Source organism: Flavobacterium sp. LC2016-23 (assembly GCF_009674775.1).
Taxonomy (GTDB): domain Bacteria; phylum Bacteroidota; class Bacteroidia; order Flavobacteriales; family Flavobacteriaceae; genus Flavobacterium.
The window spans coordinates 57,672-115,342 of record NZ_WKKE01000011.1; the positions used below are offsets into that span (position 1 = coordinate 57,672).

The window sequence follows — 57,671 nt, forward strand, 5'->3', positions numbered from 1 at the left end:
GATGTTTACAATGTAGTGAAGGGAACGTTGCTGTAGGTTTTAACGGAGTTAGAAATTATACAGGACCGCTTTTTTCCTCTGGATTCAGTTTTAATATTCCAACGCAGGAAAGTGCAAATGCTTTTGAAGTAGGAGATAAGCGAAAAAATGTGGCTATTCTGGATATTGTGGCGTGGGCTGCGGCAAATGCTTCATTTGACGGAGGTAAAGGAGTAAGCTATGGCAAAGGAAACGAAGACACAGGCTTTTTTAACCGAAAATATTTGCCAAGAAAAAGGAGTTCAAGTGCTGCCGGAGATTTAAACTTAACAAACCCAAATAATTACAGAGCCATACGTTATGCTGATGTCTTATTAATGGCTGCAGAAGCTTATAACAGAGGTACAATTGATGACGCAAAAGCAAGAGAATATTTAAATCAGGTAAGAAGACGCGCTTTTGGAGATAACAATCATGATATATCAGCTTCCGGAGCTGCACTTACTGATTTTATTTTAGCGGAAAGAAGATTGGAACTTTTTGGTGAAGGACACCGTTTCTTTGATTTGGTAAGAACAGGAAAAGCAGCAGGAACGATACCTGGTTTTAAAGCGAATAAAAACGAATTGTTTCCACTTCCAATTGAAGAAATTCAATTTGCTAACGGAAACTGGGCACAAAATCCCGGATATTAAAAAACATCAATTATGAAAAAAATACATTTTATTATAAGTTTTTTCGTTTTAGCAATGCTTGCAGGTTGCTCAAATGATAGCAGCGATATTGATTTAGAGGGCTTAAGTGCACCCGAAAATATATCGGCTCTGACAACAGTTACACAAGACAATACCGGTAAAGTAACTTTTTTGCCTAAAGGTGAAGGCGTGACGCAATACAAAATTAATTATGGTGACGGAAGTGCCGAATCAGATTATTTTGGAACTGGCGGAACGGTAACACATATTTATAAAGAAGGTGTTTACAAAGCCAAAATTAAAGCGATGGGAATTAACGGAAAAACGACTGAAGTAGAGCAGGAAGTGGTAGTTTCGTTTAGAGCACCTGAAAATTTGGTGGTGGTTATAACGAATGATTTGTCTGTCTCGAAAAAAGTAACCGTAAAAGCAACAGCAGATTTCGCCTTGTTTTATGATGTTTATTTTGGAGAAACAGGTAAACCCGATCCTGTTTCAGCGAATAACGGAGAATCAGTTTCTTATGTGTATCAAGAGGCAGGAACGTATACTATTCGTGTCGTTTCAAAAAGTGCGGCTATAAAAACCACGGAATATACTCAGGAGTTTACGGCAAAACTTGTTCTTAATCCAACAAGTGCTGCACCAACACCGCCTAACAGATCTGCCGGAAATGTAATTTCGATTTACGGATCTAAATACACTAATGTTGCCGGCACAAACTATTTTCCGGATTGGGGTCAGGCAGGACAAGGCAGCAGCTGGACAGAGTTTGATCTTAATGGAGATAAAATGCTAAACTACATTAAATTGAGTTATCAGGGCATTGCATTAGCAGATGGAACAACCATAGATGTTACTGGAATGGATTATTTCCATATGGATGTCTGGACAGCAGATTTACAGAAAATCGAAACCTCTTTAATCAGTAAGACCAACGGAGAAAAGCCAGTTGTGAAAGATCTTACAGCCAATCAATGGACAAGTATAGATATTCCAATTTCAGCTTTTACAAGTCAGGGATTAACCGTTGCTGATATTTTTCAATTGAAATTTGTGGGAACTCCCTGGGCAACCGGTACCGTTTTTATCGATAATATTTATTTTTATAAAAATGCAGAAACATTAACTACTGCAGCACCAACGCCTACAAAAACGGCCAGTGATGTTATTTCAATGTTCAGTGACGCTTATACAAATGTTGCAATAGCAACCTGGCGCACAGATTGGTCAGCTGCAAAATTAGAAGAAACAGCTATTGCTGGAAATGCCGTAAAAAAATACTCCGATTTAAACTTTGTGGGTATCGAGCCGGTTTCAACAATTGATGCTTCTGCAATGACTCATTTTCACGTAGATGTCTGGTCTTCCGATTTTACGGAATTCAGAATAAAGTTAGTCGATTTTGGAGCTAACGGGGTTTATAATGGAGGTGGTGATGATAAAGAGCATGAAATTAAATTTACGGCGCCTGCCAAAGGAACATGGGTAAGTTTAGATATTCCGTTAAGTGACTTCACAGGACTGACAACACGTGCCCATATAGCACAACTGATTTATTCTGCGAATCCTACAGGAGCAAACACAATATATATTGATAACGTTTATTTTCATAAATAGAAATTCAGCCTTATTAATCGATTAAAATGAATTTACATTTTATAAAAAAATTGAAATGAAAAAATATAATAAATACTTCGTATTCCTTTTTGCGCTGCTGCTGGCGGTAAGCTGTCAAAAAGATGATTTCGCTTTTGGAGATTTAAGCGCTCCCGCAAATCTTAAGGTAACCGCTGAGATTGTAGGAAAAACAACAGCTGATCCAAATGGAGACGGTTCAGGTATGGTAAAATTAAGTGCTTCGGCAGAAAATGCTATTTCATACAAATACATATTTAGCGACGGTACTTCAGAAAATGCTCCGGCCGGTCAGTTTACAAAACGTTTTACCAAAACGGGAGTAAATACGTATACCGTTACCGTGATTGCTACCGGAAGAGGTGGTGTTGCTACTAATACAACTATTGATGTTACTGTTTTGAGTAACTTTAGCGATGACGAAGCAGTTCAGTTTTTAACTGCCGGAACTTCTAAAAAATGGTATTGGTCAGCATCAGAACCAGGACATCTGGGTGTAGGTCAAAATGATGGAGATGCGACTAAAAACTATTATGCGAATTATTATCAGGCAGGAGCTTTTGAAAAAGCAGGCTCACCTACAAGCAGCTGTTTATACGAAAATGTATTGACATTCTCTCTTGATGGAGATCAGTTAAAATTTGAGTTAGACAATGGCGGATCAACGTTCTTTAATGCTGCTTTTGCAAGTGTAGCAGGAGGAAGTTCACCAGACGATGCCTGTTTAAGCTATAATGCCGGTGGAGTAAAAACAGTTTCATTAAGTCCATCTGAATCTGTTGTTTCGAAAAATCCTGACCATGCGACACAAACCCGTGGAACGATGTTAAACTTCTCTGATGGAGGTTTTATGGGGTATTACATTGGTCAAAGTTCATATGAGATTTTGTCTATCACAGCAAACAGAATGGTGGTTAGGGCCGTAATGGGAGGAAATCCTGCACTGGCCTGGTATCACATATTCACAACAACACCTCCAAATCAAAATCCGGTAACTGATTATACTAATCTGGTATGGTCAGACGAATTTAATACAGATGGCGCTCCGGATGCTTCAAAATGGGTATATGACTTAGGAAATGGTACTAATGGCTGGGGAAATAGTGAAAAACAAAACTATACCAATGCTGCGAGCAACGTAATTGTACAAGGCGGAAACTTAAAAATCACAGCTAAAAAAGAAGCTTCCGGTGGCTTTGATTATTCATCAGCCCGATTAAAATCAGAAGGAAAATATGCTTTTACGTATGGTAAGGTTGAGGTTCGTGCCAAACTTCCAACGGGAGGAGGAACATGGCCGGCGATCTGGATGCTTGGGGCCAATTATGCAACTAACTTCTGGCCGGCTTGCGGTGAAATCGATATTATGGAACATGTAGGGAACAGTCAAAACCTGATTCACGGTACACTTCATTATCCCGGACATTCAGGCGGAAACGGCAATACAGGCTCTAAGACCATTCCGAATGTTTCTACAGAGTTCCATGTCTATAAAACGATCTGGTCACCTGCAGCAGTAAAAATTTATGTAGATGATGAATTGATTCATTCCGTTGCGAATGATGCTTCCCTGCCGTTCAATAAGGATTTTTTCCTGATCCTGAATGTAGCAATGGGAGGGAATTTCGGAGGTAATATTGATCCTGCTTTTTCACAATCTTCTATGGAGATTGATTATGTGAGAGTATATCAATAGATTGTAAATTAATTAGTAAGAATGAAATGAGAAGGTCAGTTTGAGGCTGACCTTCTTAATTTTAGTAATTTTAAAACGATACTATGAAAAAAGTAGTTGTGTTATTATTGATCAGCAGCTTTTGTTTTGCGCAAAAAGCCAATCGAAAGCTTATATGGGAAGAAAATTTTAATAAAAAGAAAATAAATGAATCTTTCTGGAACTTCGAACTAGGAGATGGCTGCCCGGATTTGTGTGGTTATGGAAATAACGAAAGGCAAATTTATACGAAAACCAATCACGTATTAAAAGATGGGAATTTAATTATAGAAGCCCGAAAAGAAGGAACTAAATACACTTCCACAAAAATTACAACCAAAGGAAAAAAAGAATTTAAATACGGGCGAATAGAAGCAAGGGCAAAATTGCCTGTCGGACATGGTCTCTGGCCTGCATTTTGGATGTTAGGAGCTAATATCGATGAAGTAAAGTGGCCAAAAACAGGAGAGATAGATATTTTGGAATACATAGGAAGGGATCCCCATATGGTGTACACAACCTTACACACACAGGACAGTCACGGTAATACAATCAATACCAAAAGAACAGAATTCCCTACCATTGAAGAAGGGTATCATGTCTATGCTATAGAATGGTCGAAAGACAAAATCGATTTTTTTGTAGACACTACCTTAGTTTATACTTTCAACCCCCAAATTAAAGACGAAAATACCTGGCCATTTGACAAACCATTTTACATTATTCTTAATCTTGCGATTGGCGGAAATTTTGGAGGACCTGATGTAGACGATGCTGTATTGCCTCAAAAATATTACGTAGATTATGTTCGGGTCTATCAATAATCATTTAAATACAATAAATAGTATTAAAAAAGAAGACGTAACTGGTTTAAATTAAGTGGTTTAGAAAGTTTTGTCTTCTTTTTTTAAATGTTAAAACATTACTGTTATTTGGCAATTTTAAAGACTTTGACAGAATATATTAACTTTAATTAAGATTAATTACCATTTTATTATTAATTATTTGTTGTTTGCATTTGCTTTTTAAAATAATTATTTGTTAAATTTGAACAGATTATTAACAAAACTAAAAAAGATCACGCCTATTATATAAAATTACTTTTTAGAAAAAATTACTCCAAATTTTAAACAGAAACTAAAAAAGTAGTATTATGGCTGATCTGCATATTCCAGACGCTCTATTAGTAAAAAATTATGTTGAAGGCAACGAAAATGCTTTGGCAACATTAATAAAAAGGCATGAGTCTAAGATATATGGATTTATATATTCAAAGATTGCTGATAGAGATATTTCAAACGACATTTTTCAGGATACTTTCATTAAGGTAATTAAAACCCTTAAAAGCAATTCATATAACGAAGAAGGTAAATTTTTACCCTGGGTAATGCGTATTTCCCATAATTTAATTGTTGATCATTTTCGCAAGAACAAAAAAATGCCAATGTACAGGGAAACAGAAGAGTTTTCTATCTTCTCTGTGATGTCTGACGATTCTTTAACAATCGAAAATAAGATGATTTTTGATCAGGTCGAAGTTGACCTTAAAAAAATTATTGAAGAGCTTCCTGAGGACCAAAAAGAGGTCTTAGTGATGCGTATGTATCAGGATATGAGCTTCAAAGAAATATCGGAACTTACAGGTGTAAGTATCAATACGGCTTTAGGAAGAATGCGTTATGCCTTAATGAATTTGAGAAAAATAATTGACAAACATCAAATTATTTTAACCAACTAATACTATTTTGAGCATTAGCCCGTTATACTAGTATAAACACTTTCATGGTATGGCGAAAATTTACTCTAAAAAAGCATTAGCTTCTAAAAACTTAAAACCCAAAAAAGAAGTCGTTTCTTTTTTATTAAATTATTCACAAGCGTTGACAGTTGTGAAAATAAAAGACAAAAGTTTTGATATTATAGCTAATTAAACAGCCCACCGCCTTGGTCGGATGTTTATTCTGAAAGAAAAACCAAATGGTCGTTTTGGTTGAAAGCTCACTATTTGTATGCGAATACAGTTAGTGAGTTTTTTTTTTTTACTTAAATTCAAAATCACAACCCTTTTTCTGTTTCATTATATAGGAATTATAAGACTCTTCATCATTATCGTAAACTGAATTAATCATTGTATTTGTATTGTTTTGTAGTAAATAATATATTTTATTTTGAATAATTGTAAGTTATTGTTTATAATAAAATCAAGGTTATATTTTGGTTAAAAAATTATTTAGATTTTATTTGTCTATTCAGTTTTTAATTTTATTTTAGATAAAAATAAATTGTTTGTAACAAATAATTAATAAAAAGGTATTTATAGTTTAAATATTGTTAAAATCATATATTTTTTATAAGTATGTTTAAAAAGTAATGAAAGAATCTGTAACCCCTTAAAATGTTTAATATGATAAAAAACTACACTAATTAATTTGTTCAGTTTGATATGCTTTTGATTCCATAAATGGAATTAAAACAAGATGCAATTTTGCTTAAAGGATACCATACAAAATCCAGGTTATCCGGAAATCAAAACTATTTTTGAAAATAGTCATACTCCCTTTTAGGCCCGGCATGTTCTGCCAAAATTGCTCAGGAAATAAAATCCAAAACTTTATTTAACCATCAAACCTAAGTTCAAATGAAAAAGAAAATGAAATACGTAATACTATCAATAGTTTTGATAAATGTTAGTGTGTATGCTCAAAATGCACAAATTAAAGAAGCACAATCTATTTTTGAAAAAGGGAATCCCCAGGCTGCAATAGGAATTTTGAATAAAACAGAATACCTGATTCTTAATGCGCCGGATGAAGACAAATCTGATTTTTATTTTTTGAAAGGAAATGTATTAAAGGATCTGGCCACCAAAGATATAGATGCGGCTAATAACTTTACCTTAGCTTCGCAAGCTTATCAGGATGTCATGTTATATGAAAATGAATCCGGAAAATATAAATCCAGTGTAAAAGCGGGTGCAGCCTTAAAACAAATGAAATCGAGTCTCGTAAATGGGGCCATGAATGATTTTAAGGCAGGTAAGTTTAAAGAAAGCGCAGAAAAGAGTTTTAAGGTGTATTTGTTTGATAAAAAAGATACCCTGAATTTGTATAATGCAGCAGCAGCTTCTGTAAATGCGGAAGATTATGATTCGGCAATCAAATATTACGAGCAGCTTAAGAAAATCAACTTCTCGGGAAAAGGAATTCTGTATTATGCTACAAACAAAAAGACAAAAGAAGAAGATACTTTTATATCACCAAAAGCCAGACAATCTGCTATTGATGCCGGACTTTATGAGAAGCCAAGAACAGAATCTGTTCCTTCAAAAAAGTTAGAAGTCAATAAAAATCTGGCATATTCGTATCTGGAGAAAAAAGATTTTGCCAAAGCAGAAACAACATACAATAGTGTTTTGGAGATAGATCCTAATTGTGTTGATGCCTACGTAAATCTTGCGTATTTAAAACTGGAATTAAAAAAGGCTTTAGCAGAAGAGATTTCCGCTTTAGGAACCAGCCCAAAAGAAATGCAGCAATACGATAAATTAAATGCTAAAAAAGATGATATTGTCAGAAGTGCCATTCCATATCTTAAAAAAGCACTTCTTATTGAACCTAAAAATGAATCCGTTGTAAAAACACTTTTGGGAGTTTACAGGTCACTAGATATGACAGCTGAATATAATTCCTTAAAGGGCGGAATGTAGGTTGTTGAGGTTCAAAGTTGCAAAGGTTTAAATAGTCGGGTTTTCTGATTTAGAAAATCCACTATTTAAACCTTTTCATTTTATATTTTATAAATTTAGCCTGACGTAAACCTCTATGTAATTCATTTTTGATGACATGTGCAATTACTTCACCTTACTCATTTCCTCGATAATAGATTTCTTTCCAATCGTTCTCGTAATAATATCTTTTTCTAAACTCCAGCCACGGGCAGGAGAGTATTCACGACCGTACCAGATAATTTGTAAATGTAAATCATTCCATAATTCTCTTGGGAACAATCTTTTGGCGTCTTTTTCTGTTTGCACCACATTCTTTCCATTCGAAAGATTCCATCTGTACATCAATCGGTGAATGTGTGTATCAACCGGAAAAGCCGGAACTCCGAAAGCCTGCGACATGACGACACTTGCTGTTTTATGACCAACAGCAGGTAATTCCTCCAGTGCTTCAAAACTCTGAGGTACTTTTCCGTCATGTTTGTCAATAAGAATTTGCGATAAACCATAAATCCCCTTCGACTTCATCGGAGATAGTCCGCAAGGGCGAATAATTTCCTTAATTTCTTCCACAGACATTTTTATCATGTCATACGGATTATCCGCTTTTGCAAAAAGTAAAGGTGTAATTTGATTCACGCGCACGTCGGTACATTGTGCCGATAATAAAACAGCAATCAGTAAAGTATAGGGATCTTTGTGATCAAGAGGAACAGGTATAGTAGGGTAGAGTTCTTTTAACGTATTTATAACAAATTGTACGCGGGCTTCTTTATTCATTTCCGTATTTTTAATCCCGTAAAAATAATGAATTATAAGTTAAAAGTTATGCGTTATTAGTTATGCGTTATTAGCTTAAAGTTAGATATAATTAGTTTCAGGGATAAATCCAAAAACAAAAATCTTTATTCTCTACTCTTTATTCTCTACTCTTTACTCTATATTCTTAACTCTAAAATCTAAAAGCAACAATCTAAAATAAAAATAAAAATGATAACATTAAAAAAAGGTGATAAAGCCCCGCAGTTTTCAGGAGCAGATCAGGATGGAAAAGTACATACACTGGCAGATTACGCCGGAAAAAAACTAGTCGTTTTCTTTTACCCGAAAGCAAGTACGCCGGGTTGTACGGCAGAAGCATGTGATTTAAGAGATAATTTTGAACGGTTTAAAGCGAATAACTATGAACTTCTTGGAGTTAGTGCCGACAGTCAGAAAGCACAGGGAAAATTCAAAGACAAATACGAATTCCCTTTCCCGTTAATTGCCGATGAAGATAAAGCGGTAATCAATGCTTTTGGTGTCTGGGGTCCTAAAAAATTCATGGGAAAAGAATACGACGGAATCCACAGAACCACTTTTGTAATTGACGAAAACGGAATCATAGATGAAGTAATCGAAAATGTAAAAACAAAAGAACACGCAGCGCAGATTTTGAAATAGTTTTTTTGTTTCGGGTTTCAATCTTGACGTGTAGTTTTAACCGCAAAGCACGCTAAGAAATTGCAAAGTTCGCAAAGCCAAATCAACACAAAGCTTTGCGAACTTTGCCTGTTTAAATACCGTTATAAAAAAATGTGTTAAAGTCTTACGCAGTTCAAAACCTGAAACCTGAAACAAAAAAAAAGCCCCGGATAAGGGCCTTTTTAATTAAGTATTTTGTTCCAATTCGATTTGCGGATGATACCCAAAAAGATGGTGCTCTTTTATAATTTCTGCAACTCCTGAAGGAAGCATTGGTTCCCAGCCGGATTTCCCCTGACTGATCATTTTTAGCACTTCACGTGAGAATACATTTAATATTTCATGATTATAATCTACGATATCCACTACTTTTCCGTTGAATTTGAAGAATTTATACAGTTCTTTCATTCTAGGATGTACTTTTAGATTTTCAGAAGTAATAATTTCTCCATTTTCACCCAGCATCGGATATAAAAATACTTTCATATCGCGGTAGAATAATTTTCCAAAAGCTTCCAGGATTCCACCACTCAGGTGACGGTAATATTTCTCGTCAAAAATATCAATTAGGTTATTTACTCCCATTGCCAATCCCATTCTGGCTTTGGTATAATTAGCAAAATATTCCACTACTTTATAATATTCCTGGAAATTCGAAATCATAACCGTTTGTCCTAATGAACAAAGCAACTCAGCCCTGTCCATGAAATCACGTTCATCAATTTCACCATCAGAACGTAAATTGGAAAGCGTAATTTCGAAAACGACCAAAGTATTGTCTTTTTCAACCTTATTTTCTTCAAGAAACATTTTCAGTGATTTCTCGTACATGTCAAGGTTTACATTTGTAACGGGACGAAAACTTCCTCTGAAAGCCAAAAGGTTCTTTTTGTATAAAATAGCAGCCGGTAAAATGTTTTTTCCCTCAGGGTTAAACATTACGGCGTCTGTCATTCCGTTTTTAACCAGTTGCAGACTCATCAGACGATTGTCAACATCTGCAAAACGAGGTCCTGAGAAGTTAATAGTATCGATTTCGAGCTGGTCCTTGTCTAAGTGATCGTATAAATAACGAAGTAATCGTTTTGGGTCATTGTATTTGTAAAAAGCACCGTAAATTAAGTTTACACCTAAAATTCCCAGTGTTTCCTGTTGTAGTCGTGCGTCAGTCTCTTTAAAACGAATGTGGAGAATAATTTCGTTGTATGCTTCGTCCGGTTCTATCTGGTATCGTATTCCAACCCAGCCGTGACCTTTAAATTGTTTGGCAAAATCGATAGTGGCAACAGTATTGGCGTAACTAAAGAAAAGTTTGTTCGGGTGTTTTTCGCGGCTCAGACGTTCTTCGATAAGTTCGCCTTCGAAGGTTAACATTTTTTTGAGTCGGTTTTCGGTTACATATCTTCCGTCACCCTCAATCCCATACACAGCATCACTAAAATCTTTGTCATAGGCAGACATTGCTTTTGCAATTGTTCCCGATGAACCTCCGGATCTGAAAAAATGCCTAACTGTTTCTTGTCCAGCGCCTATTTCAGCAAATGTTCCGTAAATATTCTCGTTTAAATTAATGCGTAACGCTTTGTCTTTTATAGAAGGAATCTGTTCGATGACCTTGTCACCTTTGAGTTTTATTTCTGTACCCATTTTATTTTAAATAGATTTGTTACAAAGTTAGCAAATTAGGCTTCTAATGAAAGAGAAATAATCCTATTTTTGTAAAAAAATTAAGTTCAATTGAAGATCTATTTTTTAGGTACCGGCACTTCTCAGGGGATCCCAATTATTGGGGTAGATCATCCTGTTTGCAATAGCACTGATGCTAAGGACAAAAGGCTACGTGTATCCATCTGGATTACGTGGGACACCCATTCGTACGTGATAGACTGTGGGCCGGATTTCAGGCAGCAGATGCTTTCCTGCGGATGCCGCCAGCTCGATGCTATTTTATTTACACATGAACATGCCGATCACACAGCAGGTCTGGACGATATTCGTCCGTTTAATTTCAGACAGGGTGAAATTCCGGTGTATGCACATCAGCGTGTAATAGACAATCTCAGACGACGTTTTGAATATGTTTTCGAAACCGTAAACAAATATCCGGGTGCCCCAAGTGTAAAAACCATCGAAGTTAAAAACGACGAACCTTTTGCAGTTGGCGATAAAATAGCCATTCCGGTAAATGTTATGCATGGCGACTTGCAGGTTTTCGGATATCGAATTGATGATTTTGCGTATCTCACCGATGTAAAAACCATTGCTGAAACCGAAATTAAAAAGCTCAAAAACCTGAAAGTTTTGGTGGTAAACGCTTTGCGTGTAGAACCTCATGATACACATTTCAACTTGCAGGAAGCACTTGATTTTATTGATTTGGTAAAACCTGAAGTGGCTTATTTAACACATATCAGCCATGTCTTGGGTTTTCACGAAGAAGTACAGCAGCAGCTTCCTGAAAATGTCTTCCTGGCTTACGATAATTTAGAAATTACAATTTAATTATATTCCAAAAATGAAAAAATCCTTAATGCTTTATCTTTTTATCCTTGCGATATTAATGAATGTTTTTACCTATATGTTTTACAGTCGTGAAGTGAAATTCGGGCAGGAACGATATGACAAAACAACCAAAAAACTAAGAGACAGCATCAATCTGGTGACCACAAAACTGGCAGAATCGAATTATTTTTCTTTGGAAAATAACGAAAATGCACAGAATTATTTTGATAACAGTGCTTCGGGAGGAAAAGTCATTCTTTACGAAAAACTGATTCCGGTGGTAACCGAAAAATTACTGGATTACAATTCAAATCCAAACGGCAATCCGTACACAGGACAGGACAAAATTGAAGGTAAAAAATTTATTATCAATAAAGTTAAAATATTGAACCACAGATGGATTATTGCAGATTACAGCAATGGAGAATATTGGGGAGAAGTGTTGTTGAAATACTTTGTTGCCGATGATGAAAGCATTACTTTTGAAGTAAACCAGTCTTTGCTGTACCAGAAATAAAGTTTACAGTATTCAGTCGCAGTGTCCAGTATTTAAAACTGTAAACTGCGACTGAAAACTGAATACTACTCAGCGAGCCAGTTCTTAAAATCAAAGAAATTCTGCGGTGCAACACCGTGACCAACAGGGTATTCTTTATAAGTAACCGGAATATTTAATTTTTCTAAAATCCCTGGTGTTTTTCTCGCCCAGTCAATTGGAATAACCTGATCGACAGTTCCGTGAGAAGCAAATATTTTCAGGTTTGTAAAGTCATTTTGTTCAAAACCTTCCTTGATGATTTCTTCATTAAAATAACCACTCATCGCAACCACCTTTTGGATTTTTTCAGGATACGAAAGTGCTACGGCATAACTCAGGATAGAGCCCTGACTGAAACCAATCAAAGTTACATTATTTGCATCGATAGGGTAGTTGGCAACCAATTCATCAACAAATGTTGCGATTACATCACGTGAGGTTTTTGCTTGTTCGTTATCAGAAAATTTGTTCTGATCTGCATCAAAATTAATAGCGTACCAGGCGTATGCACCATATTGCAAATCATAAGGAGCCCTTGCCGAAATAACATAATAATGATCCGGCAATTCTGTTGCAAACGAAAACAAATCGGCTTCGTTGCTGCCATAACCGTGTAATAAAAGTAAAACGGGATTTTTGTCTAAGATAACTTTTGGTTCCTGTATTTTATATTCTAAAGATAGATTCATTTTTTTTAATTATGAAGTGTGAGTTGTGAATTGTAAATTTTCAACCTTGATAAAAGAGTTATTGGAATTTGGAATTTATCCCGAAGTTTCGGAATTGGAATTTTATTCTAACCAATACTTCTAAACCATTTCTGAAAAAGCTCTCCCACTAAAGGAATGGGCCTTGTTTGTCCCTGAATGGCACTAAAAATACCATAACTCCATAAAACCGAGATGCAGATCCACATGGGGAAAGTAATGAAAAAGCTGTCAAAATTGCTGATAATGGCTCCAAATGAAATGAAAGCCAGCGATAATCCCAAAGCCTGACGGATATGGAAAGAAGCAAAACTATTTTTATTTTCCGAGTTCATAGACATTGCAATAAGAACGCCTACAATTAAGATGTAGCTGGTAATTGCAGCAGTTTTTCCCTCTTCGATTGAATTATTCATGTGATTATTTTGTGATAACAAGTTGATTTTGATTTAAAATGCCATAAACAGCACCCTGGATTTCTGTTCCTAAGAAGGCAGAATTTTTAGATTTGGAAAGAATATTTTCTTTTGTAAAAGTGTATTTTCCTTCGGTGGTAAAAAACGTAAAATTAGCTTTGGAACCTTCTGCAATTACGTTGTTTTCAATTCCAAAAACAGTTTTTCCTGAAGTCAGTTTTTCAATTATAACTTCTAAAGGTAAAACAGTCAGCAAAGCACCAAAAGCACTTTCGAGCCCGATTGTACCATTTTTAGCCGTATCAAATTCCATTTTCTTGAATTCAATGTCAATCGGATTATGATCCGAAGTAATCATATCGATTGTCCCCTCAAGAACGGCATTGATAAGAGCAATTCTGTCCGCTTCAGCGCGTAGAGGCGGCGTAACTTTATATCGGGTGTCAAAACCTTCTAATTTTTCATCATTTAAAACCAAATGATGAACGGCAACACTACAGGTAACGTTAAGGCCTTTCGCTTTCGCTTCCTTAATCATAGTAGCAGATTTTGCTGTGGAAATAGTCGGTATATGAAGTTTTCCTCCGGTGTATTCCAGTAAAAACAAATTTCGGGAAATTTCTAATTCCTCGGCTAAGTTTGGGATTCCTTTTAAACCTAAGCGGGTAGAAACAATTCCTTCATTGGCAACACCATTTCCTTTGATGTTGGCATCCTGTGAATACGAAATCACCAAACCATCAAAATCCTGCACGTACTGTAAAGCGATTTTAAGAAGATTGGCATTGTCAAGGCTTTTATTGTAATCGCCAAAAGCTATGGCACCTGATTTTTTCATGTCAAATAATTCGGCCATATCTTTTCCTTCACTCGCTTTGGTCAAAGCTCCAATCGGGAAAAGTTCCGTGGCAAAACCATTTGCTTTGTTTTTTACAAAATTAATCTGCGACTGATTGTCGATTACAGGGAAGGAGTTGGGCTGCAGTGCAATGCCGGTAAAACCGCTTTTTGCAGCAACATTCAGTCCGTTTGCAATGGTTTCCCTGTCTTCATAACCTGGTTCTCCCAAAGAAACACTGCTGTCAAACCAGCCTTGTGAAAGATGTAAATTATCGAATTTTACTTCGGTTGTATCTTCAATATCAAGAATTGAAGGTCCTATTTTTTCTATAATACCATCTGCAATTAAAAGATCAACGGTCTTGTTATGAAACGGACTTTTGGAGTCGATAATTTTGGCGCTTCTGATGATTATTTTCATATGTAGATAAATTTATTTTAAACTGAAATTGTAGCATCTTAAACCTTAAAAGGTTATGGTGTCATTTCGACGAAGGAGAAATCGCATTCAATATTCCTTGCAGTGTGACATATCCTGTGCAAACTAAACTTTACTTTACAAATTTTATAATTGCCATTTCTAATGCTAAAAATAACAGTGCAAAGATAACAAACCATTTCCAAATCTGACTGTCAGTGCGCTCAGTTTGTAGCGTGTTAAAAATAGTCGAAAGGGTATCGGCGGTTTTAAAATCAGAAACCACATTTGTATTGGCCTGGCTTAAATCACTTTCGCTTCGCTTGTAGTTGAAACTCAGGTTTTCTACCCAGTTTTTTTTATCAAAAGCACTATAATTTCCAGCTGTTTCCGGAAAGTCGTTAAAGACTAATTTTACCTTACTATTCAATATCTGCTGAATCGGAATGAAAGAATCGTCATTTCCTTTTATTTCTAAAATGGCATCTTTCGTCAATAAAACATCCACGAAATAAGGCTGGTTATTGCCGATCGTAAGCGCATTAACGCCCGTTTTCTGGTTGTTCTGTCCCATTTTGTAAAAGAGAGGAACAATTAAAGGAGACTGCTGAAAGTTTGAGATTACACTATTAAGAGGTGCTGAAAAAACAGAAACGGCAGACACGGGATTCTGAACCATGGTCAGAAATACACTTTGATCTTCATAAGATAAAACAGCCGGATAAGGACTCGAAATATCAAATGACTTCGCAGTTTTCGGGTATTGAAAATTCGTAATTTTATTTTCAAAAACACCTGAAAACAAAGGATGGTCAAAGTTAATTTTGGTGATCAGCTTACTTGTATTCTGAAGGTTTTTAAACTGGATTTTTCCAAAATTGCCCAGAAAAGCATTCAGATTGCTGACCGAACTTTTTTCGGAGGGTATGATTACTAAATTTCCGCCTTTCGATACAAACGCTTTCAGGGTTGTCTGTAAAGCCTGAGGCACTTCCTCCAGTTCGTTTAAGATAATAGTATTTTGTTTTTCCAGACTATTATAATCCAGACTGCTGAGCGAATAGTTGTTGTAGTTGAACTCCGTTTGCGTATAAATTCTCGATAAGAAGTTGCTTTTTTCAGGATCGCCAATACTGATTACATTTGTTTTCTTCGTTTTTGAAATACTAAAATAAAGCTTGTTGTCGTAGCTCAGACCATTGTCTTCAATTGTTACGTAACCATGAAATGCTTCTTTTGGAATCGTAAAATTGATTTTCTTTTTCTTGTTATCAAAATTGATGATAGTTTTGGCAATCAGTTTGTCTTGATTGTAAAGGGCCATTGAAACCGGTTTGAAATTTTCCCCATAAGCCGATAAATTTACACTGATTTCATAAAAATTTTCCAAAGTCTGATTGATGAAAACGCTGTCAATCGATATGTTGTTTTTTTGTTCCGCTTCGGGAATTATAAAATAAGGCTGTTCCTCGGCATCAATATTTTTTATGTCTTTTTCAGTAAGGCCTACCGCATCCGTAATCACTACAATGTCCTTTTTATGAGCAGATTTATGTGCTTTAATTTTGGCTATTATCGCCGAAAGCTCAAACGGAGTTGCGCTGTATTTTAGGTTTTGTAAAGCGCTTTTGGAGGATTTAATATCGGTATTCCAATAGTTTTCAGTATTGGTAAGCAATGAAAACTGAGCGCTTTCCGGCGTGTTTTCGAGTAATTCCTGAACGGCACGTTTTAATAATTCACCTTTTTTTCCTTTTGCCTGCATACTAAAGGAGTTGTCAAGGACAATGTACATTTCGTTAGAGGCATTTTTACTGTCTTTGGCTTCAAAAAAAGGCTGTGCAAACGCAAAAATCGCAAAAGCCAGCAATAATAAACGGGTAGCCAGTAAGAGTCTTTTTTTGATTTTAGAACTTTTACGGGTTTGAATGGAAAGTTCTTTCAGGAAGCGGACATTAGTAAAATAGGAGGTTTTAAAACGTCTTAATTGAAACAAATGAACCAAAATTGGAACAATCAATAAAAACAGAAAGTATAGAATTTCGGGATGTTTAAAATGCATTCTGGCTTTGATTTACTCCACTACGTTTGTTTTTTCGTGAAGATACTGGTCAAAAATACAAATTTTTAGTTAAACCAAATACGGAATGTTGGTTAAACCCTATAAGTAATTTAAGTTCATATAATTTTTACAAGAACAAACAACATTCACTTATAATCTCTTAAACGACTTATATAGTTTAAAGTGCAGGTATTTGAAAAATGTAACTTTTGTAAATTCATTTGTAATAAAAAATAACTCCTAAAAGAGAATATTGAGTATTTTAGCTAATTCAAAAAACAACTCAAAAAATATGAAAAGATTATATATGTTTCTTTTTTCAGCTTTAGTTTTTACTACTGTGCAGGCTCAGAATAAATTTAATTTATTGGTAGGAACCTATACGAACACTTGTGAGAGTAAAGGAATTTATGTGTACGAATTCAATGCAGGTACAGGTGAATTTAAATTGAAAAACAACTCAGAAAATGTGTTAAGTCCGAGTTATTTGTCTGTTTCATCAGATAATAAATTTATTTATGCTGTGAATGAAAATGGAACGCAAAGTACTGCAAGTGCTTTTGGATATGACGCCAAATCAGGAAAACTTACTTTTTTAAATAAAAATGATGCTCTGGGCGCAGATCCGTGTCATTTGATTAATGATGCTCAGAATGTAATTATAGCCAATTATTCAGGCGGAAGTATTGCTGTATTTAAGAAAAATGCTGATGGAAGTATCACGGAGGGGCAACAGTTAATTCAGCATGAAGGAAAAGGACCAAATAAAGCGCGTCAGGAAAAAGCACATGTCCATATGGTAGTTTTTTCACCGGATAAAAAGTTTGTTTTATCAAATGACTTAGGCGAGGATAAGATTTTTATTTATAAATACAATCCGACTGCTAAACATGAAATTCTAACATTGAAAGGAACAGTTGACGTAAAAGCAGGAAGCGGTCCGAGACATTTAACTTTTAGCAAAGACGGGAAATTTGTATACCTAATTCAGGAATTAGACGGTACGTTAACGACTTTTAGCTATGATAAAACCGGAAATTTAAAAGTAATTGGCGCAACGAGTATACTTGCCAAAGATTTTAAAGGAGGTACAGGAGCGGCGGCTATTAAAATTTCACCTGATGGAAAATTTTTATATGTAACTGATCGTGTAGATGCCAACAATATTACTGTTTATAAAATCCTTAAAGACGGAAAAATAGAACTTGTTGAGCAAATAAGTACATTAGGAAAAGGACCAAGGGACTTTGCAATTGATCCCACAGGAAATTACCTTTTGGTCGGACATCAATATACGAATAACATCATAATCTTTAAAAGAGACAAAGCCACAGGAAAACTGACGGATACAGGTAAAAAAATAGAACTGTGTTCACCGGTTGGATTGGTTTTTACTAAAATTTAGTTTGAAAGGTACTAAGTCGCTAAGGTTCTAAGATGCTAGGCTTAAAAATAAAAAAGACTCAAATGATAAATTTAATTTATCATTTGAGTCTTTTAATCTTAGCTCCTTAGCATCTTAGCGACTTAGCACCTTAAAAAACTATTTATTCTTATCTTTTCTCTTCTTATCTCTCGTTTTCAGCATATTTCTGTTAACAGAACCGTGCGTTTTCTTTTTGGTTTTTGAAGGACCTCCAAGATTCACTTTTTTATTCTTTTTATCTTTTTCATGGAAAGCACCATCTCCGCTAAGTTTTTGTTTTTTCATTAAAAACTTAATAGGCTGACGCTCTTTTTCAGGTTCGATCAGCTTAGATGAAATTTCTACTTCTTCCGGGAAATTAGCTATTGCAAGTTCCTGGTTCATCAAAACTTCCACTTCTACTTTGAATTCTTCTTCACGGGGCGTGATAAAGCTAATGGCAGTTCCCGTGGCATCCGCACGACCTGTACGTCCAATTCGGTGCATGTACAATTCCGGTAATTCCGGAAGTTCAAAGTTGATAACATGCGAAATATTGGAAATATCCAGACCTCTCGCCATAATATCGGTAGTAATCAGTCCGCGAAGGTTTCCTTCCTGAAATTCAGCCATGGTACTCAAACGGTAATTCTGGGACTTATTGGAGTGGATTACCCCAAACTGACCTTCAAAATCTTCTTCGATACGCGTGTGCAGCATGTCTGAAATCTTTTTATTGTTCACAAAAACCAAAACACGTTCCATGCTTTCGTTTGTTTCCAATAAATGTTTCAGTAAGTTCACTTTAGTATTAAAGTTCGGAACATTATAGGTAATCTGTGTAATATTTTCAAGAGGAGTTCCTGAAGCAGCAAGTGTTACTTCTTCCGGAAAATCAAAAAAGTCATTCAGAACCGCATCGACTTCATCCGTCATTGTGGCAGAGAATAAAATATTTTGACGTTTGGCTTTCATCATCGCCAGCAATGCTGTTAATTGCGTACGGAAACCTAAATTCAGCATTTCATCAAACTCATCAATTACTAATTTTTGAGTTTCATCAAAACGAATTACCGCATCCAAAGCCAAGTCCATCGTACGACCGGGCGTTCCCACTAAAATATCAACTCCTTCGTAAACGGCTTTTTTCTGTGTGTTGATATTTACACCACCAAAAATACCAAGTGTCTTAACCGACATGTATTTGGTTAATTTCTCAACTTCTTCTACCACCTGAACGACTAATTCACGGGTAGGAACCAGTACTACAATTTTTGGCGTATTGGTTGGGGTAAACTTGTATAATTTTAAAAGAGGCAGTAAATAGGCAAATGTCTTACCTGTACCTGTTTGCGCAATTCCCATCATATCGCGACCTGACATAATCACAGCAAAGGATTTTTCCTGAATTGGAGTTGGTGTAACAAAACCCAATTCATCGATTGCTTTTTGTAGTGATTTTGGAAGATTGAATTTTTCGAAAGTGCTCATTTACATTAAATTTTGTGCAAATGTACGTTAAAATGATGGTTTTTTTGTTGATTTTCTATTTATATACCATTTTGTCCCTCTGAGCGAAGTCGAAGAACATACCAATTGGAATCGGGCTTCGACTTCGCTCAGCCTGACATTCGCTGAAATTAGCCTGAAGGATGAAAATAGAAAATATTAAAATCCCTCAAAAACACCCAGTCCAAAAAGGGCAAAATCGTATTTTACAGGGTCTTGGGCATCCATTTCCCTGAGTTTTTGGTCTAATTCAGCCAAAGCTTTTCCATCATTTTGTTTTCGGGTCAGAATCCCTAGTTTTCGGGCAACATTGCCGGAATGTACATCTAAAGGGCAGGATAGGGCTGCTGGTGAAATAGTTTTCCAGATTCCCAGGTCAACTCCTTTTGTATCCTGACGTACCATCCAGCGCAGGTACATGTTAATTCTTTTGGCTGCTGAATTGTTTAGGGGATCTGAAATGTGTTTTTGAGTCCGCGGAAGGTGATCTGTTTCAAAAAAGATCTTTTTAAACTCATGAATGCTCTTTTGGAGGCTGTCATTTTCCTGATTTTTAGCAAAAACGGCTTCAAGGCCATTGTGGTTTTTATAAATGTGCTGCAATCCTTTTACAAAACCTGCAAAATCGCTTCCGTTAAAGGTTCTGTGAACAAAATTTTCCAGTCTTGCCAAATCTTCATCGGAATGGGTCATGATAAAATCGTAAGGCGTATGGCCCATTAATTCCATCATGGTATGCGAGTTTTTAATAATCATTTTACGATTTCCCCAGGCAATGGTAGCACTTAAGAAACCCGCAATTTCGATGTCTTCTTTTTGAGTAAACAAATGCGGAATCTGTACAGGATCACTTTCAATAAAATCCTGATTGTTGTATTGAATGACTTTTTCGTCTAAAAAATCTTTAAGTTCAGTTTGATTCATTTGATATGTTTTTGGCATAAAAGCCGTCTTTTAAATGTGTGGTGCGCAGTTGAGGTATTATTTTATAGTATACCTCAAAATACTCTAGCTGGTCTTTGTTGACACAAGGTAATTTTCCGTCGCCGCTTCCCCAAAAAAACGTATTGTTTATGGGAGAATTGTAGAGCAGGTTGCCGTTTTTTATACTTTGATAACGGAGGTCAAATTTGCTGTTACTATGTGGAAAAACTATTTCGCTTACAGAAAGGGTACTATTGTTTTTTAGATGAACATTGGTTGTAAAAAGGCTTAGATTAAAGGGAACCATCAGAATCACTATTAAAATGCCTAATGAACTGAAGAGGGAAATAACAATACTTTTTTGGGTACTTAGAATGGTGGATGCAATTAAAAAAGTAAAAAACAGTACAGCATTCATGAAAAAGCGATACTGAGGAGACGATAGAAACAGTACGATCATCTGAAAGAACAGTATTCCGTACAGCATCCAGAAAGGTTTTTTATTGAAAAACTTAAAGATGAAAGCTGGAGTAATTACAAGAAGTACTAAAATTAAGGTATTGAACAGGCCATGTAGTCCCGGTCTGAAAATCCATATTTTAAAAACTTCAAAGATTCCCAAACTGTCAAATTGAGTTTCGGTTAATGAAAAAGCCGCTGTTCGGGTTTCATCATAATAAAAATGAGCCATCGCTTCCGGAATCTGAAAATCAAAAGAAAATGGATTGGCTACCGCAGGAAATAAAGGATAACCACTAATGATGGTGTTTTTTATGGTAAAAAGAAGCAAAACCAATAGGCCAATGACCACCGGTTTTACAATTTCCGGGATTAACATTTTATAGTGTTTCGCAAATAAAACCAACGGAATTAAGACCAGAACAATTGAGGTTGTTTTGATAAATACCGCAAAGAAAACGAGTAGGGAAATGAGATGAAAGGTTTCCGGATTCCCGTTTTTATAGTTTTCAGTAAACTTAAAAAAGAGAATCAGTGATAAAATATATATGGGTAAATCAGGAGACGGTGTGCTGATAAAGGAAAAGAAGAAAATATTCGCCAAAGGCAACAGCCCGATAATGAGATGATTGCTTTCTTTGTTTTTGAAATATGCATTAAGATGCGGAAAAGCATAGATATTGCCTAATAAAAGAAAAAATCCGCTTAGGTCATTAAAATTGGGATATAAAAAAGAAAAGCTGAATACACTTTGCGCAATATGCCAGCCACTGGTTTGTGCTAAGAAAATATGCAGATTGGCAAGTCCTTTTACAAAACCATATTCATTTATCCATTTGATGGTTTGAATATAATATGATTCATTATCAATTATGTAGGGAACTGAAGCGCACTGGGCCAAAATTAAAAGTGTGGTACTAAATAATATTACTTTTAAGGAAAGTGTCAGAGCCTCTAATTTCTGGAAAAGCGATTTGTAAATGAGATGAATTTCACTTTTAAATCTAACATAAATTCCAATATTCAGAACTAAAAAAAAGACATGAAATTCGATATTAATCCTCTCAAAGATTGCCCAGAAACCGGCAAGGAGCGTAGTGGTAAAAAGGCCAAGAATGGAGCAAATAACAAAATTTGAATTCTTTATTTTGGTTATTTTACTGGTATAAAAACCAATATTTATGGTTGTGAAAACCATATAAATCCAGCTTAAAAGAATGAAAACCATTTTAAGAAATTATTTGCCCGTCTGACATGATAAGTTTTCTGTCGGCCATATTGGCTAATTCTTCGTTGTGCGTAACGATCACGAAAGTCTGACCGAATTCGTCGCGCAGCTGAAAAAATAACTGGTGCAGGTTTTCGGCAGAATGCGTATCCAGATTACCTGAAGGTTCATCGGCAAAAATAACGTCAGGTTTATTGATTAAAGCCCTTGCAACAGCTACACGTTGTTGTTCTCCGCCAGAAAGTTCGTTTGGTTTGTGATTTATTCTGTGCGACAAACCAAGATATTCTAATAATCTTTTGGCTTCTTTTTCGGTTTCTGATTTTGATTTATTAGCTAAATAAGCAGGGATGCAAACATTCTCCAAGGCAGTAAATTCCGGTAATAACTGGTGAAACTGAAAAATAAAGCCCAAATTTAAATTTCTGAATTTTGATAATGCTTTGTCGTTAAAACCCAGTATATTTTCTCCGTTTATAATTAATGAAGTTTCAGTTTCTGATTTTGATGGTTTGTCAAGTGTTCCTAAAATTTGCAGTAAGGTTGTCTTTCCGGCTCCGGAAGCGCCAACAATTGAAACAATTTCCCCTTTTTTAATATGCAAATCAACGCCTTTTAAAACTTCAAGCTGATCGTAGAATTTATGTATATTTTTTGCGTGTATCATTTATGAAACTGTTTTTACAAAGAAACAAAGATTCTGCTGAAATCGTAAGCTGTTCTAACAGAATTTTAGGAACAATATTTGATTGTAGGTGGAAGATCATTTTATAAATGTAAAACCTCTGATTTGTAATAAGTTGGTTTTTAAATAAAATAGCACTAAATTTAGAAATATGAAAGAAGAAATAATTGTAAAGGACGAAAAAACGAAAAAGCTTTTATTAGGGTTGCTTTTTGATGCAATCGGAATGCTGACTTTTACAATTCCTCTTGTGGGGGAATTTGCCGATGTTGTCTGGGCACCGCTTGCCGGTTTTTTAATGACTTACATGTACAAAGGACGAGTGGGGAGAGTAGCGGGTATTTTGACTTTTGTTGAAGAAATTCTGCCTTTTACAGATATAATTCCGTCGTTTACACTGACATGGATTTATACCTATTACATAGAGAGGAAAAAATAAAAACTTTTTAATCTTTAAACAAAAATCCAAGTCCCATGCTTTTGAGCATTCTCTTTTCAAAGTTCCAAAAGAAACGAAACTGGCCGAAAATAGTTCCTATCGCTACCAATAAAACCTGATAAATAGGGAAGATAATAATCAGTCTGATTAGGGTAAACCATCCGCCAAAATCTTCTTTGGTGATTCCCAGCCAAACACAAAACGGCTTAGACAAATAGGCCGATGCCGATCCGGTGATGGCAAAAACAATAAAAATAATGATGAGTTGGAAGTTTGAGGTGATTCCCCAACGTTGCTTTAATTTATTCATTTTTATTTATAATGATTACAAATATAACAACATTATCTGGAAGGAACATAGCCCCAAAGTTTTTGTTTGTACCTATTTTGAAAATAAATCATGTAATTATAAATGAGGTAATTTACCTCGTATCCATAATTGATTGCGGGATTATAATTAATATTCATTTCATATAAACCCGGATTGTAACGTTGCGGCTGCAAAACACGATTATTCCATTCGTTTATGTACAAAATATTTTTTGACTCCAGATAACTTTGGGAGTAGTAATTTCTCGGATAAGCCCTTGAGGCAAGCCATGTACTAAAACCATTGTCGATAATAATTACTTCGTATTCTAAAGAATCATTGGCAATTCGTACCGTATCGTTTAAGGCTACGTCCATATTTACCGGCTCACTTACATTGGTTTTGGCAGTGGAGCAGGCGATGATCGTACCTAAAATTACAAGGATGTAAACGAAGTTTTTCATGACTTTTAATTTGAATCTAAAGGTACGAAAAAAAAGGTACTGAGATACTAAGTTTCTGAGGTGCTAAGATTTTGAGGTGCAAAGGTACAAAGACTGAGTGTTAAAAATAATAAAGCTGTTTGTCTAAGACAAACAGCTTTATATGTTTTGAAAATCGAAGAGAAAACCTTTGTAACTCTGAACCTTAAAAAAAACCTTAGCGCCTCAGAGCCTTAGTACCTTTGCACCTTTTAAAAAAACCTATCTTCCAAACAGTTTACCAATAAATCCGGAGATGCCTCCTTTGCTTTTGGTGATGACCATAACATCTGCTACATCTACTTTCCCGTCTGCATTTTGGTCCAGGCCAAACTGCATTCCGTATTTCGAGATCGTATCCATAATTCCGGATGCCTGTCCGCTGTTTCCGGCAATGGCTCCAATAATATCTGAAATCTGAAAACTGCTGTCGTTTGGATCTTTTGCTTTATTGACTAGTGAATTTAATACCTTTGGAATAATACTGGAAGCAACTCCTGAAGAATCTGCATTGCTTAATCCGAATTTTTCACCAAGACTACCGGTCAGTTGTTGTGTTATTTGTTGTACCACCGGATTGGAATTGTCTATTGGAGTACTTCCGTTAAATAAACCAGCCAATTGTTCTGCACCGCCTTCCGAAGCAATTTTCTGCAGTCCTGCAAAAATGGAGTTACCGGTTTCGGCTATTACAGCTTCATTATGTTCGTTCGGGACCGCGCTGTTATTGACAACTGCATCGCCTCCGTATTGTTGCACTAATTGCGTTAATTGTTCAAACATGATTTAGATTTTTTTAGATTGGTAACTTCAAATTTAATAAAAAAAGAAAAGGGATTTATTAAACAATGTTAATAAATCCCTTTTAAAATATTTAATTACAGTTAATTAGCTTAATAAAGTAATGATTTGTGAAGCTAACTCCGTACCGATTCTGTCTTGTGCTTCTCCTGTTGCAGCTCCAATGTGGGGTGTCAAGGAAATTTTAGGGTGCATTAAGATTGTCATTTCCGGTTTTGGCTCGCTTTCAAAAACGTCCAGTCCTGCAAATGCTACTTTTCCGGAATCTAAAGCTTTTATCAATGCTACTTCATCAATCACACCACCACGGGCACAATTTACGATTCCAACACCATCTTTCATGATTTCAAATTCTTTCTCTCCAATGATGTAACCATCCTGAGCAGGAACGTGTAACGTAATGAAATCCGCTTCTTTAAATAAAGATTCTAATGATTGAGAAACGATTGTGGTAGTGATAGACTGACCGTCAAAAAACTCCACTTTTATATCCACAGTCGGAATAAAACTATCCGCAGCGATTACTTTCATACCTAAACCAAGCGCCATTTTTGCAGTAGCCTGACCAATACGTCCGATACCAACAATTCCAAGCGTTTTTCCTCTTAATTCAATACCGTTTGCATAGGCTTTTTTCAAACCGTCAAAGTTTGAATCTCCTTCAAGAGGCATATTTCTGTTGGAATCATGTAAAAAACGAACACCTGAAAATAAGTGTCCAAATACCAGTTCAGCAACAGATTCTGACGATGAAGCCGGTGTATTGATTACGTGAATTCCTTTACTTTTGGCATAATCAACATCAATATTATCCATACCAACACCGCCACGGCCAATAATTTTAAGCCCCGGGCAGGCATCAATAATATCTTTGCGAACTTTAGTCGCACTGCGCACTAAAACTACGCTTACGTTGTTTTCGTTTACAAAATTAGCCACTTGTTCCTGTGCTACTTTTGTTGTTATAACTTCAAATCCACCTTTTTCTAAAGCTAGAATTCCACTTTTAGAAATTCCATCATTGGCTAATACTTTCATTATGTGTTTATTTGTTTGTTTGGTTAATTGGTTAATCGTTACGATTTAGGGAATTAACTTGTGTTATAATTTTTTCTTTTTGATTAGGAGGTTAGTCTCAGTCTCGGTCTCAGTTCTAAATTAACTGAAAACTGAAAACTGAGACTGCAAACTAAACTTTAGACTCCAAAGCTTTCATCACATCCACCAATACCTGAACACTTTCGATCGGCATTGCGTTGTAGATAGAGGCTCTGTAACCACCAACAGAACGGTGTCCCGGCAATCCTGAGATATTGGCTTCTTTCCAAAGCGCATCAAAAGTTGCAGCGTGATCCGGATTGTTCAGTAAGAAAGTAACATTCATTTTAGAACGGTCTTCCACTGCTGCAGCTCCTTTAAATAATGGGTTTCTGTCGATTTCAGCATAAAGTAAAGCCGCTTTCGCGTCGTTTAATTTTTCGATTGCTGCAACACCACCGTTACTTTTAATCCATTGCAGGGTTAACAAAGAAACGTAAACGGCAAAAACAGGAGGTGTATTGTACATACTTTCTGCTTTGATATGTTTGGCGTAGTCTAACATGCTTGGAATAGTTCTTCCGCTTTTCTCCAGGATTTCTTCTTTAACTACTACTAAAGTCGTTCCTGCAGGTCCCATATTTTTTTGGGCTCCGGCGTAGATTAAATCAAATTTGGAGAAATCTAAATTGCGTGAAAAAATATCAGAACTCATATCGCAAACAACAGGAATAGTTGTTGTCGGGAATTCTTTCATCTGAGTTCCAAAAATCGTATTGTTACTGGTGCAGTGAAAATAATCTGCATCAGCCGGTATTTCGTATCCTTTTGGGATATGATTGTAATTTTCTTCTTTTGAAGTAGCTACGACAACAGTTTCTCCAAAGTTTTTAGCTTCTTTGATGGCAGCTGTTGCCCAGGTTCCTGAATCTAAGTAAGCGGCTTTTCCGTTTTCTTTCATCAAATTGTATGGAGCCATTAAGAATGCAGTACTGGCACCACCTTGTAAAAATAAAGCCTGATATCCTTTTCCTTCAAGTCCTAATAATTCTAAAGCAAGCGAACGGGCTTCTTCCATTACAGCAACAAAATCTTTGCTTCTGTGCGAAATTTCAAGGATAGATAGTCCTGAATCATTGAAATTTAAAACGGCTTTTGATGCTTTCTCAAAAACTTCCTGTGGTAAAATACTTGGTCCTGCGCTGTAGTTGTGTTTTTTCATGGTATAGTTAATAGACGAAAATTTTAAAAACGCAAATTTCGGCAATAGGAGCTGAAAAAGCGATAAATTATTCGAAATAATTAAACATTTTTTTACTTTGTTGTTAACAAAAACGTTATAGTATCTACGTTATCTGCATAATCCCACAATTGCGGATTTTGGGTCTGTCCGAAGGGAATATTATTTTTGCCGGAATCAGTGCTGACGATACACTGAATTTGTTCAGCATCAGCTTCAAGACGTTTTTCGAGATCCTCACGACTTTCATAAAATTCGTGAAAAACACTCGAAATAGGAGAGGCATAACTGGAATCTTCTTTTAATGTCAGAAAGCCATTGTCGAGTAATTTGAAATTACTCATTAAAAAAACAGCCTTATTGTAGTCGTAATTGTTAGCGTATTTTTCGTAGTGAATGACGTCCTGATATTTGAAAATAGCTTCAAAAAAGGCATCAAATTTATAATCTTTCGGGACAAAAAGCTTCGAAACATTGCGACAGCCTAATCCGAAATACCTGAAAATATCTTCACCTAATGCTTCCAGTTGTTCTTTGGTTTCATTTCCGTTTAAAACTGCTACTGAATTTCTGTTTTTGCGGATGATAGAGGGTTTATCTTTAAAATAATATTCAAAATAACGGGCTGTATTATTGCTTCCGGTGGCGATTACGGCATCGAAATTTTCTAGTTTTCCTTCCACGAAAGTGATTTTATCCGAAAATTCCGGGTTAACGGCAATGATGTATCTGGCTAAAAACGGCAGCAGATGCTGGTCATTTGAAGATGTTTTTACAAGTGCTTTATGTCCGCTTATCAAAACCGATAAAAAATCATGGAAACCAACCAATGGAATATTTCCGGCTAAAATCAGCGCCACATTTTTCCCGTTTTCTTTATTCTGAGCGGTCTCTAAAGAATAGTCAGAAAGCCATTTTGTGATGTTTTCTTCTGTTAAAGCGTCTGCCCAGGACTGAAGGGCAAAATAGACCTGTTCAGGCGTATACCATCCATTATGAGATTGTGATAAATGAATCAGCTTTTCGAAATCATCAAAAAATAAATCGTTATGTAAAACATCCGATTTTTTGGTTGTATTGTTTTCAGAAAATTGTTTTAAGAATTTCCCTAATTCAACAAAAACACTTTTTTTTGTTTCTAATGTCATAATGTTTGTTTATGAATAGTTTTGATTGTAATTTTGCACAAAAATAAGTTTTTTTAGCGTTAAGCGGTAAGCTTTATGCAATAAGCTTTAATTTTTGAAAAATAATATTTTAGAAATAGCTTAAAGCCTAAAACTTAAAGCATAAAATAATATAAAAGATGGCAATAATTATAACCGACGAATGTATTAACTGCGGAGCTTGTGAACCGGAATGCCCAAATACAGCAATTTATGAAGGAGCTGATGATTGGAGATATAAAGATGGAACAGCCCTTTCAGGAAAAATAATCTTACCGGACGGAACTGAAGTGGATGCAGATGATGCACAAACTCCAATTTCTGATGAAGTATATTATATAGTTCCGGGGAAATGTACGGAATGCAAAGGTTTTCATGATGAACCTCAATGTGCTGCCGTATGTCCTGTAGATTGTTGTGTGCCGGATGATAACCACGTAGAAGATGAAGAAACTTTGTTGGCGCGTCAGGCTTTTCTGCATAACGAATAACAGATAACGTAACCGATAAATAAAAGAACCTGAGTAGTTTAGCTCAGGTTTTTTTATGTCTTAATGTGTAAGTATCTCGTATTAAATTGGGATTTAATGTTTTATTTTTGTTAATTTGATTGATTTATTAACAATTGTTTGATAATAGTAAGTAATAGCCTATGAAGGGACTACTAATTTTGTTTGTTGTATTTTTTAGTGAAAGTATTTTTGCTCAGAATACCGAATATTCTATTGTTGTAAAGGATATAGAAACACAGCTTCCTATTGAGAATGCAACTATTGTTATTATGAAAACCAAACAAATTTTATTAAGCAATGAAGATGGTAAAGTGACTTTTGTGTTAAGCGGAGGGTCAAACGTTCAGGTTTCTGAAACCAATTACGAGAATTTAACCATTCGCTGGGCAAGTTTAAAAGAAAATGAATTTACGGTTTACTTAAAAAGTAAAGACAACAAACTGGATGAAATTGTTTTGTCGAAAGAATCTCCCCAGAAAATCCTTCGGAAAATTGTACTGAACTCACGTGCAAAGTTAGCGATGCCCTGTCGGCTAAAAGTGTATGTAAGGGAATTTTTTATGCTGAACAATCAATATTCTTATTACAATGACGGACTCGTGAATTTTCAGTTTGGAGTCAGTCAGAAAAAAGTTTCCACGACTTTATTAGTAGAGCAAAACCGGTCTTATGGCTTACTGGAAAAGGATATAAGTGCTGATTTAAAAGGGTATAATTTGAATAATATCATGGAAAATTACTCGAACCTGAGCTATTTTGACCCAATTTTAGATTCAAAAGCAAAAAAAGAATACGATTTTATTACCAAAGGACATCCCGTTAATAAAGATTACTATATAATGAATGTTACGCCGTTGGATAAATCTAAAACAGCAGTTGATAATTTTGAAATTATATACGACCCTTTAAAAAAAAAAATCATTGAATTCTCGATCATTATCACTCCCGGAACTTTGGCTGAAACAGTAGATAAAGCAGCTGTTGGCTCCAAGAATGTAACGCGATCGTTAGTGAAAGTAAATTACCGGCTCGATGGCCCGGACTATTATGTACTGAGTTCAAATGAAGAGATCGCTTATGATCTCGTTTTGAAAGATCAGGTCAAAAATATTCAGGTGCGGAATAATTTTATCACAACAAATTTCAGTAAACAGAAATTTACGTACAGGGAAAGTGATGTCTTTAAAGACAAGACCCTTTTTAATAAAAAAAATAAGGTCCTGACCAATTACTGGAATATCTCCGGATTTACAGCCACTGATGAAGAAAAGACACTGATTGATTCCTTAGAATTTAAAATGTAAATAAAACGTGATTTCCTCTCCCGTTTTTTATGATTTTTTCTTTGCTACAATAACATAAGTGTCGTAGGCATAGGTTTTTCTGTCGATGGTTTTTAGTATTTCAAAATTATTGAGATACAGGAAAAGCTCTATTTCATTGCGCGTGAAAACACGAACGGTTGAAAAATCATTTTCAATAACTTCTTTTTTGCCATTTACAACAGTGTAGTATTCCGCACTCCAGTCTAACATGAAATTTTCGAGGGACTGGTTCACGTCCCAATGGCTATCTCTCTTGTAATTTACGTTTTCGTACGCTGCTTCATGTGTGATTAGTAAATTTTCCTTAATGAAAGGAATAAAGCGGTTCGCGTCGATAAAATCAAAAATGATAATGCCATGCTCCTTGCTGTTTTTGTAAAGAGCATCAAAAGTTTTATTGATATCGTTGTTGGTAATCAGATAACTCGTGGACCTTCCTGTGATTAAAATAGCATCTACAGGCTGATCAAGTTTGAAATCGCGCATGTCACCTTGTATAAAAGCACAATTTTTGTTTCGTTCTTTAGCGATTTCGATCATACTTTCGCTGTAATCAAGACCCAGGTAGTTTTGGTTGTTTTCCTCGAATCGTTTGGCGAGGTTTCCCGTTCCGCTTCCAATTTCCAGAATACTGGAACAATTATTTTCCTGAATCAGATTATTATAAAAAGCATACTCTTCGTCATAATTAACAAAAGTCTGGTACATCGCATCGTAAATCGCGGCCATTTTGCCGTCGTATAAATTTGCCATAACAATTGGTTTTTAAGTATAAAAGTATAAAAAAAAGGGCTGTCATAAGACAACCCTTTTCAATTATTAAAAGGCTGAACTTAGAATTTATAGTTTACAGATAAATTAAATATAGTTCCTAATTGACTGAAATGTGAACCATCATATGAAGTCGTAGGATAACGACCATTAAAAGTCAATAAATTATATTGACGCTTTGTTTGAACAGGGTCTGCTAACAAAACTTCTCCATCTGCATTTTTTGCTACAAATTCCCATTCCGGTAAAACATTAAAGATGTTGTTTACATTTAAAGCGATAGTGAATTTTTCGGTAGCATTAAAATTAATGCCTAAGTCTGTAACAACTTTAGGAATAAATCGTGTATCTAAGTCAGGATTATATTGACCTTGTGGTTTAGAACTATCAAAAGTTGCTATACCATCCTGATGAAAACTAGCCTCTCCGAAATAAGTATTATTTAAAGAAAATCCAAACTTACCAATTTCGTAATTAGCACCCAATATCCATTTTGTTTTTGGTCTTGAGGTAAAAGTCAAAGCGTCCAGAATTGGTCCAAATGAGTTGTTGGTCACAGGAGAAATTCTTTCGTTTTGGAATGTAATGTTTCCGGATAAATTAAAGCCTAATTTACCTTCTCCAATTCCAATATTATTATAGCTTGTTACTACATCTAAACCAGATGTTCTGGAATCAAATGAGTTAGAAAACCAGGCTACATTTCCAAACGGAGTATTTTGTCTGTCTCCCAGTACAATTCTGTCTTCTACTTTAATATTATAATAATCGACGGTTACATTTAAATTTTTGAAAGGTTTTGCACCAAGACCTACAGTAATATTAGTTGATTTCTCAGGAGATAAAGAAGGTATTCCCAATTGACGTGCCTGAGGAGAAACATTACTGATAATTCCACTTACCTGAATTCCCTGTCCGGCTACGAAAGAGTATTGTGATTTTTGCGTGTAAATCTGGTGTAAAGTTGGTGCTCTGAAACCTGTTGATACAGAACCTCTTAAAGTAATTTTGTCATCAAGGAACTTATATCTTGTACTGGCTTTCCAAACCGTTGCTCCTCCAAAATCGCTATATTCTTCATGGCGAACTGTTCCGTTTATCAAAAAGTCTTTTGTGATATCAAAAGCAACGTCTAAATAAACCCCCACATTATATCTGTTCCATTTTCCTGAATTTTCAGGTCTGTTTCCTGCAAAAGAATCCGCTCCGGTTCCGTCCCAGGATGCTTTAACTCCTTCAATAACTTCAAAATTCTCCGATCTGAACTCAGACCCAAATCCAATACTGATTTGGTCTGATACAATCTTAGAAATATCAATATTTCCAACCACGTGATTAAAAGAAGTTCCGCCTGGTTTAAAAGAGATGGGGCTATTTTCTCTGTATACATTTTCGCCGTTTTCATCAAGGATAGCAGATCTGTTTACAGAGTTGTTTACAGTGTACAATTGTTTGTTGCCACCAACAGTTATACTGGCATCCGTATTCCATCCATTTTTTACATTTTTGAAACCTAATGTACCGTTATAGTCAAATAAGTCCCCTTCAAAAGTTGGCACATATCCTTCGTAAACTCTATTGGCACCAGTACCTTTTCCGAAAAAATCAATAAGGTAAGGATCGTCAGCCAAAGTTCTCCAGTATGGCGTTCTGTAGTTGGCAAATGATTTTACTTTTTTGTAAACATAAGCGGCATTATAATATAATTTTGTATTATCGCTGATATCATTACCACCATTAATTAAAAATTTAGCAGCAGCTGTCTCCGGAGAACCATTAATATTTCCTGCATCCGGATATTTAGCAAGAAAAGCCTGAACGTCTGCCAAATTAGCGCCAAAATCCCCGGCATCTCCTTCTGCATCAACATTTCCCGGTCTGTTAGCCAATTTTACTTTAGAAAAATCAATTGTATAATTCAGGAAACCTTTTTCTCCGACAGTTGTACCCTGGTTTAAACTTGCACCAAGCATTTCTCCGTCTCCTTCAGAAGTAATCCCGCTTCTTACTGTTAAAGATCCATCTGTGTTGTTTTTCTTTAAAATGATGTTCATAACCCCGGCAATCGCATCAGACCCGTATTGGGCAGAGGCTCCGTCACGAAGAATTTCCACTCTTTCGATAGCGTCTGTTGGGATGGCAGAAATATCTGCACCTGTTTCACCACGTCCCGGAGAGGTCTGTACGTAAAGCAAAGAACTTAAATTTTTACGTTTACCATTAATAAGGATCAAAGTTCTGCTTGGTCCCATGTTTCTGATTTCGTACGGATCCAGCAATGAAGTAGCATCATTTACAGGAGTTTGTACCGTATTAAAAGACGGGATTTTGTATTGCAGTGCCTTGTCAAATGTCGCTTGTCCGGTGGACGTTAAATCCTTGGAGGATAAAACATCAATTGGCAATGCAGTAGTGGTATTACTTCTTGCGGCTGTTCTGGATCCTGTCACAACAACTTCGTCAAGATTTTGTCCGCCTTCTTCAGATAAAGCAACATCTATTTTAGAGGCATTGGCCAGCCTGGTAACGCTGTTGTAGCCTACATAAGTAAAAATTAGGGATGCGCCTTCTTTAACTGTAATCTTATAAGATCCGTCGATATCGGTGGATACACCATTGTTAGTTCCTTTTTCAACAATGTTCACTCCAGGCAGAGGGGTACCTGTATTGTCTTTTACTACACCCGTTACTTGCTGTTGCGCAAAAATAATGACAGTGTTAAAGAGAAATAATAGTAATGCAATTTTTTTCATGGTTAATCTTTTTTGGTTAATTCTATTTTGGTTTGTTAAATATTGAGATAAAAGTAGGTTTATTTAACAAAACATTATAAAAAAGTTTAATTTTTTTTAAGAAATGTCGTAAAAAAACATATATCATCATTTTTTGTTTAGTTACGAGCTATTAAATCTTATATTTGCAAAATTTTAGCCTTAAAATGTATTATTTTGACAAAATTTAGGCTTTAATAAAAAATAAGTATAGTACGATTAAATCATTACTAAATAATTGGAAGCTAGCTCAATAAAATTAGTAGCTGAGGCGATCGAAATCAAATAAAAAACAAATTTATCTACAGATGAAAGCAGGAATTGTAGGATTGCCAAATGTTGGAAAATCAACATTATTTAATTGTTTATCTAATGCAAAAGCGCAAAGTGCAAACTTTCCGTTTTGTACTATCGAACCTAATATTGGTGTTGTAAACGTTCCGGATCCGAGAATCAATAAATTAGAAGAATTGGTAAAACCAGAACGTGTACAAATGGCAACAGTTGATATTGTCGATATCGCAGGTTTGGTAAAAGGAGCCAGTAAAGGCGAAGGTCTTGGAAACCAATTTTTAGGAAACATTAGAGAGTGTAATGCTATTATTCACGTATTGCGTTGTTTTGACAATGACAATATTGTACACGTTGATGGAAATGTAAATCCGATTCGTGACAAGGAAACGATTGATATTGAACTTCAGCTGAAAGATTTGGAAACCGTTGAAAAACGTTTGGAGAAAGTAAATCGTGCCGCTAAAACCGGAAACAAAGAAGCACAAACCGAAAAAGCACTTTTAGACAGGATCAGAGAATCTTTATTACAGGCTAAATCGGCTCGTACTGTTGTACCTCAGGGGAACGATGAAGAAGTTTTAATGGAATCTTTTCAGCTGATTACGGCAAAACCAGTTTTATACGTTTGTAATGTGGATGAAAATTCAGCCGTAAACGGAAACAAATATGTAGATCAGGTTCGTGAACTGGTAAAAGACGAAGATGCTGAAGTGATCATCCTTTCAGTAGGAGCAGAGGCTGATATTACCGAATTAGAAAGCTACGAAGAGCGTCAGGTTTTTCTTGAAGATATGGGATTAACAGAGCCGGGAGCTTCCGTTTTAATTCGTGCCGCTTACAAATTATTAAAACAACAAACGTACTTTACTGCCGGTGTAAAAGAGGTTCGTGCCTGGACGATTAATATCGGAGCTACAGCACCACAGGCTGCCGGAGTAATCCATACTGATTTCGAGAAAGGTTTTATCCGTGCAGAGGTAATTTCATACGAAGATTATGTTCAATATGGTTCAGAAGCAAAAGCAAAAGAAGCAGGAAAGTTCAAAGTAGAAGGAAAAGAATACGTTGTAAAAGATGGTGATGTGATGCATTTCCGTTTTAATGTTTAATTTTCTTTTTTTAGAATATAGAGTAAAGAAGAAAGAGAATAGAGGGACTGCTGGAGGAATTCAGCAGTTTTTTTATGCGTAACTTTAGAATATAGAGTAAAGAAGAAAGAGAATAGAGGGACTGCTGGAGAAATTCAGCAGTTTTTTTATGCGTAATTGTCAGGCTGATCGTAGTCGAAGCCTTTTTTAGTTTAGCAAGCCTTCGACTCCGCTCAGGATGACAGTCTTTTTTAAAAATCGAGCATGGGAAAGATGTAAAATTTCCAAAAAAAGCAAGAATTCAGATTTTTTAATTATTGCTTAAATTTGAGGCGTTATCTAAAAATAAGAACTATCGTGAAAGTTAAAAATTTATTCTCCAAATCCTGGTTTCTTATCAAGAACGCCTTTTTAGAATTTAATGATGATAATGCGATCAAACTTAGTGCTGCTTTATCTTACTACACCATATTTGCCTTACCGCCCTTATTGATTATCATCATTACCATCTGTGGTTTTTTCTTTGGTGAAGATGCCGTAACAGGGCAATTGTACGGACAAATTAACGGGATGGTAGGGAATGGCGCCGCAATTCAGATTCAGGAAGCGATAAAAAATGTACAACTGTCAGGAAATAACGTCTTCGCCACCACATTTGGAATTGTGATGCTGTTAATTGGTGCTTCGGGAGTTTTCGCAGAAATACAAAGTTCTATCAATTTTATTTGGGGGCTTCGCGCCAAACCGGACAAAGGTGTGAAAAAATTCATTCAGAATCGTCTGATGTCTTTTTCCATGATTGCCTCTGTTGGATTTTTAATGCTGGTCAGTCTCTTTGTCAATACAACACTCGATTTAGTGAGTTCACGACTGAAAATATACTTTCCGGAAAGTACGGTTTATTTATTTTATGTAGTCAATATTTTTATTGTACTGGCTAGTATTACACTTCTTTTTACCATTATTTTCAGAACATTGCCCGACGGAAAAATAAGATGGAAAGATGCTTTTATAGGTTCAACAGTTACGGCCATACTTTTTATGATTGGTAAATTTGCCATAGGCTTTTATTTAGGAAGCTCTACAGTTGCCTCAGTCTATGGAGCAGCAGGCTCTGTAATAATTATTCTGGTTTGGGTATATTATTCCGCAATTATTCTGTATTTTGGGGCAGAATTTACCAAGGTGTATGCAAAATCATACGGAGGTAAAATTTACCCGAATGAATACTCTGTGGAAATCAAAAAAGAAATTTTCGAGATTGATAAATCGGGGAAAAAAGAACCGGAAAAAAAAGAAAAAATATGAAAATTATAGCCTTTGGAGGAAGTAACAGTAAACACTCGATCAACAAAAAATTAGCAACTTATGCTGCTGGTTTATTTGAAAATGCAGAAGTTGAAGTTTTGGATTTAAACGATTACGCAATGCCTTTATTCAGTGTTGATCTGGAAAAAGAAATCGGTCAGCATGAACTTGCAAAAGCATTTCTGAAAAAAATGGAAGGAGCTGATATTTTGGTAATTTCCTTAGCCGAAAATAACGCCAGCTATTCTGCAGCTTTTAAAAACCTTTTTGACTGGAGTTCGAGAATTGTGAAAGACGTTTTTCAGCAGAAACCAATGTTATTGCTGGCTACGTCGCCTGGAGCACGAGGCGGGGCATCAGTTTTAGAAATAGCCAATAATGCCTTGCCCAGATATGGTGCGCAAATAAAGGGGACTTTTTCGTTACCTGCATTCAATGCTAATTTTGATTTAGAGGAAAATAAAATCTCAAATGCCGAGCTGGATAAAGAATTAAAAGATATTATTAAGTCTAGTTTTTAATCGATGACCATAAAAAAGATTACTTTCCTGTTTCTTTTCGTGAATTTTATTTTTCTGCATTCTTCTTACCCGCAAAAGTATAATGATGTGGATAAACTAGTTTTAAAATATCCAAAACACTTCAAAACTACAGAAGCGTTAGCAGAAAGAATTCAAAAAGATTTCACTTCCGAACGGGATAAAGCACGGGCTATTTACAGCTGGATTGCTTTTAATATAAAATACGACTATGCTTCTTTTCTAAATCCGCCGCGAACGCAGGGATTCAGTTATTCCACGGAGGCCGAAAAGCAAAGAAAAATCCAACTACTGAACGATAAACTGATTCAGAAGGCATTTACTGCCCAAAAAGCGGTTTGTGAAGGCTTTACAGCTTTGTATCAGCATTTGGCCGGCTTAACAGGATTAAAATGTGAAATAATAAAGGGAGATTCTAAAACCAGATTAGAGGATATTGGCAGAAAAGAGACCTCTTCCAATCATGCGTGGAATATGGTTTTGATTGATAAAAAATGGATACTGGTTGATGTTACCTGGGGACAGGGCTATTATGACAGCAGCAAAGGACGAATGATCAATGACTTTGCACCGATTTATTTTGATACCGATCCCGATTACTTTTTTCAGAAACATTTTCCCGATTCCGGAACCTATCTGGGACAAAAATTAAGCAAGGAAGATTTTCTCAATGGCCCGCTGATTTATAACATTACCATCGAAGGAGATCATAAAATTACGCAACCCAATTCCGGACTTATTGAAGTTAAAAATGGTGAAAATATTACTTTCAGAATAAAAAACATTTCGAAAACGGCCCAGTTTTTTTATCTGAATAAAAAGAACCAGCCCATACGAATTGAAAATGCAAAAGAAAGAAAAGGCAGTTTGGAATTTCAGGTCACTTTTGATAAAAATATAGGACAGTTTATTACTTTTTACCTTGGTGAAAGCAGTATTGTTTCTTTTAAAGTCATTTGGAAATAATGACAATAAAAAAAATAGTATTTGGATTCCTTTTTTTGAATCTTCTCTTTATAAATTCATCTTTTTCGCAAAAGTACACTGCAGTTGATAGTATTGTACTAAAATATCCAAATTTTGGAAGTACAGAAAAACTGGCTGAAAGAATTCAGAAAGACTTTACATCAGAACATGATAAAGCGAGAGCAATTTATAGTTGGATTGCATTGAATTTGGATTATGATTTAAAAACTTATTTAGATCCGCCAAAACCAAAAACTTTTACTTCTAAGAATGAAGCAGAGAATGCCAAACAAATTCAATTAGCGCATGCAAGTGCAACTCAGAAAGCATTTAGATCTAAAAAAGCAGTATGCGAGGGATTTTCTTTGTTGTACCAGCATTTGGCGACATTATCGGGATTAAAATGTCAGGTTGTAAGTGGTGATTCTAAAAGATTATTAAATGATATTGGGAGAAAGAGATTAGGATCAGATCATGCATGGAATACAGTTCTAATCGATGGAAAATGGATATTGATTGATGCTACGTGGGGACAAGGATATTTTGATGAAAAGCGTCAGGTTGTTTTAAAGAAATTTACGCCCATTTATTTTGATATGGCTACTGAATATTTCTATATGACGCATTTTCCAGTGTCGTCAATGTATGCAGGTAACACCGGAAACAAAGAAGCGTTTTTAAACGGACCACTTATCTTCGATGAATTTATAGAGCAGGAATGCCAGGTCCAGATGCCTTTTTCCGGGATTATTCAGGCAAATGATAATGACAAAATAGTCTTCAAAATTAAAAATGTTTCAAGACTCGAGAATCTTTATTATTTAAATAAAAAAGAAGAATGCGTTGAAATTGAAAATCCAAAAGAAAAAAATGGAGTATTTGAATTTCAAGTAACCTATTATAGAAAATTAGGGCGATTTATAACTTTCTATCTTGATGACAGACCGTTTATAATCTTTAAAGTAATTCCGAAAACAATATAACCATAATGTTTGTTTAAAGAGTTTTCTTCTTTTATTGAATTGGCGTATCTTAGCAAGAACCGATTTGAATCATTAATACAGTAGGGCTATGGAAACAACATTTCTGAAATCAATTTTAGATAATGATTTCTATAAATTTACGATGCAGCATGCCGTCATCAGGCTTTTTCCAAAGGCGAAAGTACGTTATGCTTTTATCAATCGTGGGAAACATGTTTTTCCGCCTGGCTTTGCTGAGTTACTTCGAAAATCGGTTGATGCCATGGCAGATTTACGATTGACAAAAGAAGAAAAACGGTATCTGTCGCATCATTGCCCTTATCTTGATCCTACTTATTTAGATTTTTTACAAGGCTACACGTACGATCCTTCTGAAGTTGAAATAACACAGGACGGATCAGAGTTAAAGGTCACTATTGAAGGTTTTTGGTACCGCACGATTTTATGGGAAGTTCCTTTGATGGCTTTAATTTCGGAGCTTTTTTACAAAGCAAATCATTTAATTCGTTTAAATGATGACGCGATCAAAAGTCATACGAAAGACAAAATTGACAATTACAATAAACTCGGCGTTCCTGTTTTGGAATTTGGTACCAGACGGCGTCATTCTTACGATGTACATGTTTTAGTTAATGAAACTTTAAATGCTTTTGGAAGCCAAAGCTTTATCGGAACCAGTAATGTACATTTTGCCATGGTCAACAATAAACGTCCGTTAGGCACACATGCACACGAATGGTTTATGTTTCATGCCGCCCAATATGGTTTCAAAATGGCTAATTTTATGAGTCTCGAACACTGGACGCAAGTCTACGGCGGAGATCTCGGAATTGCACTGACGGATACCTACACCACAGATATATTTTTCAACCAGTTTGATAAAAAATACTCCAAACTTTTTGATGGCGTTCGGCACGACAGCGGCGATCCGGTGGAATTTGCACAAAAAGTAATTTTACACTATACCAAAATGGGAATCGATCCCAAATCAAAAAGTATTGTTTTTTCGGATTCGCTCAATTTTGATAAGGTAAAAATCATATCCGATTTTTGTAAAGATAAAATCAGGATGTCTTTTGGAATCGGAACTAATTTTACCAACGATGTGGGGCTGCCGCCGATGAATATGGTCATCAAATTAACCGAAACCAAACCTGACAATGTGCACTGGCAGGGAGTCGTGAAACTTTCAGACGAAAAAAATAAAAATACGGGAACGCCCGAAATGATTGCTTTGGCAAAACAGGTACTCGGAATCAGATAGCGTTTTTTTGTTTTAAAATTGATTTCTTCTGTTTTTAAAGCTAGTATTTTTTTAAAATCAATTTAAATAGGATTTAAAGCTGTTATTATTTATAACAAAAAGAAAATACGCTTTTATTTTTTACGCAGAAATGGTACATTAGCCAAAAATCCAATTCATTTATGCTAGAGCAAAATCAATATACCGAAGATAATATTCGATCACTCGATTGGAAAGAACATATCCGTATGCGTCCCGGAATGTATATCGGGAAATTGGGAGATGGATCTTCGCCGGATGATGGTATTTATATTCTTTTAAAAGAGGTTTTAGACAACTGTATCGATGAGTTCGTTATGGGCTCCGGAAAAACTATTGAGGTGACTATCAAGGACAAAACGGTTTCGGTTCGTGATTACGGACGTGGAATCCCATTAGGAAAGGTAGTCGATGTAGTTTCGAAAATGAATACAGGAGGAAAGTACGATTCCAAAGCTTTCCAGAAATCAGTAGGTTTAAATGGTGTCGGAACGAAAGCAGTAAATGCCTTATCGAATTATTTTCGGGTGGAATCAGTTCGTGATGACAAACAAAAAGGAGCTGAATTTTCTGCGGGAAATTTAGTTTTGGAAGAAGATATAATTGATACTACAAAGCGAAAAGGAACAAAAGTGACCTTTACGCCGGATGAAACGATCTTTAAAAATTACAAATTCCGTATGGAATATGTAATTAAAATGGTGAAGAACTATTGTTACCTGAACAATGGACTGACGATTATATTCAATGGCGAAAAATACATTTCCGAAAACGGTCTTAGGGATTTATTGGAAGAAACGATCAGTGCAGAGGATCTGGAATATCCGATCATTCACCTGAAAGATCATGATATTGAGATCGCTTTAACACACAGTAAAACACAATACAGCGAAGAATACCACTCTTTTGTCAACGGTCAGAATACCACACAGGGAGGAACGCACTTAGCGGCTTACAGAGAAGCCATCGTAAAAACCATTCGTGAGTTTTACAACAAAAATTTCGAAGCCTCTGATGTTCGAAAATCGATTGTGAGTGCAATCAGTATTAAGGTGATGGAACCGGTTTTTGAATCACAGACCAAAACCAAACTGGGTTCAACCGATATGGGATCCGATGACGGAACACCGGCAGTATCTGTTCGTACTTTTGTAAATGATTTCGTGAAGAATAAATTAGATAATTATTTACACAAAAACCCTCCGACAGCAGAAGCTTTACTGCGTAAAATTTTACAGGCCGAAAGAGAACGTAAAGAATTATCAGGAATCAGAAAACTGGCAACAGATCGTGCCAAGAAAGCCAATCTTCATAATAAAAAATTAAGAGATTGCCGCGCACATCTTCCGGATACCAAAAACCCGAGAAATTTAGAAAGCACACTTTTTATTACCGAGGGAGATTCGGCTTCCGGATCGATTACCAAATCGCGTGATGTGAATACACAAGCCGTTTTCAGTTTGCGTGGTAAGCCTCTGAACTCGTACGGAATGACCAAAAAAATTGTGTACGAAAATGAAGAATTCAATCTACTGCAAGCTGCTTTGGATATCGAAGACGGACTCGAAAAGTTACGCTACAACAACATCGTAATCGCCACCGATGCCGATGTCGACGGTATGCACATTCGTTTGCTGCTGATTACTTTTTTTCTGCAGTTTTTCCCGGAATTGATCAAAGAAGGGCATTTGTATATCTTACAAACACCACTTTTCAGGGTTCGAAATAAGAAAGAAACCATTTATTGTTATTCTGAAGAAGAAAGAAAAGATGCAATCGAAAAATTAAAACCAAAGCCGGAAATCACCCGATTTAAAGGTTTGGGAGAGATTTCACCGGATGAGTTCAAAAATTTCATTGGAGAAACGATTCGACTGGACCCGATTATGATGGATAAAAACACTTCAATCGAGCAATTATTATCCTTTTATATGGGGAAAAATACGCCGGACAGACAGGAATTTATCATCAAGAATTTGAAGGTGGAGCTGGATACGATTGAGGATGTTGCTATTTAACAAAAAACTTAATATTGCCAAACGATCTTCAAAATAAAGTCATTTTTAAACAAGTTGCCGAGTTATTACAAAATGCCCGACAACAGGTTTTGCGTACTGTCAATTCAACAATGACCATTACTTATTTTGAGATAGGAAGGATCATTGTTGAAGAAGAGCAAAATGGAAAAGATAGGGCCGAATATGGAAAACAATTATTAAAAGGGCTTTCGCAACAATTGACTAAAGAGTTTGGAAAAGGGTTTTCGATTGATGTTTTAGAAAGGATTAGAAAATTTTATTTGATATATTCAAAATCCGCAACAGTGTTGCGGATTTTGGAAATTAAGAATTCAGAGACAGTGTCGCGGAATTCTAATGATTCAATTTCGTCATCGCTGTCAAAGAATTTCGAAAATAAAAAGATGCAGACACTATCCTCTTTTTTCACATTGACTTGGTCTCATTATGTTTTTTTAATGCGAATTGATGATGAAAAGGAAAGGCGTTTTTACGAAATAGAATCTGAAAGGCACAATTGGAGTGTTCGGGAGCTAAAAAGACAATACGATTCAGCACTTTATGCAAGATTAGCATTAAGTAGAGACAAAGAAGGAATTTTAAAACTTTCAGAGCAAGGCCAGATTATTGAAAAACCGAAAGATATCATTAAAGACCCCTATATATTAGAGTTTCTGGGATTGCCGGAATTAAATCAATATTCAGAATCACAACTGGAAGAAGAAATTATCAATAAATTAGAACATTTTTTGTTAGAATTGGGTCATGGTTTTACTTTCGTTGCAAGGCAAAACCGAATTACTTTTGATGATAAACATTTTAGAATAGATCTGGTTTTTTATAATAGAATTTTGAGATGTTTTGTTCTTATTGATTTAAAAATAGGGGAATTAAAACATCAGGATTTAGGTCAGATGCAAATGTATGTGAACTATTATGATCGGGAAATGAGATTGGAAGATGAAAACAAAACTATTGGAATTGTACTTTGTCAGAATAAAAGCGAATCCGTAGTAAAATATACATTACCAGAAAACAACGAGCAAATTTTTGCCAGTAAATATAAAACAGTGTTACCAAGTGTTGAAGTTTTAAAAGAACTTCTTGAAAATAAATAATATCAAATTTATAATTTCCGATATAATTAAATGAAAGACGAAGAAGACGATAACATAATTCCAAACGACGAGGAAAATAATTCAGAGGAGAATCAACTTGATGAAAATCAGGAGGGAGACGACGATGAAATTATCAATGTAGATGCTAAACATTTTGAAGGACAGCATTTTTACGAAAACCAGGAAGAAGAAGGAGAGGACGTTATTACCAAAGTAACGGGCATGTACAAAGACTGGTTTCTGGATTATGCTTCCTATGTAATCTTAGAACGTGCAGTTCCGGCTATTGAAGACGGTTTTAAACCCGTTCAGCGTCGTATTATGCACTCTTTGAAAGAATTAGACGATGGCCGTTATAATAAGGTTGCCAACGTAGTAGGGCACACCATGCAGTATCACCCACACGGAGATGCGAGTATTGGTGATGCGATGGTGCAGATTGGCCAGAAAGATTTATTAATTGACTGCCAGGGAAACTGGGGAAATATCTTAACGGGTGACGGAGCAGCTGCTTCGCGTTACATCGAGGCACGTTTATCGAAATTTGCTCTGGAGGTTTTGTATTCTCCAAAAATTACCGATTGGGGTGTTTCGTATGATGGTCGTCGTGCAGAACCGAACAATCTTCCGGTTAAGTTTCCGTTGCTTTTGGCACAGGGAGCCGAGGGAATTGCAGTGGGACTTTCCACTAAAGTTTTACCGCACAACTTCAATGAATTAATTGATGCTTCGATCAAGATTTTAAAAGGAAAACCTTTTACCTTATATCCTGATTTCATGACACAGGGTATTGCCGACGTGTCCAATTACAATGACGGATTGCGTGGCGGACGTGTGCGAGTACGTGCTAAAATTGCCCAATTAGACAAAAATACACTGGTCATTACGCAAATTCCGTTTTCGACCAATACCACGACTTTGATTGACAGTATTTTGAAAGCCAACGATAAAGGTAAAATCAAAATCAAGAAAATCGAAGACAATACAGCAGCAGATGTTGAGATCTTAATTCATCTTTTTCCGGGTGTTTCTCCGGACAAAACAATAGACGCTTTGTTTGCTTTTACCGCCTGCGAAACTTCTGTTGCGCCTTTAGGCTGTGTGATTGAAGACAATAAGCCATTGTTTATCGGAGTTTCTGAAATGTTGAAAATTTCGACACACAGAACTGTTGATTTACTTCGTCAGGAATTAGAAATCCAGTTAGAGGAATTAAAAAATAAATGGCATTTCTCTACTTTGGAAAAAATCTTCATTCGTGAAGAAATGTACATCGATTTCAAACTGTATTCCGACAGGGAATCACTTTACAAATACTTGTATGATCGATTTGAGCCTTTCAAAAAATCATTCGTCAGAGAAATTACCGATGAGGATTTACAAAGACTGACTCAGATTCCGATGATTCGTATTACCCGTTTTGACTCTGACAAAGCCGATGATTTTATCGCGAAGTTAGAAGACGAAATGAAAGAAGTCGAGCATAACTTAGAGCATTTGACTGATTTTGCGATTGCTTATTTTACCAAATTAAAAGAGAAATACGGAAAAGGCCGCGAACGCCAGACCGAACTTCGTGTTTTTGATAACGTTGAAGCTACAAAAGTAGTGCTGCGTAACACCAAACTATACGTAAACCGCGAAGAAGGTTTCGTTGGAACCAGTCTCAAAAAAGACGAATACCTGACCGATTGTTCTGATATTGATGATGTAATTGTGTTTCTACGAGACGGAAAAATGCTGGTGACAAAAGTCGATGCCAAAACGTTTGTGGGCAAGGATATTATACATGTGGCTATTTTTGATAAAAGCGATAAGCGTACCATTTATAACATGATGTACCGTGATGGAAAATCAGGGCCATCGTACATCAAACGTTTCAACGTTTCGGGTGTAACACGTGATAAGCCGTATGATTTAACGAATGAAACGGCCGGTTCGCAAGTGGTTTATTTTTCGCATAATCCGAATGGAGAAGCAGAAGTAATCACGATTTTATTACGTCAGGTCGGAACGATCAAGAAATTGAAATTCGATATTGATTTCGCCAAATTGGCCATTAAAGGACGTGCTTCGAAAGGAAATCTGGTTACTAAATATCCGATCAAAAAAATCGAACTGAAAGAAAAAGGAATTTCAACATTATTGCCAAGAAAAGTCTGGTTTGATGATACGGTAAAACGTTTAAATGTGGATGCAAGAGGTGAATTACTGGGTGAATTTAAGCCAAGTGATAAAATCTTAGTCATCAACCAAAGCGGAAAACTGAAGGTCATTATTCCCGAATTATCGACTCATTTTGATGAAGATATGATCGTTCTCGAAAAATGGAATCCGAAGAAGCCAATTTCGGCCATTTATTTTGATGGTGAAAAAGAGCGCTATTACCTGAAACGTTTTCTGGTGGAAACCGAAAAAGAAGAGAGCTTTATTACAGAACATCCGAATTCGCGATTAGAAATCGTATCGACAGATTACCGTCCGGTGGCGCAATTAATTTTCGCCAAAGTAAAAGGAGTCCAGAAAGAAGATTTACATATAGATGTGGAGGATTTTATTGCTGTTAAAGGCTTTAAAGCACTGGGAAATCAGCTGACAGCCGATAAGTTAAAACAAGTCAATTTACTGGATCCATTGCCGTATGAAGAACCCGTTGAAGAAGTTCCTGAAAAACCGGAATTGGAAGAGGATGATTCAGTGGAAACCGAATTAGACGACGACGGCCAGATCGGGCTGGTTTTAGAATAAAATAATAAAGTAAGCCGTCTCAATATCAGAGACGGTTTTTTTACTGCTGATTCTCTCGCAGATTTAGCAGATTACGCGGATCAATTTTAAAGGAAAATCAGATCAATCAGCTCAATCTGCGGGAATATTTACAACCATTACTCAGTTATGACAATCTGATTGAGACGAAACTGTAATAAAATCTGGCCCGGCAAGTCGAAAATCGACTAAAGAAATTGATTAGGTTTGTGTATCTTGCTACCTCTAAAAAATTGGAATAAAAATGAATGTCAAGATAACCGATAAAGATAAAATTAGCGTAACCAATCCTGATGAATTATACGAAATCATGCGACGCATTCTTTTGCGCGATAATAAAATAGATCGCGAAAAAGAACATTTCTGGATGATAGGGCTAAACATGGCAAACATCATCCTGTATATAGAATTAGTGAGTATGGGGAGTGTGAAATCGACACAAGTAGAACCCATGAATGTTTTCAGGGTTGCGGTGCTTAAAGGCGCAACAAGTGTAATAGCACTTCATAATCATCCGAGTGGCAGTCTGACTCCGTCTGAAGAAGATAAAGATGCCACAGACCGATTGATACAAGTGGGAAGAATTTTGGATATAAAACTTACAGACCACCTTATTATTACGACCGAAAAGTACATGAGTTTTCTAAATACCGGATTGATGGCGCAATTAGAAAAAAGTCTAAAATATGTTCCTCCTTATCTAATAGAGCAACGAATTGTCGAAATTAGAAAAAAGCAGGAACAGGAACTTAAAAAAGAAAAGCTAAAAACGGATAAATTTAAAGAAACCACTATAATCAATTTATTAAAACAGAAAATGACTATTGAACAAATTGCAACTGTTTTAAATCTTAGTCCAAAAGAAGTAGAGAAAATTAGTAAAAAGACTTTAAAATAAATTCAATAGCCTCCTGCTTTAGCTGGAGGTTTCAAATATGTTTTGATAGAAAGGCTTTAGCCAAAAATTACGTATTGTTTGGCTAAAGCCAGATTCTCTTTTAATGCAATACCTCCAGCTAAAGCTGGAGGCTATTCAAAATCTTTGAGATTAAAGTCTCTCGCAGATTTAGCGGATCTATTTTAAAAAAAATCTGCTTAATCTGCAAAATCTGCGAGAAAAAATTAATTCTTCTGGTATCTTTTATCCGTCAGCGTTTTCATAAAAGCAACAAGGGATTGTTCCTCTTTTTTATTTAATTTAAGTTCATCAAAAGGCAGCGTTTGGTTGTCTACCGCGTACCCTAAACCTTTTCCTCCGCCTTTATTATAAAAATCAACTACTTCTTCAAGAGTCTTAAAAACACCGTTGTGCATATAAGGTCCTGTAACAGCACTATTTCGAACGGTTGGTGTTTTGAAAGCTCCGATTAACTGAGGCATTTTATTGTATAGATAACGTCCCGTATCAGGGCTGAGTGCTTTACCTGAGGCATCTTTTGGAGTTCCGATTACCTCATGTTCGGTTTTGGAATAATTGGGCGGTACAGTTCCGTTAAATAAAGGCGTAAAGTGACAAGTGGCACATTTTGCCTTTCCCATAAAAAGATTCATTCCGTCTATTTCCTGATCGGTCAGTTTGTTTTTCTGGCCTCTCATGTATTCGTCAAATTTAGAATCAAAGGCGTTTAGTGATCTTACATAACTGGCAATGGCATTCTGAATTTGCCAGGCTTCCGGTTTGGCTGTTTTGGGATAGGCTTTTTTGAAAAGTTTGATGTAAGCATCATCCAGTAAAACCTGAGCGTGAATGTTTTTGAGGGAGCCGTGCATTTCGTCTGTATTTTCGATGACATCAACACTTTGTTTTTCTAAATCCAACTGGCGCATATCCCAAAATTGTGCATTCTGTAACGAAGCATAGGTTAGGGTAGGCGTGTTTCTCATCAGATTACTGCCGTTTAGCGATAGATTTGTTTTCAGTCCATCGGTAAAAGCTTTTTCGGGATGATGGCAGGAGGCACAGCTTCGGTCCTTATTTTTGGACAGGCTGGTGTCGTAAAATAATTTTTCTCCCAGAATAGCTTTATCAGTTGTAAAGTTGTAATCTTCAGACAGTACAAATCCGTTTACATCAAAAGCATCTTTGTCAAACAACGTTATTGCAGTGGGCTTAAGCGGACTGCTTTTCTTTACATTTTTGATTTTTTCTTCCTGCTGAAAAGCTTTTATCTTTTTGGAAATCGGATTCAGATATTCTGTTATAAAAACGGCTCTGTTGAAGGAATTAAAATTATTGTTTTCCGTACAATATTTTTGTGCTTCCCGGGTTAGTTTTTTTAAATCCGGCAGTGTGGTATTGGCTGCATTGATTTTTTCGAGTGCTTTCGGAATACCAGTTAAACTCGCACCCGCTTCCGGAATAGAAGACTGCAAAATCGGACTGTCAAATCCGGTAATTCCCAAAGCAATCACCCTGAACACATTTTGCTGAATACCGTCGAGGACATAATCGTTGCTGATGGCAATCACTTCAAAAGTGCTTTTTACCTGCTTGATGTTCGACATGAAAATCTTTAATTCACGAATTAAATCTTCTTTGTTTTTGGTATCGTATTCGGGGTAAATAAGTTCTTCCATGACCTGAAAACCGTGCGGTTCAAAAGACCTGTTTTCTTCCAGTTCCATTTCATCCAGTGCCGGGCCATTCATAAAACGGGCCGTTTCAGGAATGAAATATTCAATCGCCCATTCGGCTTTTTTATAGACTAAGCGCGATTTTTTAAACTGGGCTACAATTGCTGCCGGTGATTTGTTTTCAACTACCAGTTTTTGAAATTGTATGATTTCGTTATCTAATTTGTTTAAATCAATGATTAAATCCTGTTTAACAGTCGTCTGAGAAGTCGGATTGTCTTTGCATGAAACCAGACAAAGCAATACAACCAGGAAAGTAAAGTGTTTTAATTGTTTCATAATACTTAAAAAGAAAACAACCCTTATTGAAAAAATAAGGGTCGTAAATTTTATTTTAGGTTGAAATTATTATCGCTGTACGCCTCTGATAATAACAGTTTGTCCACCTTCTTTATTGGTGTTGATACCCGAACCGTCTGCATTTTTAAACGCGTCAAGCTGCCAGGTATGCGGGTGAATATTTACCGTAAAAGTGTTTGGAACCCCAATTAAATCTGAAATATCCTGCATGGCACCAAATTCCCAGCTTCCGAATCTCATTTCACCAGTCTGGTTGTATAAAGTATTCCAGGCTGTATCTGTTCTTTTGTGGTTCATGTTCAGCCATGGTTTATTTTGCTTTGAAGCAATGCTATATTGCCAGATATAAGAATCGTGTTTGGCATCTGCATAATAACTGTCACCATCTTCCTGAATGTAAACGTAGTTTTCCGTTACACAAAGATTATCAGGATTGATGATTCCGGTACCCGGCGTACTGTCACCTTCAACCGCTAATTCTAAAGTTCCTTTTAACGGATCAGCAGCATCCATTTTCAATTTATAAACTCTTCCCCACATGGTGTATCCTTCCACCGGAGCGTTTGATGTCGCCTGTCCTGTGGCGGTAAAATAAACTTCTCTGTTGTTGCTGGCGCTTCCTTTTCTGTAATCAACATCTTCGACTCTTGAAAAACGAATAGCTCCCAATGCGTTTACGGTAGTATTGATAACAGCTCCTGTAAGGTTTTTGGCATCCGGAATTTCAACAAAGGAAACTGGGTATGAATTGTTTAAAGTCATAGTAGTTTCTACCTGATTTCCATCTGTTCTTTTTAAAGCGTATAATTTTCCGTTAGATAAATCACCTACGGTATTGCTCATGTACATGATTAATTGTCCGGCACTTACGTGTGAAGTGGCATACGACTGATCTTCTCCGATTAAGATGATCGTTTTTCCAGGATACGCTTCTTTTGGTAGCGGAACTGCGTTTTCCATACTTGCTTTTCCTAAAGCCGGTAAAACCCTGTCGGTTTTGCTTTTGTCAGAAGATAATCCCAACGGATTAATTCCGTGTACCATACTTTCCTGACCACTTTCTCCGGCAGTTAAGAAAATCGGACCAAATCCGTGAATTTCCGGTGTTGCCAAAGTTGCAGAACACAAACGGGTTAAACCTCCGATTCCGTCTACCAGGTAATCTCCTTTTACAGGTTTGAATGTCTTATCCAGATAAACTCTGGAAACCGATTGTAATATCTCGTGATTGGTAATCATAATATAGCCTTCTCCATTTGGATTTTTCATTAATCCGGCACCATCTGGCTGAGCTCCGTAAACAAATGCAGGTGATTGTGGTAAAACATCGGTACTACTGATAAGTGTACTGATTTTAAGACTTTCGAAACCATTCATTGCGAATACAAAAGGAGGCACTTTTGAGTTTGATGTAAAATCGATTTCAGCGTTTACCTCGTTTGAAGGCGTCTTGTTGTCATCATCCTGACAACTGATTACAGAAAGACCTGTAATACCCAGCAATGCCATTGATTTTAAAAAATTAAGTTTCATAGTATTTTGGTTTTTTTTATTTTTTACAAAGCTATCTTTCAAAAACAAAATATATGTTACGCCAATTTTTTATAATTGCTAATAAATAATAAGGTATATATTACTAAATTGTAAATACGGGTGGTTAATTGTAAATTTTAGCCTTCTAAAAAAAACTTAAAAAAGCTTATTTGAAAAGGGAGTTCAGATTAATTTCCTTCTTCTCTTTCAGTTTTTTGACAATCTTCAAAAAGGCAATGGCGGTAATATAAGCATCTCCCAGAGCGGTGTGCCTGTCTTTTTTCGAAATATCAAATTTATCGGCAAGATCGTCTAAAGTATAATGGTCTTTTCGCTCAAAGAGATGCGATTTGATTAAGGTCTTTTTATATAAAATGGCAGTGTCTAAAGCGAGATTGGTTAACAGGGGCAGTCCATTTCTTTCTAAAGCCCGATTGATCATGGTAATATCAAAAAGGGTGTGATGGGCAATAATAACCGAATCTCCCAGAAATGTCAGAAACTGTTGTAAAGCCTCTAGTTCTGTCGGACGCTGAACGACGAAGGCTTTCAGGATGCCATGAATCTGAGCCGTTGCCTTGTCGTAATGATCTTGTTCGATATAAATTTCAAAACTTTCGCGTATGGAAATAATTCCATTTTGAAGCACTAACGCGCCGATGCACAATATCCGGTCCGTTTCATAATCAAAACCGGTAGTCTCCGTGTCCAAAACTACAAAGCGGGTTTCTTCAATCGTAACCGTTTCGTCGAATAGCTTTTCTTCCTTTTTCCAAAAATTAAATAAACCCATGCTTATACGATATTTGAAATATTAAAACGGACGCTAATCAATTCCTGAAGTTCCTTTATGGTTTTAAAAGTTCTTTTGAGTTTTATTTTCTCCATTTTCGATAAGGACTCCAAAGCGATAAACTGCCCGGAATCATTGTGCAGAAGACCTTGTTTGGTTCTGAATTTTAATAAAGCCTTAAACGAATACGAACAGGACAGATACAACTCTCTGTTATTCGGTTCGAGGTCGGCCAGTTTTTCAAAACGTTCCGCTGTATTGCTTATGGATTTCACGGAATGGGACAAAATCAAAACCCGCGCTGCATCCGTCAGCGGCATTAAGGCTCTTCTTTTAATATCAAAATTGTCTTTGTTGGCGCCATCCTGTTCGACCAAAAACTGCCTGAAAAAGCCGGTTGGGGAAGGATTTTGCAAAGCCCCGCTCACGAGATGCACATAAAAAACAGGATTTGCTTTGATGTTTTCAAAAATAGCATCCGAAAGTTCATTGGCTATTTCAGCATCACCATAGGTTACACTGTAGTCAAAAAAGATAAAAGACAACAAAACCTCATTTTTTCCCGGATTTGTAATCCAGTGATGTACCTGATTTTTCCACTCGTCCAGGCTCATGCACCATTTTGGACTCGAAGCCATCATATCGGCGGGACAATAATCGTAACCAATTTCAAAAAGGCCTTTGTTTACCAGAGCTGCAAATTTCAGGAAATAGACTTTAGTTTCTTCCCTGAAAACTTCAGAAACATTTTCGTAAACAATAGCATTGTCCTGATCGGTATGCAGCATTTGTTCGCTTCGTCCCTGACTTCCCAAAGCCAGCCAGGCAAATTTTACAGGCGGCGGACTGCTCATTTTTTCGATTGACATTTCGATAACACGGGTGGTACAGGCTTCATTTAATCCGGTGATGATTTTTGAAATCAGTGTCATTGGAATATTCTGATCTAAATAGCCCTGAAGCAATTGCATGATACGGGCGCGGATAGGTTTAATGTCTTTGGGTTTTTTAGCTCTTTTCAGCGCTTTTATCAAAACAGCCGGATTATTGCCGAGTGCTACCATGACATCATGTTTCGACAGAATTCCGACCGCTTTTGTATTGTTGGTGCCGTCTTTGGTCAGGCACAAATAACTGATATTGCTTTTCATCATGGCCATCTGCGCCTCGGTAACCGTCATTTTTTTAGGATAGGTGACAACAGGTTTGGTCATGATGGTTTCTGCGGTGGTCAGGATCGAATAGTCGCCCGTTACAATTTTATTTCGAAGATCTTTATCGGTAATAATTCCGATCGGAAGCATTTCATCAACAATCAATATGGCTCCGACTTTTTTCTTATTCATGATTTTCGCAACATCCCTTGCTGTTGTTGACGGGCTGCAGGTCACAATTTTCTTCGAATATTTTATAGGCTGTAAGTCAAAAGAATGACTTTCGGAATGCATCGATTCGGAAACCAGATCGTCTCCGTAAAGTTTATCTTTATGAATGTCTGAATACGGATTGCGGGTATTGGAGGCGTAACTTTCAATCAGGAAATTCCCCACCGTTCTGTTTTCGAGTGCATACGGTTTAAAAACCGCTATCGGAATTGCATATAGTATGCTTTCTTCATGGGCAACGGCTTCCATAATATAGTTTTCCTGTGCCAAAAGCGGACGCAGTCCAAAAATATCACCCTCGTCACACATGTCCAAAACGACATTTTTTTGATTTTTCTTTAAAGCCACGGCACCTTTATGCACAACATAAAAAGAATCATGTGTTTTTTCGTTTTCGGCAAAAATTACGGCATCCTTCTCCTTGTAAACAATAGAAATTTGTTCCGATAGTTTTTCAAGATCTGCCTGATGCAAAAAACTAAACGGCGGATAATTTTTCAGGAAGTCGGCAACTCTATGCGAAATGGTATTTTTCATGCTTCAGATTTAGGTTGTAATGTAGTACTAAAAATAGAAATGTAAAAGAAACACCTTTAAACTTTTTCTAAGATTTAAAACCAAAGTTTATTTTTCAGAAAAGTATAAAAAAAAGCTCCTAAAAGGAACTTTTGATGTGTTTTAGGTAACGTTTGAAACTGTTTTAGTCAATTTTAATAACAGTTCCGCGCTGTTTCTCTTCAGAACCTACCATGCCAAATTCGAAAGTATAAGAATCTTTAGAAGTGGTCAGGATCTTCATACTGATTGCTTTTTCTTCGGCCATGTTTTTCGGGTGTTTTTTCTGCAGGATATATTCGCAGTCACTTACCCAGCGTATGACAGAAGTATCGGTTTTTCCCTCAAAAGTTTCAATTTCAATATTGTCTTTACGCTCAAAAACGGTTGTTTTCTTTACACCGTTTACTTCAAACTCAAATTTGAATTTCCCGGTTTTAAAGTCCTTGCAGTTGTGTTCCGCATCGTAGCAGGATACTAAAGCCAGTAATGGTAACAAGAATATAATTTTTTTCATAATTTAATTTAATTGTTTTTTTGGGAGCTTATTCCTGCTTTCCATTTCAATCTTTTTATTTTTTAAAGAAAAAAATAAAAAGGATTTCCATTGCAATCAGGGCTAGGGCTTTCGTTTTTATTTCACCTGAGTTAAGGCGATGGAATTTTTCGTTTCATTAGGTCTTCGACTTCGCTCAGACGGACAAAACTAATTATTTAAACTTTTTTAATTCGTCGTCGGTAAAGTTCTTAATTTCTTTTTCCTTAGCGAATTTTTCGGTATTGTAATTTTCGGATTTATTCTTCGGGATGGATAAGCTTTCCCAATTGTCTTTTTTTAATTGTTTGGCATAAAAAACGATCTGTCCGACGTGATACGGATAATGTGCCAGCTGACGATTGATCGCTTCTATAACCGTATGGCCTTCGTTTCTAATATAGATTATTTCAGAAAGCTGTTCTGTTTTTAAACTGTTCAGCGTATTCAGGAAACAATCCCAGCCTTTATTCCAAAATGCAAAAACTTCTTCTTTGGATTGTAAGTCATTTTCAAATTCTGCATCACGGTTACGCCATTCTTTTTCACCATCGGTCGTTAAGAAATCGGTCCAGCGGGATAACATATTCCCCGAAACGTGTTTCACAATGGTTGCGATACTGTTAGTATCTTCATTTACGGCTGTAAAAAGCTGCTCCGGTTCCAGTTGTTCCATTGCTTTTTCGCCTAATGTTTTATAGTATAAGAATTGCTTCTTAACGCTTTCTAAATACGAGTCGATTGCTTCCATGATTATTTTTTTTGCCACGAATTTCACAAATTTTCACGAATTAAAAGTATTAATTATTTCTTGCTGAAATGAAAATCGAAAATACGTGTTGTCTTTTTTATACAATTTTAATATCATATTTATCTAAAAGTCCTTCAATTCCCTGAGTCGAGAATTGCGCCTTTCGCATCGGATTAAATTCGGGGTCAATTTTATAATTATAAGCTGTCCTGAAATCCACAGCAGCTAACTGGGTTTCATTAAAAATGGATCCTTCAAGGTTGCAATGATCAAAAAGCGAACTGGTCAGATTGGTTCCGATAAAAGTAACTTCCCTTACCGAACAATTGATAAACTTGGTTTTGGGCATCTTTTTGTTCGAAAAAATGGCATAGTCTAAAGCGCTTTCCTCAAAATACACCTGAAATAAAAAATCATCACATTCACTAAATGCAATTCCCAGGAGCTTGCAGTTTTTGAAAGTCACATTTTTTAAACTCGTTCCTGCCAAACTGGTCATGGACAGGTTGCAGTCGATAAATTCGCAATCTAAAAAAGTATTGTAGGCAAAGTTGCTGTTGGAAAAATCACAGTTTTTAAAGACACAATCTTCAAACTCCCGGTTGTTTATTTTTTTGTCAATATAAATGACTTTGTCGAATGTTTTCTGAATGTGTATTAAACTTTCCATGAATGTTTTTTGGCTTTTCTGGCGTTGTGACGTACTCGAAGAATATAAATAATCTCCTCAGTTATTTGGTAAGAAACAGCATAATCGTAAACAGAATAGACTCTGAAACTACCGTCGTTGCTTGTTTTTTGTTTGTCGGGTTTATAAATTTCCGGCTGCGTTTTTAGTATTTCGGTGCTTTCAAAAATAGTATTAACGACTTTATCAGCGATAGTAATTGATTTGCTTTCAAAGAAAATGTAAAAATGAATGTCTTCTAATTGGTTTAAAGCATCGCTGGACCAAATTATTTTCTTCCCCATTTTTTTGCAATTTCTCTGGCTTCCTCTTCAGTATAGACATTCCCTTTTTTAATGTTTTCCAAAGCATTTTCAATGTCTAAATTATACGTTGCATCAGAATCAACAGTAGAGTTGTTGATGGATTGTAAAAGATGTTTCATTTTTTCTACAAAAGAGGGATCTTTTACTTTATCAATTTCCTGATGAATCCAGTTTAATTCTGCTTGAATATCCATAATTGTGAATTTTAGTAAAGATACAAATTAGTCATTAAACAACCCTCTCATCATGGTTTTCAATCCGTAAAAAATTAAAAACATAGCACTCAGACAAGCCACAATTCCGATTCCTAAAACCAGATAGTGCCAGTTGGTATGCTGATTCATAAACGCATTATAAATCAGGGAGGGACCAATAAACAAAAGAGGTAACGACCCCGTTAAATATCTGACGCCTTTTCCCAGTAATTCTTTATTTGTTGCCATTTTTTTGTTGTTTCAGGTTTCAAGTTTCAGGTTTGCGAACTTTGCTCTTCGTTAAAACAGTTCGTTATAAATTATAATTGTCAACGGCTTTTCGAACACTACCGTGTTTTTTCAGCAGATCAGAGGCTTCTTCATAGGAAACCGGAATTTCTCCCATAATCATCTTCACACCGCGATCGACCAATTTGACATTGCTTAACTGCATATCGACCATTTTGTTGCCTTTTACTTTTCCAAGCTGAATCATGGCTGCAGTCGAAATCATATTTAAAACTAATTTCTGGGCTGTTCCGGCTTTCATTCTGGAGCTTCCGGTAACAAATTCCGGTCCAACGACAACATCAATAGGAAACTGCGCTGTTAAAGACAAGGGGCTTCCCGCATTACAGCTAATCGATCCCGTAACAATATTATGCTGATTACAGCTTTCCAGTCCTCCAATAACATAAGGAGTAGTTCCGGAAGCTGCGATACCTATAACAATGTCGTTTTTGTCAATATTATGGGCCTGTAAATCAATCCAGGCTTGTGTGGCATTGTCTTCGGCATTTTCTACTGCACGACGAATGGCTGTGTCGCCACCTGCAATGATTCCGTTTACGAGATCAAACGGAACTCCGAAAGTCGGAGGACACTCAGAGGCATCCACAACACCCAGACGTCCCGAGGTTCCGGCACCGATATAAAATAATCGTCCGCCTAGTTTTAACTGGTTTACCACCTGTGCTACAAGGGCTTCAATTTGTGGTAAAGCTTTTTCTACGGCATGCGGAACGGTTTTGTCTTCGTTATTGATATTGGTAAGCAGTTCGTGAACGGACATTTTTTCTAAATGTTCGTATTTGGATGCCTGTTCTGTGGTTTTAGTAAAAGTCATTGTGTTTTTCGGGTTGTGAGTTGCAAGGTCTCAAAGTTACAAAGTTTTAAGGCTTATACCAATGAAATATGCAGGAACGAAGGAGTTTTTTGCGTGAGGGATAGAAGCTGTCCGCCACGGCGGAGCGGATAGCCCGACCGCATTTACTAAAGGCGCATTCTAAGCGGTTTGTTACATGGCGCCTTTAGTAAATGGGGGCACGCCCTCATTATAAGAAAAAGGCGAGAACGATTCCGATTACAATCATGGATACTTTGGCAACATTAAACTTATGTCCTTCACTGCTTTCAAAAATAATGGTAGAGGAAATATGAAATAAGATTCCGATTACGATGGCGGTAATCTCGGTGTAATAGTCGTTTAAAACAGGCAGATAATCCGATGCGATTGTGCCCAGCGGAGTCATAACAGCAAAGGTAAGCATGAAAACAAAAATGGCTTTCTTGTCTAAACTTGCGTTGATGAAAAATGTCGTTAAGATAATCGCAATCGGCAAGTGGTGTATCGCAATTCCGAGGGCTAAATCGTGATGATGACTCACAGGAAAACCTTCGAGGAAGGCGTGAATACACAAACTGATAAAAAGCAGCCACGGAATCTGGGACATTTGTGCATGGCCATGTACATGACCGTGTTCAGCTCCTTTGGAGAAAAATTCAAGAATGATCTGGAATAAAATCCCGATCATTATAAAGAGTCCGATAAGGTGATTGTGAGATTCGTAAACTTCCGGCAACAAATGCATTAC

The 57,671-nt window shown here is 36.2% G+C and carries 54 protein-coding genes (2 of these 54 cut by a window edge); 24 read left to right on the forward strand and 30 right to left on the reverse strand.

The genetic code is table 11. From position 1 onward, the window contains the following. The 7 genes from GJU43_RS10940 to GJU43_RS10965 form a co-directional block, all read left to right on the forward strand. A protein-coding gene (locus GJU43_RS10940; RefSeq protein ID WP_154340798.1) for a RagB/SusD family nutrient uptake outer membrane protein crosses the window boundary here: on the forward strand, positions 1–674 show its 3' end. 826 nt of this gene lie to the left of the window's left edge; the window shows 674 of its 1,500 coding nt (coding positions 827–1,500); the start codon falls outside the window, past its left edge; the stop codon is at positions 672–674. 12 nt (positions 675–686) lie between these two features. Then, positions 687–2,294 (forward strand): hypothetical protein, encoded by a 1,608-nt coding sequence (locus GJU43_RS10945; RefSeq protein WP_229655042.1) that lies wholly within the window; start codon positions 687–689, stop codon positions 2,292–2,294. Positions 2,295–2,349: 55 nt separating this feature from the next. Next, positions 2,350–4,008, forward strand: a complete 1,659-nt coding sequence (locus tag GJU43_RS10950; RefSeq protein ID WP_154340799.1) for a family 16 glycosylhydrolase — start codon at positions 2,350–2,352, stop codon at positions 4,006–4,008. Between the two features lie 83 nt (positions 4,009–4,091). Beyond that, entirely contained in the window at positions 4,092–4,850 is a 759-nt protein-coding gene (locus tag GJU43_RS10955) for a family 16 glycosylhydrolase (protein ID WP_154340800.1), read from the forward strand. Between the two features lie 329 nt (positions 4,851–5,179). After that, a complete protein-coding gene (locus GJU43_RS10960; protein ID WP_127337092.1) occupies positions 5,180–5,764 on the forward strand; it encodes an RNA polymerase sigma factor in 585 nt (194 codons plus the stop codon). Positions 5,765–5,813: 49 nt separating this feature from the next. Then, positions 5,814–5,957 carry a hypothetical protein gene (locus GJU43_RS22810; RefSeq protein WP_171570675.1) on the forward strand — a complete coding sequence of 48 codons (144 nt, stop codon included), beginning with the start codon at positions 5,814–5,816 and terminating at the stop codon, positions 5,955–5,957. Positions 5,958–6,676: 719 nt separating this feature from the next. Next, the gene (locus GJU43_RS10965; RefSeq protein WP_229655043.1) at positions 6,677–7,732 is read left to right on the forward strand and encodes a lipopolysaccharide assembly protein LapB; all 1,056 of its coding nucleotides are present in this window, start codon (positions 6,677–6,679) and stop codon (positions 7,730–7,732) included. Positions 7,733–7,876: 144 nt separating this feature from the next. Here GJU43_RS10965 and nth read toward each other — a convergent pair whose 3' ends face one another. Then, the gene (gene nth, locus GJU43_RS10970; RefSeq protein ID WP_154340802.1) at positions 7,877–8,530 is read right to left on the reverse strand and encodes an endonuclease III; all 654 of its coding nucleotides are present in this window, start codon (positions 8,528–8,530) and stop codon (positions 7,877–7,879) included. A gap of 210 nt (positions 8,531–8,740) precedes the next feature. Here nth and bcp point away from each other — a divergent pair, with 210 nt between their 5' ends. Next, positions 8,741–9,193, forward strand: a complete 453-nt coding sequence (gene bcp / locus GJU43_RS10975; protein WP_154340803.1) for a thioredoxin-dependent thiol peroxidase — start codon at positions 8,741–8,743, stop codon at positions 9,191–9,193. Between the two features lie 207 nt (positions 9,194–9,400). On the opposite strand, the gene GJU43_RS10980 is transcribed toward bcp, so the two are convergent. Then, complete coding sequence (locus GJU43_RS10980; RefSeq protein WP_154340804.1) at positions 9,401–10,861, reverse strand: TonB-dependent receptor; 1,461 nt, start codon at positions 10,859–10,861, stop codon at positions 9,401–9,403. Between the two features lie 90 nt (positions 10,862–10,951). Here GJU43_RS10980 and GJU43_RS10985 point away from each other — a divergent pair, with 90 nt between their 5' ends. Together GJU43_RS10985 and GJU43_RS10990 are read left to right on the forward strand one after the other, a co-directional pair. Next, positions 10,952–11,716 carry an MBL fold metallo-hydrolase gene (locus tag GJU43_RS10985; RefSeq protein ID WP_154340805.1) on the forward strand — a complete coding sequence of 255 codons (765 nt, stop codon included), beginning with the start codon at positions 10,952–10,954 and terminating at the stop codon, positions 11,714–11,716. Between the two features lie 13 nt (positions 11,717–11,729). Further along, complete coding sequence (locus tag GJU43_RS10990; protein ID WP_154340806.1) at positions 11,730–12,233, forward strand: hypothetical protein; 504 nt, start codon at positions 11,730–11,732, stop codon at positions 12,231–12,233. A gap of 65 nt (positions 12,234–12,298) precedes the next feature. On the opposite strand, the gene GJU43_RS10995 is transcribed toward GJU43_RS10990, so the two are convergent. From GJU43_RS10995 to GJU43_RS11010, 4 genes are all read right to left on the reverse strand, one after another. Beyond that, positions 12,299–12,943, reverse strand: a complete 645-nt coding sequence (locus GJU43_RS10995) for an alpha/beta hydrolase (RefSeq protein ID WP_154340807.1) — start codon at positions 12,941–12,943, stop codon at positions 12,299–12,301. A gap of 107 nt (positions 12,944–13,050) precedes the next feature. Then, positions 13,051–13,377, reverse strand: coding sequence for a hypothetical protein (locus GJU43_RS11000; RefSeq protein ID WP_154340808.1), 327 nt, complete (start codon positions 13,375–13,377; stop codon positions 13,051–13,053). A 4-nt stretch (positions 13,378–13,381) separates the two neighbouring features. Continuing rightward, a complete protein-coding gene (locus GJU43_RS11005; RefSeq protein ID WP_154340809.1) occupies positions 13,382–14,638 on the reverse strand; it encodes a dihydroorotase family protein in 1,257 nt (418 codons plus the stop codon). A 130-nt stretch (positions 14,639–14,768) separates the two neighbouring features. Then, positions 14,769–16,697, reverse strand: coding sequence for a BatA and WFA domain-containing protein (locus tag GJU43_RS11010; protein WP_154340810.1), 1,929 nt, complete (start codon positions 16,695–16,697; stop codon positions 14,769–14,771). Positions 16,698–16,989: 292 nt separating this feature from the next. Between GJU43_RS11010 and GJU43_RS11015 the strand changes: the two genes are divergently transcribed. Further along, positions 16,990–18,102: a lactonase family protein gene (locus GJU43_RS11015; protein WP_154340811.1), complete on the forward strand. Its 1,113-nt coding sequence runs from the start codon at positions 16,990–16,992 to the stop codon at positions 18,100–18,102. Positions 18,103–18,240: 138 nt separating this feature from the next. Here GJU43_RS11015 and GJU43_RS11020 read toward each other — a convergent pair whose 3' ends face one another. From GJU43_RS11020 to GJU43_RS11035, 4 genes are all read right to left on the reverse strand, one after another. Continuing rightward, complete coding sequence (locus GJU43_RS11020; RefSeq protein ID WP_154340812.1) at positions 18,241–19,593, reverse strand: DEAD/DEAH box helicase; 1,353 nt, start codon at positions 19,591–19,593, stop codon at positions 18,241–18,243. A gap of 177 nt (positions 19,594–19,770) precedes the next feature. Further along, the gene (locus GJU43_RS11025) at positions 19,771–20,535 is read right to left on the reverse strand and encodes a TIGR02757 family protein (protein ID WP_154340813.1); all 765 of its coding nucleotides are present in this window, start codon (positions 20,533–20,535) and stop codon (positions 19,771–19,773) included. Further along, the gene (locus GJU43_RS11030; protein WP_154340814.1) at positions 20,522–22,222 is read right to left on the reverse strand and encodes a hypothetical protein; all 1,701 of its coding nucleotides are present in this window, start codon (positions 22,220–22,222) and stop codon (positions 20,522–20,524) included. The genes GJU43_RS11025 and GJU43_RS11030 overlap by 14 nt, the downstream gene beginning before the upstream one ends. A 1-nt stretch (position 22,223) precedes the next feature. Then, positions 22,224–22,889 (reverse strand): ABC transporter ATP-binding protein, encoded by a 666-nt coding sequence (locus GJU43_RS11035; protein WP_154340815.1) that lies wholly within the window; start codon positions 22,887–22,889, stop codon positions 22,224–22,226. A 169-nt stretch (positions 22,890–23,058) separates the two neighbouring features. Here GJU43_RS11035 and GJU43_RS11040 point away from each other — a divergent pair, with 169 nt between their 5' ends. Then, positions 23,059–23,346 (forward strand): hypothetical protein, encoded by a 288-nt coding sequence (locus GJU43_RS11040; RefSeq protein WP_154340816.1) that lies wholly within the window; start codon positions 23,059–23,061, stop codon positions 23,344–23,346. Between the two features lie 7 nt (positions 23,347–23,353). Here GJU43_RS11040 and GJU43_RS11045 read toward each other — a convergent pair whose 3' ends face one another. From GJU43_RS11045 to GJU43_RS11070, 6 genes are all read right to left on the reverse strand, one after another. After that, a complete protein-coding gene (locus tag GJU43_RS11045; protein ID WP_154340817.1) occupies positions 23,354–23,656 on the reverse strand; it encodes a DUF6787 family protein in 303 nt (100 codons plus the stop codon). A gap of 32 nt (positions 23,657–23,688) precedes the next feature. After that, positions 23,689–24,120, reverse strand: a complete 432-nt coding sequence (locus tag GJU43_RS11050; RefSeq protein WP_154340818.1) for a DUF6146 family protein — start codon at positions 24,118–24,120, stop codon at positions 23,689–23,691. 240 nt (positions 24,121–24,360) lie between these two features. Beyond that, positions 24,361–24,921 (reverse strand): hypothetical protein, encoded by a 561-nt coding sequence (locus GJU43_RS11055; RefSeq protein ID WP_154340819.1) that lies wholly within the window; start codon positions 24,919–24,921, stop codon positions 24,361–24,363. 105 nt (positions 24,922–25,026) lie between these two features. Further along, positions 25,027–25,977 (reverse strand): D-2-hydroxyacid dehydrogenase, encoded by a 951-nt coding sequence (locus GJU43_RS11060; RefSeq protein ID WP_154340820.1) that lies wholly within the window; start codon positions 25,975–25,977, stop codon positions 25,027–25,029. 151 nt (positions 25,978–26,128) lie between these two features. After that, a complete protein-coding gene (serC, locus tag GJU43_RS11065) occupies positions 26,129–27,199 on the reverse strand; it encodes a 3-phosphoserine/phosphohydroxythreonine transaminase (RefSeq protein ID WP_154340821.1) in 1,071 nt (356 codons plus the stop codon). Between the two features lie 92 nt (positions 27,200–27,291). Further along, on the reverse strand, positions 27,292–28,365 hold the full coding sequence (locus GJU43_RS11070; protein WP_154340822.1) for an acyl-CoA reductase: 1,074 nt from the start codon (positions 28,363–28,365) through the stop codon (positions 27,292–27,294). Between the two features lie 158 nt (positions 28,366–28,523). Here GJU43_RS11070 and GJU43_RS11075 point away from each other — a divergent pair, with 158 nt between their 5' ends. Together GJU43_RS11075 and GJU43_RS11080 are read left to right on the forward strand one after the other, a co-directional pair. After that, positions 28,524–28,874, forward strand: coding sequence for a 4Fe-4S dicluster domain-containing protein (locus tag GJU43_RS11075; RefSeq protein ID WP_132037845.1), 351 nt, complete (start codon positions 28,524–28,526; stop codon positions 28,872–28,874). Between the two features lie 161 nt (positions 28,875–29,035). Further along, on the forward strand, positions 29,036–30,199 hold the full coding sequence (locus tag GJU43_RS11080; protein WP_154340823.1) for a hypothetical protein: 1,164 nt from the start codon (positions 29,036–29,038) through the stop codon (positions 30,197–30,199). Between the two features lie 27 nt (positions 30,200–30,226). On the opposite strand, the gene GJU43_RS11085 is transcribed toward GJU43_RS11080, so the two are convergent. Continuing rightward, the gene (locus GJU43_RS11085; RefSeq protein ID WP_154340824.1) at positions 30,227–30,973 is read right to left on the reverse strand and encodes a class I SAM-dependent methyltransferase; all 747 of its coding nucleotides are present in this window, start codon (positions 30,971–30,973) and stop codon (positions 30,227–30,229) included. Between the two features lie 80 nt (positions 30,974–31,053). Then, positions 31,054–33,744, reverse strand: coding sequence for a TonB-dependent receptor (locus GJU43_RS11090; RefSeq protein ID WP_154340825.1), 2,691 nt, complete (start codon positions 33,742–33,744; stop codon positions 31,054–31,056). 326 nt (positions 33,745–34,070) lie between these two features. Between GJU43_RS11090 and ychF the strand changes: the two genes are divergently transcribed. The 10 genes from ychF (at position 34,071) to GJU43_RS11140 (ending at position 47,022) form a co-directional block, all read left to right on the forward strand. After that, positions 34,071–35,165, forward strand: coding sequence for a redox-regulated ATPase YchF (gene ychF, locus GJU43_RS11095; RefSeq protein WP_042564141.1), 1,095 nt, complete (start codon positions 34,071–34,073; stop codon positions 35,163–35,165). Between the two features lie 336 nt (positions 35,166–35,501). Further along, positions 35,502–36,452: a YihY/virulence factor BrkB family protein gene (locus GJU43_RS11100; RefSeq protein ID WP_370455588.1), complete on the forward strand. Its 951-nt coding sequence runs from the start codon at positions 35,502–35,504 to the stop codon at positions 36,450–36,452. Beyond that, positions 36,449–36,973, forward strand: a complete 525-nt coding sequence (locus tag GJU43_RS11105) for an NADPH-dependent FMN reductase (RefSeq protein WP_154340827.1) — start codon at positions 36,449–36,451, stop codon at positions 36,971–36,973. The genes GJU43_RS11100 and GJU43_RS11105 overlap by 4 nt, the downstream gene beginning before the upstream one ends. Positions 36,974–37,060: 87 nt before the next feature. Next, positions 37,061–37,957: a transglutaminase domain-containing protein gene (locus tag GJU43_RS11110; RefSeq protein ID WP_370455589.1), complete on the forward strand. Its 897-nt coding sequence runs from the start codon at positions 37,061–37,063 to the stop codon at positions 37,955–37,957. Further along, positions 37,957–38,940 (forward strand): transglutaminase domain-containing protein, encoded by a 984-nt coding sequence (locus GJU43_RS11115; RefSeq protein ID WP_154340829.1) that lies wholly within the window; start codon positions 37,957–37,959, stop codon positions 38,938–38,940. Before GJU43_RS11110 ends, GJU43_RS11115 begins: the two co-directional genes overlap by 1 nt. Before the next feature lie 88 nt (positions 38,941–39,028). Continuing rightward, a complete protein-coding gene (pncB, locus tag GJU43_RS11120) occupies positions 39,029–40,204 on the forward strand; it encodes a nicotinate phosphoribosyltransferase (protein WP_154340830.1) in 1,176 nt (391 codons plus the stop codon). A 161-nt stretch (positions 40,205–40,365) separates the two neighbouring features. After that, complete coding sequence (locus tag GJU43_RS11125) at positions 40,366–42,240, forward strand: DNA topoisomerase IV subunit B (protein ID WP_154340831.1); 1,875 nt, start codon at positions 40,366–40,368, stop codon at positions 42,238–42,240. Positions 42,241–42,350: 110 nt separating this feature from the next. After that, positions 42,351–43,358 (forward strand): PDDEXK nuclease domain-containing protein, encoded by a 1,008-nt coding sequence (locus tag GJU43_RS11130; protein WP_229655044.1) that lies wholly within the window; start codon positions 42,351–42,353, stop codon positions 43,356–43,358. Positions 43,359–43,388: 30 nt separating this feature from the next. Further along, a complete protein-coding gene (locus tag GJU43_RS11135; RefSeq protein WP_154340833.1) occupies positions 43,389–46,106 on the forward strand; it encodes a DNA gyrase/topoisomerase IV subunit A in 2,718 nt (905 codons plus the stop codon). Between the two features lie 262 nt (positions 46,107–46,368). Further along, entirely contained in the window at positions 46,369–47,022 is a 654-nt protein-coding gene (locus tag GJU43_RS11140) for a JAB domain-containing protein (protein WP_154340834.1), read from the forward strand. A gap of 224 nt (positions 47,023–47,246) precedes the next feature. Here the strand turns inward: GJU43_RS11140 and GJU43_RS11145 are convergent, their stop codons facing one another. From GJU43_RS11145 to GJU43_RS11200, 12 genes are all read right to left on the reverse strand, one after another. Next, entirely contained in the window at positions 47,247–49,037 is a 1,791-nt protein-coding gene (locus GJU43_RS11145) for a cytochrome-c peroxidase (protein WP_154340835.1), read from the reverse strand. A 69-nt stretch (positions 49,038–49,106) separates the two neighbouring features. Beyond that, positions 49,107–50,591 carry an alkaline phosphatase PhoX gene (locus tag GJU43_RS11150; RefSeq protein WP_154340836.1) on the reverse strand — a complete coding sequence of 495 codons (1,485 nt, stop codon included), beginning with the start codon at positions 50,589–50,591 and terminating at the stop codon, positions 49,107–49,109. A gap of 166 nt (positions 50,592–50,757) precedes the next feature. Beyond that, complete coding sequence (locus tag GJU43_RS11155) at positions 50,758–51,384, reverse strand: PolC-type DNA polymerase III (protein WP_154340837.1); 627 nt, start codon at positions 51,382–51,384, stop codon at positions 50,758–50,760. A gap of 2 nt (positions 51,385–51,386) precedes the next feature. After that, positions 51,387–53,306 (reverse strand): DUF294 nucleotidyltransferase-like domain-containing protein, encoded by a 1,920-nt coding sequence (locus GJU43_RS11160; protein WP_154340838.1) that lies wholly within the window; start codon positions 53,304–53,306, stop codon positions 51,387–51,389. Positions 53,307–53,469: 163 nt separating this feature from the next. Next, positions 53,470–53,841: a DNA topoisomerase IV gene (locus GJU43_RS11165; protein WP_154340839.1), complete on the reverse strand. Its 372-nt coding sequence runs from the start codon at positions 53,839–53,841 to the stop codon at positions 53,470–53,472. 193 nt (positions 53,842–54,034) lie between these two features. Next, the gene (locus GJU43_RS11170) at positions 54,035–54,610 is read right to left on the reverse strand and encodes a DUF1572 family protein (RefSeq protein ID WP_154340840.1); all 576 of its coding nucleotides are present in this window, start codon (positions 54,608–54,610) and stop codon (positions 54,035–54,037) included. Positions 54,611–54,707: 97 nt separating this feature from the next. Continuing rightward, complete coding sequence (locus GJU43_RS11175; protein WP_154340841.1) at positions 54,708–55,280, reverse strand: pentapeptide repeat-containing protein; 573 nt, start codon at positions 55,278–55,280, stop codon at positions 54,708–54,710. Continuing rightward, positions 55,268–55,582, reverse strand: coding sequence for a type II toxin-antitoxin system RelE/ParE family toxin (locus GJU43_RS11180; RefSeq protein ID WP_154340842.1), 315 nt, complete (start codon positions 55,580–55,582; stop codon positions 55,268–55,270). Before GJU43_RS11180 ends, GJU43_RS11175 begins: the two co-directional genes overlap by 13 nt. After that, a complete protein-coding gene (locus GJU43_RS11185) occupies positions 55,567–55,797 on the reverse strand; it encodes a hypothetical protein (protein WP_154340843.1) in 231 nt (76 codons plus the stop codon). Before GJU43_RS11185 ends, GJU43_RS11180 begins: the two co-directional genes overlap by 16 nt. Before the next feature lie 27 nt (positions 55,798–55,824). Beyond that, on the reverse strand, positions 55,825–56,046 hold the full coding sequence (locus tag GJU43_RS11190) for a DUF6095 family protein (RefSeq protein ID WP_154340844.1): 222 nt from the start codon (positions 56,044–56,046) through the stop codon (positions 55,825–55,827). Between the two features lie 64 nt (positions 56,047–56,110). Next, positions 56,111–56,923, reverse strand: a complete 813-nt coding sequence (murQ, locus tag GJU43_RS11195; protein WP_154340845.1) for an N-acetylmuramic acid 6-phosphate etherase — start codon at positions 56,921–56,923, stop codon at positions 56,111–56,113. Between the two features lie 208 nt (positions 56,924–57,131). Continuing rightward, positions 57,132–57,671, reverse strand: the 3' portion of a protein-coding gene (locus GJU43_RS11200) for a ZIP family metal transporter (protein WP_154340846.1). 129 nt of this gene lie beyond the right edge of the window; the window shows 540 of its 669 coding nt (coding positions 130–669); the start codon falls outside the window, past its right edge; it ends in the stop codon at positions 57,132–57,134.

Excerpts from the sequence above, each read along its gene's own strand:
- GJU43_RS10945 (WP_229655042.1), top strand. The coding sequence starts at position 687 with ATGAAAAAAATACATTTTATTATAAGTTTTTTCGTTTTAGCAATGCTT.
- GJU43_RS10950 (WP_154340799.1), top strand. The coding sequence starts at position 2,350 with ATGAAAAAATATAATAAATACTTCGTATTCCTTTTTGCGCTGCTGCTG.
- GJU43_RS10955 (WP_154340800.1), top strand. The coding sequence starts at position 4,092 with ATGAAAAAAGTAGTTGTGTTATTATTGATCAGCAGCTTTTGTTTTGCG.
- GJU43_RS10960 (WP_127337092.1), top strand. The coding sequence starts at position 5,180 with ATGGCTGATCTGCATATTCCAGACGCTCTATTAGTAAAAAATTATGTT.
- GJU43_RS22810 (WP_171570675.1), top strand. The coding sequence starts at position 5,814 with ATGGCGAAAATTTACTCTAAAAAAGCATTAGCTTCTAAAAACTTAAAA.
- GJU43_RS10965 (WP_229655043.1), top strand. The coding sequence starts at position 6,677 with ATGAAATACGTAATACTATCAATAGTTTTGATAAATGTTAGTGTGTAT.
- nth (WP_154340802.1), bottom strand. The coding sequence starts at position 8,530 with ATGAATAAAGAAGCCCGCGTACAATTTGTTATAAATACGTTAAAAGAA.
- bcp (WP_154340803.1), top strand. The coding sequence starts at position 8,741 with ATGATAACATTAAAAAAAGGTGATAAAGCCCCGCAGTTTTCAGGAGCA.
- GJU43_RS10980 (WP_154340804.1), bottom strand. The coding sequence starts at position 10,861 with ATGGGTACAGAAATAAAACTCAAAGGTGACAAGGTCATCGAACAGATT.
- GJU43_RS10990 (WP_154340806.1), top strand. The coding sequence starts at position 11,730 with ATGAAAAAATCCTTAATGCTTTATCTTTTTATCCTTGCGATATTAATG.
- GJU43_RS10995 (WP_154340807.1), bottom strand. The coding sequence starts at position 12,943 with ATGAATCTATCTTTAGAATATAAAATACAGGAACCAAAAGTTATCTTA.
- GJU43_RS11000 (WP_154340808.1), bottom strand. The coding sequence starts at position 13,377 with ATGAATAATTCAATCGAAGAGGGAAAAACTGCTGCAATTACCAGCTAC.
- GJU43_RS11005 (WP_154340809.1), bottom strand. The coding sequence starts at position 14,638 with ATGAAAATAATCATCAGAAGCGCCAAAATTATCGACTCCAAAAGTCCG.
- GJU43_RS11010 (WP_154340810.1), bottom strand. The coding sequence starts at position 16,697 with ATGCATTTTAAACATCCCGAAATTCTATACTTTCTGTTTTTATTGATT.
- GJU43_RS11015 (WP_154340811.1), top strand. The coding sequence starts at position 16,990 with ATGAAAAGATTATATATGTTTCTTTTTTCAGCTTTAGTTTTTACTACT.
- GJU43_RS11020 (WP_154340812.1), bottom strand. The coding sequence starts at position 19,593 with ATGAGCACTTTCGAAAAATTCAATCTTCCAAAATCACTACAAAAAGCA.
- GJU43_RS11025 (WP_154340813.1), bottom strand. The coding sequence starts at position 20,535 with ATGAATCAAACTGAACTTAAAGATTTTTTAGACGAAAAAGTCATTCAA.
- GJU43_RS11030 (WP_154340814.1), bottom strand. The coding sequence starts at position 22,222 with ATGGTTTTCATTCTTTTAAGCTGGATTTATATGGTTTTCACAACCATA.
- GJU43_RS11035 (WP_154340815.1), bottom strand. The coding sequence starts at position 22,889 with ATGATACACGCAAAAAATATACATAAATTCTACGATCAGCTTGAAGTT.
- GJU43_RS11040 (WP_154340816.1), top strand. The coding sequence starts at position 23,059 with ATGAAAGAAGAAATAATTGTAAAGGACGAAAAAACGAAAAAGCTTTTA.
- GJU43_RS11045 (WP_154340817.1), bottom strand. The coding sequence starts at position 23,656 with ATGAATAAATTAAAGCAACGTTGGGGAATCACCTCAAACTTCCAACTC.
- GJU43_RS11050 (WP_154340818.1), bottom strand. The coding sequence starts at position 24,120 with ATGAAAAACTTCGTTTACATCCTTGTAATTTTAGGTACGATCATCGCC.
- GJU43_RS11055 (WP_154340819.1), bottom strand. The coding sequence starts at position 24,921 with ATGTTTGAACAATTAACGCAATTAGTGCAACAATACGGAGGCGATGCA.
- GJU43_RS11060 (WP_154340820.1), bottom strand. The coding sequence starts at position 25,977 with ATGAAAGTATTAGCCAATGATGGAATTTCTAAAAGTGGAATTCTAGCT.
- serC (WP_154340821.1), bottom strand. The coding sequence starts at position 27,199 with ATGAAAAAACACAACTACAGCGCAGGACCAAGTATTTTACCACAGGAA.
- GJU43_RS11070 (WP_154340822.1), bottom strand. The coding sequence starts at position 28,365 with ATGACATTAGAAACAAAAAAAAGTGTTTTTGTTGAATTAGGGAAATTC.
- GJU43_RS11075 (WP_132037845.1), top strand. The coding sequence starts at position 28,524 with ATGGCAATAATTATAACCGACGAATGTATTAACTGCGGAGCTTGTGAA.
- GJU43_RS11080 (WP_154340823.1), top strand. The coding sequence starts at position 29,036 with ATGAAGGGACTACTAATTTTGTTTGTTGTATTTTTTAGTGAAAGTATT.
- GJU43_RS11085 (WP_154340824.1), bottom strand. The coding sequence starts at position 30,973 with ATGGCAAATTTATACGACGGCAAAATGGCCGCGATTTACGATGCGATG.
- GJU43_RS11090 (WP_154340825.1), bottom strand. The coding sequence starts at position 33,744 with ATGAAAAAAATTGCATTACTATTATTTCTCTTTAACACTGTCATTATT.
- ychF (WP_042564141.1), top strand. The coding sequence starts at position 34,071 with ATGAAAGCAGGAATTGTAGGATTGCCAAATGTTGGAAAATCAACATTA.
- GJU43_RS11105 (WP_154340827.1), top strand. The coding sequence starts at position 36,449 with ATGAAAATTATAGCCTTTGGAGGAAGTAACAGTAAACACTCGATCAAC.
- GJU43_RS11115 (WP_154340829.1), top strand. The coding sequence starts at position 37,957 with ATGACAATAAAAAAAATAGTATTTGGATTCCTTTTTTTGAATCTTCTC.
- pncB (WP_154340830.1), top strand. The coding sequence starts at position 39,029 with ATGGAAACAACATTTCTGAAATCAATTTTAGATAATGATTTCTATAAA.
- GJU43_RS11125 (WP_154340831.1), top strand. The coding sequence starts at position 40,366 with ATGCTAGAGCAAAATCAATATACCGAAGATAATATTCGATCACTCGAT.
- GJU43_RS11130 (WP_229655044.1), top strand. The coding sequence starts at position 42,351 with ATGACCATTACTTATTTTGAGATAGGAAGGATCATTGTTGAAGAAGAG.
- GJU43_RS11135 (WP_154340833.1), top strand. The coding sequence starts at position 43,389 with ATGAAAGACGAAGAAGACGATAACATAATTCCAAACGACGAGGAAAAT.
- GJU43_RS11140 (WP_154340834.1), top strand. The coding sequence starts at position 46,369 with ATGAATGTCAAGATAACCGATAAAGATAAAATTAGCGTAACCAATCCT.
- GJU43_RS11145 (WP_154340835.1), bottom strand. The coding sequence starts at position 49,037 with ATGAAACAATTAAAACACTTTACTTTCCTGGTTGTATTGCTTTGTCTG.
- GJU43_RS11150 (WP_154340836.1), bottom strand. The coding sequence starts at position 50,591 with ATGAAACTTAATTTTTTAAAATCAATGGCATTGCTGGGTATTACAGGT.
- GJU43_RS11155 (WP_154340837.1), bottom strand. The coding sequence starts at position 51,384 with ATGGGTTTATTTAATTTTTGGAAAAAGGAAGAAAAGCTATTCGACGAA.
- GJU43_RS11160 (WP_154340838.1), bottom strand. The coding sequence starts at position 53,306 with ATGAAAAATACCATTTCGCATAGAGTTGCCGACTTCCTGAAAAATTAT.
- GJU43_RS11165 (WP_154340839.1), bottom strand. The coding sequence starts at position 53,841 with ATGAAAAAAATTATATTCTTGTTACCATTACTGGCTTTAGTATCCTGC.
- GJU43_RS11170 (WP_154340840.1), bottom strand. The coding sequence starts at position 54,610 with ATGGAAGCAATCGACTCGTATTTAGAAAGCGTTAAGAAGCAATTCTTA.
- GJU43_RS11175 (WP_154340841.1), bottom strand. The coding sequence starts at position 55,280 with ATGGAAAGTTTAATACACATTCAGAAAACATTCGACAAAGTCATTTAT.
- GJU43_RS11180 (WP_154340842.1), bottom strand. The coding sequence starts at position 55,582 with ATGGGGAAGAAAATAATTTGGTCCAGCGATGCTTTAAACCAATTAGAA.
- GJU43_RS11185 (WP_154340843.1), bottom strand. The coding sequence starts at position 55,797 with ATGGATATTCAAGCAGAATTAAACTGGATTCATCAGGAAATTGATAAA.
- GJU43_RS11190 (WP_154340844.1), bottom strand. The coding sequence starts at position 56,046 with ATGGCAACAAATAAAGAATTACTGGGAAAAGGCGTCAGATATTTAACG.
- murQ (WP_154340845.1), bottom strand. The coding sequence starts at position 56,923 with ATGACTTTTACTAAAACCACAGAACAGGCATCCAAATACGAACATTTA.